The organism is Pseudomonas sp. G3-19, assembly GCF_054855875.1.
Window position 1 is genome coordinate 3,263,358 of sequence record NZ_JBMPIQ010000003.1, and the last position, 55,074, is coordinate 3,318,431.

Annotated in this window: 57 protein-coding genes, 4 tRNA genes and 1 pseudogene (2 of these 62 running past the window's edge); 25 read left to right on the top strand and 37 right to left on the bottom strand. The window is 60.0% G+C overall.

Features of this window, described 5'->3' with window-relative positions:
* On the top strand, window positions 1-546 hold the 3' end of the coding sequence (locus ACOYXI_RS14955) for a DUF748 domain-containing protein (protein ID WP_461674997.1). It extends 2,403 nt beyond the left edge of the window; only the last 546 of its 2,949 coding nucleotides appear in the window; its start codon lies beyond the left edge, outside the window; it ends in the stop codon at window positions 544-546.
* On the top strand, window positions 546-842 hold the full coding sequence (locus ACOYXI_RS14960; RefSeq protein ID WP_115988878.1) for a DUF2845 domain-containing protein: 297 nt from the start codon (window positions 546-548) through the stop codon (window positions 840-842). Before ACOYXI_RS14955 ends, ACOYXI_RS14960 begins: the two co-directional genes overlap by 1 nt.
* Before the next feature lie 265 nt (window positions 843-1,107).
* On the opposite strand, the gene ACOYXI_RS14965 is transcribed toward ACOYXI_RS14960, so the two are convergent.
* Both ACOYXI_RS14965 and ACOYXI_RS14970 read right to left on the bottom strand, forming a co-directional pair.
* Window positions 1,108-1,464: a BON domain-containing protein gene (locus tag ACOYXI_RS14965; protein ID WP_025108814.1), complete on the bottom strand. Its 357-nt coding sequence runs from the start codon at window positions 1,462-1,464 to the stop codon at window positions 1,108-1,110.
* Between the two features lie 299 nt (window positions 1,465-1,763).
* Complete coding sequence (locus tag ACOYXI_RS14970) at window positions 1,764-2,204, bottom strand: pilin (protein ID WP_098965660.1); 441 nt, start codon at window positions 2,202-2,204, stop codon at window positions 1,764-1,766.
* A 228-nt stretch (window positions 2,205-2,432) separates the two neighbouring features.
* Between ACOYXI_RS14970 and pilB the strand changes: the two genes are divergently transcribed.
* Genes pilB through yacG form a run of 5 tightly spaced genes read left to right on the top strand, consistent with a single transcriptional unit; the run spans window position 2,433 to window position 7,041 of the window.
* On the top strand, window positions 2,433-4,133 hold the full coding sequence (gene pilB / locus ACOYXI_RS14975; RefSeq protein WP_097089222.1) for a type IV-A pilus assembly ATPase PilB: 1,701 nt from the start codon (window positions 2,433-2,435) through the stop codon (window positions 4,131-4,133).
* Between the two features lie 2 nt (window positions 4,134-4,135).
* A complete protein-coding gene (locus ACOYXI_RS14980; RefSeq protein WP_096795218.1) occupies window positions 4,136-5,353 on the top strand; it encodes a type II secretion system F family protein in 1,218 nt (405 codons plus the stop codon).
* 1 nt (window position 5,354) lies between these two features.
* The gene (locus ACOYXI_RS14985; RefSeq protein WP_134787355.1) at window positions 5,355-6,227 is read left to right on the top strand and encodes a prepilin peptidase; all 873 of its coding nucleotides are present in this window, start codon (window positions 5,355-5,357) and stop codon (window positions 6,225-6,227) included.
* The gene (gene coaE / locus ACOYXI_RS14990; RefSeq protein ID WP_461674998.1) at window positions 6,224-6,847 is read left to right on the top strand and encodes a dephospho-CoA kinase; all 624 of its coding nucleotides are present in this window, start codon (window positions 6,224-6,226) and stop codon (window positions 6,845-6,847) included. Before ACOYXI_RS14985 ends, coaE begins: the two co-directional genes overlap by 4 nt.
* Entirely contained in the window at window positions 6,844-7,041 is a 198-nt protein-coding gene (yacG, locus tag ACOYXI_RS14995) for a DNA gyrase inhibitor YacG (RefSeq protein ID WP_003228296.1), read from the top strand. The genes coaE and yacG overlap by 4 nt, the downstream gene beginning before the upstream one ends.
* Window positions 7,042-7,047: 6 nt before the next feature.
* Here yacG and ACOYXI_RS15000 read toward each other — a convergent pair whose 3' ends face one another.
* Complete coding sequence (locus ACOYXI_RS15000; RefSeq protein ID WP_003228298.1) at window positions 7,048-7,263, bottom strand: hypothetical protein; 216 nt, start codon at window positions 7,261-7,263, stop codon at window positions 7,048-7,050.
* Between the two features lie 65 nt (window positions 7,264-7,328).
* Window positions 7,329-8,018 (bottom strand): energy-coupling factor ABC transporter permease, encoded by a 690-nt coding sequence (locus ACOYXI_RS15005; protein ID WP_135296585.1) that lies wholly within the window; start codon window positions 8,016-8,018, stop codon window positions 7,329-7,331.
* 117 nt (window positions 8,019-8,135) lie between these two features.
* On the opposite strand from ACOYXI_RS15005, the gene ACOYXI_RS15010 reads away from it, so the two are divergent.
* The 4 genes from ACOYXI_RS15010 (at window position 8,136) to ACOYXI_RS15025 (ending at window position 10,873) form a co-directional block, all read left to right on the top strand.
* Window positions 8,136-8,762: a DUF1780 domain-containing protein gene (locus ACOYXI_RS15010; RefSeq protein ID WP_003228301.1), complete on the top strand. Its 627-nt coding sequence runs from the start codon at window positions 8,136-8,138 to the stop codon at window positions 8,760-8,762.
* On the top strand, window positions 8,759-9,286 hold the full coding sequence (locus tag ACOYXI_RS15015) for an MOSC domain-containing protein (RefSeq protein ID WP_098965671.1): 528 nt from the start codon (window positions 8,759-8,761) through the stop codon (window positions 9,284-9,286). The genes ACOYXI_RS15010 and ACOYXI_RS15015 overlap by 4 nt, the downstream gene beginning before the upstream one ends.
* A 51-nt stretch (window positions 9,287-9,337) precedes the next feature.
* Window positions 9,338-9,511 carry a DUF3094 family protein gene (locus ACOYXI_RS15020; protein ID WP_003228304.1) on the top strand — a complete coding sequence of 58 codons (174 nt, stop codon included), beginning with the start codon at window positions 9,338-9,340 and terminating at the stop codon, window positions 9,509-9,511.
* Between the two features lie 63 nt (window positions 9,512-9,574).
* Window positions 9,575-10,873 carry an NAD(P)/FAD-dependent oxidoreductase gene (locus tag ACOYXI_RS15025; protein ID WP_047600277.1) on the top strand — a complete coding sequence of 433 codons (1,299 nt, stop codon included), beginning with the start codon at window positions 9,575-9,577 and terminating at the stop codon, window positions 10,871-10,873.
* Window positions 10,874-11,024: 151 nt separating this feature from the next.
* Here the strand turns inward: ACOYXI_RS15025 and ACOYXI_RS15030 are convergent, their stop codons facing one another.
* From ACOYXI_RS15030 to rluD, 9 genes and pseudogenes are all read right to left on the bottom strand, one after another.
* Complete coding sequence (locus ACOYXI_RS15030) at window positions 11,025-11,888, bottom strand: methyl-accepting chemotaxis protein (RefSeq protein ID WP_461675566.1); 864 nt, start codon at window positions 11,886-11,888, stop codon at window positions 11,025-11,027.
* Window positions 11,880-12,650, bottom strand: a pseudogene (locus tag ACOYXI_RS15035) (MCP four helix bundle domain-containing protein); the annotation flags it as partial. The pseudogene ACOYXI_RS15035 and the gene ACOYXI_RS15030, both read right to left, overlap by 9 nt.
* Before the next feature lie 163 nt (window positions 12,651-12,813).
* Window positions 12,814-12,890, bottom strand: a tRNA-Pro gene (locus tag ACOYXI_RS15040).
* A 97-nt stretch (window positions 12,891-12,987) separates the two neighbouring features.
* A tRNA-Lys gene (locus ACOYXI_RS15045) sits at window positions 12,988-13,063 on the bottom strand.
* A gap of 5 nt (window positions 13,064-13,068) precedes the next feature.
* Window positions 13,069-13,145 (bottom strand) — tRNA-Pro (locus tag ACOYXI_RS15050).
* A gap of 9 nt (window positions 13,146-13,154) precedes the next feature.
* A tRNA-Asn gene (locus tag ACOYXI_RS15055) sits at window positions 13,155-13,230 on the bottom strand.
* Between the two features lie 296 nt (window positions 13,231-13,526).
* Window positions 13,527-16,091 (bottom strand): ATP-dependent chaperone ClpB, encoded by a 2,565-nt coding sequence (clpB, locus tag ACOYXI_RS15060; protein ID WP_027612807.1) that lies wholly within the window; start codon window positions 16,089-16,091, stop codon window positions 13,527-13,529.
* A 131-nt stretch (window positions 16,092-16,222) separates the two neighbouring features.
* Window positions 16,223-16,945: a peptidoglycan editing factor PgeF gene (pgeF, locus tag ACOYXI_RS15065; protein WP_461674999.1), complete on the bottom strand. Its 723-nt coding sequence runs from the start codon at window positions 16,943-16,945 to the stop codon at window positions 16,223-16,225.
* Window positions 16,942-17,904 carry a 23S rRNA pseudouridine(1911/1915/1917) synthase RluD gene (gene rluD / locus ACOYXI_RS15070; RefSeq protein WP_007963852.1) on the bottom strand — a complete coding sequence of 321 codons (963 nt, stop codon included), beginning with the start codon at window positions 17,902-17,904 and terminating at the stop codon, window positions 16,942-16,944. Before rluD ends, pgeF begins: the two co-directional genes overlap by 4 nt.
* A gap of 150 nt (window positions 17,905-18,054) precedes the next feature.
* On the opposite strand from rluD, the gene ACOYXI_RS15075 reads away from it, so the two are divergent.
* The 4 genes from ACOYXI_RS15075 to ACOYXI_RS15090 all read left to right on the top strand — a co-directional run bounded on the left by ACOYXI_RS15075 (window position 18,055) and on the right by ACOYXI_RS15090 (window position 22,359).
* Window positions 18,055-19,077 carry an outer membrane protein assembly factor BamD gene (locus ACOYXI_RS15075; RefSeq protein WP_027612809.1) on the top strand — a complete coding sequence of 341 codons (1,023 nt, stop codon included), beginning with the start codon at window positions 18,055-18,057 and terminating at the stop codon, window positions 19,075-19,077.
* A gap of 126 nt (window positions 19,078-19,203) precedes the next feature.
* Window positions 19,204-19,437 carry a PP0621 family protein gene (locus tag ACOYXI_RS15080; RefSeq protein WP_045122641.1) on the top strand — a complete coding sequence of 78 codons (234 nt, stop codon included), beginning with the start codon at window positions 19,204-19,206 and terminating at the stop codon, window positions 19,435-19,437.
* Window positions 19,427-21,016: a sensor histidine kinase gene (locus ACOYXI_RS15085; RefSeq protein ID WP_461675567.1), complete on the top strand. Its 1,590-nt coding sequence runs from the start codon at window positions 19,427-19,429 to the stop codon at window positions 21,014-21,016. Before ACOYXI_RS15080 ends, ACOYXI_RS15085 begins: the two co-directional genes overlap by 11 nt.
* Window positions 21,013-22,359, top strand: coding sequence for a sigma-54-dependent transcriptional regulator (locus ACOYXI_RS15090; protein WP_134787358.1), 1,347 nt, complete (start codon window positions 21,013-21,015; stop codon window positions 22,357-22,359). Before ACOYXI_RS15085 ends, ACOYXI_RS15090 begins: the two co-directional genes overlap by 4 nt.
* 131 nt (window positions 22,360-22,490) lie before the next feature.
* Here the strand turns inward: ACOYXI_RS15090 and thiO are convergent, their stop codons facing one another.
* From thiO to ACOYXI_RS15125, 7 genes are read right to left on the bottom strand one after another with little or no spacing between them, the layout of a single operon-like run.
* Complete coding sequence (gene thiO, locus ACOYXI_RS15095) at window positions 22,491-23,591, bottom strand: glycine oxidase ThiO (RefSeq protein WP_461675000.1); 1,101 nt, start codon at window positions 23,589-23,591, stop codon at window positions 22,491-22,493.
* Window positions 23,592-23,648: 57 nt separating this feature from the next.
* Window positions 23,649-24,050: a type IV pilin protein gene (locus ACOYXI_RS15100; RefSeq protein ID WP_097089243.1), complete on the bottom strand. Its 402-nt coding sequence runs from the start codon at window positions 24,048-24,050 to the stop codon at window positions 23,649-23,651.
* A gap of 15 nt (window positions 24,051-24,065) precedes the next feature.
* Entirely contained in the window at window positions 24,066-27,149 is a 3,084-nt protein-coding gene (locus ACOYXI_RS15105; RefSeq protein ID WP_461675001.1) for a pilus assembly protein, read from the bottom strand.
* Window positions 27,136-27,615: a pilus assembly PilX family protein gene (locus tag ACOYXI_RS15110; protein WP_134787361.1), complete on the bottom strand. Its 480-nt coding sequence runs from the start codon at window positions 27,613-27,615 to the stop codon at window positions 27,136-27,138. Before ACOYXI_RS15110 ends, ACOYXI_RS15105 begins: the two co-directional genes overlap by 14 nt.
* A gap of 11 nt (window positions 27,616-27,626) precedes the next feature.
* A complete protein-coding gene (locus ACOYXI_RS15115) occupies window positions 27,627-28,340 on the bottom strand; it encodes a PilW family protein (protein WP_461675002.1) in 714 nt (237 codons plus the stop codon).
* A complete protein-coding gene (pilV, locus tag ACOYXI_RS15120; protein ID WP_134787363.1) occupies window positions 28,337-28,786 on the bottom strand; it encodes a type IV pilus modification protein PilV in 450 nt (149 codons plus the stop codon). Before pilV ends, ACOYXI_RS15115 begins: the two co-directional genes overlap by 4 nt.
* Window positions 28,783-29,256, bottom strand: coding sequence for a GspH/FimT family pseudopilin (locus ACOYXI_RS15125; RefSeq protein ID WP_098965689.1), 474 nt, complete (start codon window positions 29,254-29,256; stop codon window positions 28,783-28,785). Before ACOYXI_RS15125 ends, pilV begins: the two co-directional genes overlap by 4 nt.
* Window positions 29,257-29,387: 131 nt before the next feature.
* Here ACOYXI_RS15125 and ACOYXI_RS15130 point away from each other — a divergent pair, with 131 nt between their 5' ends.
* The gene (locus ACOYXI_RS15130) at window positions 29,388-29,957 is read left to right on the top strand and encodes a GspH/FimT family pseudopilin (RefSeq protein ID WP_461675003.1); all 570 of its coding nucleotides are present in this window, start codon (window positions 29,388-29,390) and stop codon (window positions 29,955-29,957) included.
* Here ACOYXI_RS15130 and ispH read toward each other — a convergent pair.
* The 6 genes from ispH to murJ form a co-directional block, all read right to left on the bottom strand.
* Complete coding sequence (gene ispH, locus ACOYXI_RS15135; RefSeq protein ID WP_003228337.1) at window positions 29,914-30,858, bottom strand: 4-hydroxy-3-methylbut-2-enyl diphosphate reductase; 945 nt, start codon at window positions 30,856-30,858, stop codon at window positions 29,914-29,916. The two genes, ACOYXI_RS15130 and ispH, sit on opposite strands and share 44 nt — an antisense overlap.
* Window positions 30,859-31,045: 187 nt before the next feature.
* On the bottom strand, window positions 31,046-31,483 hold the full coding sequence (gene fkpB, locus ACOYXI_RS15140; RefSeq protein WP_461675568.1) for an FKBP-type peptidyl-prolyl cis-trans isomerase: 438 nt from the start codon (window positions 31,481-31,483) through the stop codon (window positions 31,046-31,048).
* Window positions 31,484-31,490: 7 nt separating this feature from the next.
* Entirely contained in the window at window positions 31,491-32,003 is a 513-nt protein-coding gene (gene lspA / locus ACOYXI_RS15145; protein WP_007963824.1) for a signal peptidase II, read from the bottom strand.
* Window positions 31,996-34,827, bottom strand: coding sequence for an isoleucine--tRNA ligase (gene ileS / locus ACOYXI_RS15150; protein WP_135296593.1), 2,832 nt, complete (start codon window positions 34,825-34,827; stop codon window positions 31,996-31,998). The genes lspA and ileS overlap by 8 nt, the downstream gene beginning before the upstream one ends.
* Window positions 34,828-34,840: 13 nt before the next feature.
* Window positions 34,841-35,779, bottom strand: a complete 939-nt coding sequence (gene ribF, locus ACOYXI_RS15155; protein WP_042561145.1) for a bifunctional riboflavin kinase/FAD synthetase — start codon at window positions 35,777-35,779, stop codon at window positions 34,841-34,843.
* Between the two features lie 129 nt (window positions 35,780-35,908).
* Window positions 35,909-37,447 carry a murein biosynthesis integral membrane protein MurJ gene (gene murJ / locus ACOYXI_RS15160; RefSeq protein WP_098965698.1) on the bottom strand — a complete coding sequence of 513 codons (1,539 nt, stop codon included), beginning with the start codon at window positions 37,445-37,447 and terminating at the stop codon, window positions 35,909-35,911.
* A gap of 252 nt (window positions 37,448-37,699) precedes the next feature.
* On the opposite strand from murJ, the gene rpsT reads away from it, so the two are divergent.
* Window positions 37,700-37,972 carry a 30S ribosomal protein S20 gene (gene rpsT, locus ACOYXI_RS15165; RefSeq protein ID WP_003228351.1) on the top strand — a complete coding sequence of 91 codons (273 nt, stop codon included), beginning with the start codon at window positions 37,700-37,702 and terminating at the stop codon, window positions 37,970-37,972.
* A 183-nt stretch (window positions 37,973-38,155) separates the two neighbouring features.
* On the opposite strand, the gene ACOYXI_RS15170 is transcribed toward rpsT, so the two are convergent.
* The 5 genes from ACOYXI_RS15170 to rplU all read right to left on the bottom strand — a co-directional run bounded on the left by ACOYXI_RS15170 (window position 38,156) and on the right by rplU (window position 41,913).
* Entirely contained in the window at window positions 38,156-38,623 is a 468-nt protein-coding gene (locus ACOYXI_RS15170) for a CreA family protein (protein WP_003228353.1), read from the bottom strand.
* Between the two features lie 11 nt (window positions 38,624-38,634).
* The gene (gene proB, locus ACOYXI_RS15175) at window positions 38,635-39,753 is read right to left on the bottom strand and encodes a glutamate 5-kinase (protein ID WP_027612826.1); all 1,119 of its coding nucleotides are present in this window, start codon (window positions 39,751-39,753) and stop codon (window positions 38,635-38,637) included.
* Window positions 39,754-39,890: 137 nt separating this feature from the next.
* Window positions 39,891-41,114, bottom strand: coding sequence for an Obg family GTPase CgtA (gene cgtA, locus ACOYXI_RS15180; protein WP_461675004.1), 1,224 nt, complete (start codon window positions 41,112-41,114; stop codon window positions 39,891-39,893).
* Between the two features lie 194 nt (window positions 41,115-41,308).
* Complete coding sequence (rpmA, locus tag ACOYXI_RS15185; protein ID WP_003228360.1) at window positions 41,309-41,566, bottom strand: 50S ribosomal protein L27; 258 nt, start codon at window positions 41,564-41,566, stop codon at window positions 41,309-41,311.
* A gap of 35 nt (window positions 41,567-41,601) precedes the next feature.
* A complete protein-coding gene (gene rplU / locus ACOYXI_RS15190; protein WP_003228361.1) occupies window positions 41,602-41,913 on the bottom strand; it encodes a 50S ribosomal protein L21 in 312 nt (103 codons plus the stop codon).
* A 241-nt stretch (window positions 41,914-42,154) separates the two neighbouring features.
* Between rplU and ACOYXI_RS15195 the strand changes: the two genes are divergently transcribed.
* From ACOYXI_RS15195 to ACOYXI_RS15205, 3 genes are all read left to right on the top strand, one after another.
* Window positions 42,155-43,123, top strand: coding sequence for a polyprenyl synthetase family protein (locus ACOYXI_RS15195; RefSeq protein ID WP_003228362.1), 969 nt, complete (start codon window positions 42,155-42,157; stop codon window positions 43,121-43,123).
* A 180-nt stretch (window positions 43,124-43,303) separates the two neighbouring features.
* On the top strand, window positions 43,304-43,645 hold the full coding sequence (locus ACOYXI_RS15200; RefSeq protein ID WP_003228364.1) for a zinc ribbon domain-containing protein YjdM: 342 nt from the start codon (window positions 43,304-43,306) through the stop codon (window positions 43,643-43,645).
* 204 nt (window positions 43,646-43,849) lie between these two features.
* Complete coding sequence (locus ACOYXI_RS15205; protein ID WP_003228365.1) at window positions 43,850-44,107, top strand: PA4570 family protein; 258 nt, start codon at window positions 43,850-43,852, stop codon at window positions 44,105-44,107.
* 135 nt (window positions 44,108-44,242) lie between these two features.
* Here ACOYXI_RS15205 and ACOYXI_RS15210 read toward each other — a convergent pair whose 3' ends face one another.
* From ACOYXI_RS15210 to ACOYXI_RS15220, 3 genes are all read right to left on the bottom strand, one after another.
* Complete coding sequence (locus tag ACOYXI_RS15210) at window positions 44,243-44,860, bottom strand: FKBP-type peptidyl-prolyl cis-trans isomerase (RefSeq protein ID WP_003228367.1); 618 nt, start codon at window positions 44,858-44,860, stop codon at window positions 44,243-44,245.
* A 121-nt stretch (window positions 44,861-44,981) separates the two neighbouring features.
* Entirely contained in the window at window positions 44,982-45,287 is a 306-nt protein-coding gene (locus ACOYXI_RS15215) for a DUF6482 family protein (protein WP_096795239.1), read from the bottom strand.
* 135 nt (window positions 45,288-45,422) lie between these two features.
* A complete protein-coding gene (locus ACOYXI_RS15220; protein ID WP_007963798.1) occupies window positions 45,423-45,911 on the bottom strand; it encodes a TIGR00645 family protein in 489 nt (162 codons plus the stop codon).
* A 176-nt stretch (window positions 45,912-46,087) separates the two neighbouring features.
* On the opposite strand from ACOYXI_RS15220, the gene ACOYXI_RS15225 reads away from it, so the two are divergent.
* On the top strand, window positions 46,088-47,920 hold the full coding sequence (locus ACOYXI_RS15225) for a hypothetical protein (RefSeq protein WP_461675005.1): 1,833 nt from the start codon (window positions 46,088-46,090) through the stop codon (window positions 47,918-47,920).
* A gap of 6 nt (window positions 47,921-47,926) precedes the next feature.
* Here the strand turns inward: ACOYXI_RS15225 and ACOYXI_RS15230 are convergent, their stop codons facing one another.
* Together ACOYXI_RS15230 and ACOYXI_RS15235 are read right to left on the bottom strand one after the other, a co-directional pair.
* Window positions 47,927-48,256: a PA4575 family protein gene (locus ACOYXI_RS15230; RefSeq protein ID WP_007963794.1), complete on the bottom strand. Its 330-nt coding sequence runs from the start codon at window positions 48,254-48,256 to the stop codon at window positions 47,927-47,929.
* A 326-nt stretch (window positions 48,257-48,582) separates the two neighbouring features.
* Window positions 48,583-51,021: a Lon protease family protein gene (locus ACOYXI_RS15235; RefSeq protein WP_027612829.1), complete on the bottom strand. Its 2,439-nt coding sequence runs from the start codon at window positions 51,019-51,021 to the stop codon at window positions 48,583-48,585.
* Between the two features lie 277 nt (window positions 51,022-51,298).
* Here ACOYXI_RS15235 and ACOYXI_RS15240 point away from each other — a divergent pair, with 277 nt between their 5' ends.
* The 4 genes from ACOYXI_RS15240 to ACOYXI_RS15255 all read left to right on the top strand — a co-directional run bounded on the left by ACOYXI_RS15240 (window position 51,299) and on the right by ACOYXI_RS15255 (window position 55,046).
* Entirely contained in the window at window positions 51,299-51,787 is a 489-nt protein-coding gene (locus ACOYXI_RS15240) for a DUF3015 domain-containing protein (protein ID WP_007909797.1), read from the top strand.
* A 264-nt stretch (window positions 51,788-52,051) separates the two neighbouring features.
* Window positions 52,052-53,905, top strand: a complete 1,854-nt coding sequence (locus ACOYXI_RS15245; RefSeq protein ID WP_461675006.1) for an Lnb N-terminal periplasmic domain-containing protein — start codon at window positions 52,052-52,054, stop codon at window positions 53,903-53,905.
* A 218-nt stretch (window positions 53,906-54,123) separates the two neighbouring features.
* Window positions 54,124-54,480, top strand: coding sequence for a hypothetical protein (locus ACOYXI_RS15250; RefSeq protein ID WP_007963787.1), 357 nt, complete (start codon window positions 54,124-54,126; stop codon window positions 54,478-54,480).
* 71 nt (window positions 54,481-54,551) lie between these two features.
* The gene (locus ACOYXI_RS15255; protein ID WP_098965705.1) at window positions 54,552-55,046 is read left to right on the top strand and encodes a GreA/GreB family elongation factor; all 495 of its coding nucleotides are present in this window, start codon (window positions 54,552-54,554) and stop codon (window positions 55,044-55,046) included.
* Here the strand turns inward: ACOYXI_RS15255 and gdhA are convergent.
* On the bottom strand, window positions 55,043-55,074 hold the final stretch of the coding sequence (gene gdhA / locus ACOYXI_RS15260) for an NADP-specific glutamate dehydrogenase (protein WP_210558634.1). Its footprint extends 1,306 nt past the window's final position; the window shows 32 of its 1,338 coding nt (coding positions 1,307-1,338); its start codon lies beyond the right edge, outside the window; the stop codon is at window positions 55,043-55,045. The genes ACOYXI_RS15255 and gdhA overlap by 4 nt on opposite strands.

Here is a 55,074-nt window from a genome sequence, read left to right on the forward strand (position 1 = left end):
GCTGCGGGCTCAAGCGATTTGAGCAAGGATGCAGAAGCAGCGCTGGATAAACTGTCCCAAGCCCTCAAGGAACGTCCAGCCCTGCGTCTGGAAATCGAAGGCACTGCCGCACAGAGCAGCGACGGCCCGTTGATTGCCGAGCAGCGTCTGGAGCGCGAATACCAGTACAACTACTACAAGATGCTCCAGCGCCGGGGCGACAAGGTGCCGGCCCAGGCGTCCCTGCTGCAAGTGCCGGACAGCGAGAAAGGCCCGCTGCTCGAAGGCATCTACCGTACCCGTCTGAAAACTCAGCCACCGGCCGAATGGAAAGATCTGGGCAAAGAAGAACGCACGGCGAAAATGCGTGATGGTGTGATCAAGTTCTGGAGTTCCAGCGATGTGCTGCTGCGGCAGTTGGGTCAGGAACGCGCCAGCAGCATCAAGGACTATCTGGTCGACAAAGGTCAACTGGCCGATGATCGGGTGTACTTCATCGACGCTAACCTTGGCGAGGCCGAAAGCGATGGTCGGGTCGTGACGCAAATGCATCTGGACGCCGAATGATGAAGCGCAAATGGCTGGCTGCGTTGACGCTGCTGCTCGCTGGCAGCCCTGCGCTGGCCTCCGACACGCTGCGCTGTGGCAGCCAGTTGGTCAGCCTCGGTGACCGCGCCAGCGAAGTGCTGCAGAAGTGCGGCGAACCGGTAAGCCGCGACGTCCTCGGCTACAAGCGCAGCGCCAACCGCCGCGAAGAATTTCAGGTCGAGGAATGGACCTACGGCCCGAGCAACGGCATGTATCAATATCTGCGCTTTGAAGGCAATCGTCTGCGGCAGATCAACAGCAAGCGCGGTAATTAATTCACCCCCCCTGTAGGAGTGAGCCTGCTCGCGATAGCGGTGTGTCAGTCAGCAGATTTCTCAATCTGACACACCGCTATCGCGAGCAGGCTCACTCCTACAATTGTTTTGTGGTGCCCCTGAAATAGAACAGGCCCCGACACAAGTGCCGGGGCCCGTAATGGTCACATCCGTGTGACCGTTCGCATGAACTCTAAAGTTGCGGCAGACGTATTGCTCGGCCCGTCTGTCGCGCCTTCTCCCGGTCCAGGCGAGAAGTCATGCCTTACTCGGCTTTCAGGCCGTCAGCGGAGACCGCTTTGACGCCTTTGATTTTCTTGGCGATAGCCACGGCGGTGGTTTTCTGAGCCTCGGTCACTGCAACAGTGGAGGACAGGGATACAACGCCTTTGTTGGTTTCAACTTTGATATCGGTACCTGGGATGCCTTTTTCGGTTACCAGGTCGCTTTTGACTTTGGTAGTGATCCAGGTATCGGAAGTAGCTTCTTTAGCCTTGGTCATTTCACCAGCAGCCAGAGTCATTGGAGCCTGAGTAGCCTGGGTGGATTGTGCGAAAGCACCGGAAGCCATGGTCAGGGTCAGCGCGGTAGCAGCAGCGGCAGTGATAGCGAACTTCTTCATACGAGTAACTCCTGTTTTTCTGGAAAGTCTGCTGGTTGTCTTGTCAGCAGGGTTACTGGGTATATTGCGAAGGCTGTGCCAACTTTTCGAAAGACAATAAATCCTTTTAAATCAATGAGTTATGAATTAAGCAAATTTTCGGAATCATGCAATTTGCATGACAAGTGCATTATCGACATGCAAGTTGCGGCTTTTCGGAAAGTTCCTAACACGCTGAAATTCTTGAAGCTTTTTTCCAGCGTCAAAAGACAAAAAAATGCCCCGCAAAGCGGGGCATCCGGTGACGCTTGTCGAGTCAATCAGGCACCGCTGCCTGGGCAACCCTTAGGCGCGTAGTCGGCGTTCACCGTCGAAGCGCAGCTCCAGACACCCGCCGCCGAGCCGGTCCCCGAAGAACGAGTCAGCGTGATGGTTTTGCCCAGCACTGGAGCCGGGGCGTTGGCCAAGGTGCAGACGATGGTCCCCGCGCCAGTCGACGCCGTGCCGGACGCGGTCACGGTGCCGCAATTGGTGGTAGTAAACGACGCGCTACCTGCCACCAGCGTCAGCGTCGGGTCCGTACCTTGATTAATGGTGTCCTCGAAAGGCACTTTTAGCGCGCTGATTTCCGCCAGCCCGGCAGTGACTTTCGAGCGTGCCTGATACTTGGTGTATTGCGGCAGGGCAATCGTCGCCAGAATCCCGATGATCGCTACCACGATCAGCAGCTCGATCAGAGTGAAACCTTTTTGGTTGTTCATAGACAGGCTCTCCATGCATGAGTCGGAATCTCATGATCTGCAAAGGGCTCAGCATAGGCCGTGCCAACCGCTTGCAGACCCCGCACGCTCGGCATAAAGGTGCCGTGTCGCGCTTTCCTACAACCCGTAACCGCACTATCTGACACTTTTTGTCACCTGTACCGGGCGTGTTTGGCGCTGTCACTTGACTAGGCTATAAGTCATGAACTGTCAGCATCCGGAATCCCCATGAATGACATCGCTCTGAGCGGTCTGGCCAAGCAATTGGTGCAGGCCGAACTGCTTACGGAAAAAAGCGCCCAGCAGGCCTGGCAACAGGCGCAGCGCAATCGGCTGTCGCTGGTCAGCTACCTGGTGCAGAACAAACTGGTGAAGAGCTCACAGGTGGCCGAGATCGCTTCCGAGCATTTCGGCATGGCCTTCATGGACCTCAATTGCCTGGACAAGGAAACCCAGCCCAAAGGCCTGGTCAGTGAAAAACTGGTGCGACAGCATCACGCCCTGCCCTTGTGGAGGCGTGGCAACAAGCTGTTCGTGGGCATTTCCGACCCGAGCAATCATCAGGCGATCAATGACATTCAGTTCAGCACCGGGCTGAGCACCGAAGCCATTCTGGTGGAGGACGACAAGCTCACCGAGGCCATCGAGAAATTCTTCGACACCCACGCCAGCGGCCTCGAAGAAATGGCCGACGTCGATCTCGACGGCGTGGATGTCGAGTCCGTCGACGACAGCCGCCAGGACGCCATCGGCGGACTCGACGCCGATGACGCGCCGGTCGTGCGCTTCGTGCACAAGATGCTGCTCGACGCGATCAAGAGTGGCTCCTCTGACCTGCACTTCGAACCTTACGAAAAGACCTTCCGGGTGCGGGTGCGCACCGATGGCATCCTGCGCGAGGTGGCCAAACCGCCGATCCAGTTGGCCGGGCGAATCGCCGCACGCCTGAAAGTCATGGCCAGCCTGGATATCTCGGAGCGCCGCAAACCCCAGGACGGGCGGATCAAGATGCGCCTGTCGAAGACCAAGTCCATCGACTTCCGGGTCAACACTTTGCCGACCCTGTGGGGCGAAAAAGTGGTGATCCGGATTCTCGACCCGTCCAGCGCGCAGATCGGCATCGATGCATTGGGTTACGAACCGGCGCAGAAAGAACTGTACATGGCAGCGCTCAAGCAGCCTCAAGGGATGATTCTGGTAACCGGGCCAACGGGTTCGGGGAAAACCGTATCGCTGTACACCGGCCTCAATATCCTCAACACCGTCGACATCAACATTTCCACCGCCGAAGACCCGGTGGAAATCAACATGGAAGGCATCAACCAGGTCAACGTCAATCCGAAACAGGGGCTGGATTTTGCTCAGGCCCTGCGTTCGTTTCTGCGGCAGGATCCGGACGTGATCATGGTCGGGGAAATCCGCGACCTGGAAACCGCCGAAATCGCGATCAAGGCCGCGCAGACCGGCCACCTGGTGCTGTCCACGCTGCACACCAACAGCGCCGCCGAAACCCTGACCCGTCTGCACAACATGGGCATTCCCGGGTTCAACATCGCCACCTCGGTCAGCCTGATCATCGCCCAGCGCCTGGCGCGCAAGCTGTGCAGCCACTGCAAGAAACCGATCGAGATCCCCCGCGAAACGCTGATCAAGGAAGGTTTCCCGCCGGAACAGATCGGCAGTTTCACGATCTATGAGCCGGTCGGTTGCGACCTCTGCAACGGCGGCTACAAGGGACGCGTGGGGATTTACGAAGTGGTTAAAAACACCCCTGACCTGCAACGGCTGATCATGGCCGAAGGCAATTCGCTGGAAATCGACAGCCAGATGCGTCGCGACGGCTTCGACGACCTGCGCACCTCGGGCCTGCACAAGGCCATGCAAGGCATCACCAGCCTGGAAGAAATCAACCGGGTCACCAAGGACTGAACATGGCGGTCAAGGCAGCGAAAATCAGCATCTACGCCTGGGAAGGCACGGATCGCAAAGGCAGCAAAGTCACGGGCGAGTTGAGCGGGCAGAACCCCGCGCTGATCAAGGCCCAACTGCGCAAGCAAGGAATCAATCCGGGCAAGGTACGGAAGAAATCCACCTCCCTGCTCAGCCTCGGCAAACGCATCAAGGCCCAGGACATCGCCCTGTTCACCCGGCAGATGGCAACCATGATGAAAGCCGGCGTACCGCTGCTGCAGTCGTTCGACATCATTGGCGAAGGCTTCGACAACCCGGCGATGCGCAAACTGGTAGACGAGGTGAAGCAGGAAGTGGCCGCCGGCAACAGCTTCGCCGCCGCACTGCGCAAGAAACCGCAGTATTTCGATGAGCTGTATTGCAACCTGGTGGATGCCGGCGAGCAATCCGGCGCCCTCGATACGTTGCTTGAGCGGGTCGCGACCTATAAGGAAAAAAGCGAAGCGCTCAAGGCCAAGATCAAGAAAGCCCTGACCTACCCCAGCGCCGTGGTGCTGGTGGCAATGGTCGTTACCGGGATTCTGCTGGTAAAAGTGGTGCCGCAGTTTCAGTCGGTATTTTCCGGCTTCGGCGCCGAATTGCCGGCCTTCACCCTGATGGTGATCAGTATCTCGGAGTTCATGCAGCAATGGTGGTGGGCGGTGCTTGGTGCGCTGATTGCTGCGGTGTTCGGCATCCGCCATGCGCTGAAGAAATCCCAGGCCTTGCGCGACCGCAAAGACACCTGGCTGCTGAAGCTGCCGCTGGTGGGCACGCTGATGTACAAATCGGCGGTGGCGCGATTCGCCCGCACCCTGTCGACTACCTTTGCCGCTGGCGTACCGCTGGTGGAGGCACTGGATTCGGTGGCGGGTGCCACCGGTAACGTGGTGTTCAAACGCGCGGTGCTGCGCATCCGTCAGGACGTCGCCACCGGCATGCAGCTGAATTTTTCCATGCGCAGCACCGGAGTCTTCCCCAACATGGCGGTGCAGATGACCGCCATCGGTGAGGAATCGGGCGCGCTGGATGACATGCTCGACAAGGTCGCCGGCTTTTATGAAGAGGAAGTGGATAACATGGTCGACAACCTCACCAGCCTGATGGAGCCGTTCGTCATGGTGGTGCTCGGGGTCATCGTCGGCGGGCTGGTCGTGGCCATGTACCTGCCGATCTTCCAGCTTGGCTCAGCGATCTGACATGCCTATCGACGAACTCTTCAGTCTGTATCCGCTGGCCTTTGTGTGCACCGCCCTGCTGTTGGGTCTGGTGGTCGGCAGTTTCCTCAACGTACTGGTCTGGCGCCTGCCGAGAATGCTCGAGCGCGATTGGCGCCAGCAGGCGCAGGACGTCCTCGGCCTGCCGACCGAAACGCCACTGCCGACCTACAACCTGATGCTGCCGCACTCCCAGTGCCCACACTGCGGCCACCGGATTCGGGCTTGGGAAAACATTCCGCTGCTCAGTTACCTGGTGCTGCGCGGACGCTGTTCGGCGTGTGCCGCGCCCATCAGCAAACGTTATCCCCTGACCGAACTGGCCTGCGGCCTGCTTTCGGCATTCGTTGCCTGGCATTTGGGTTTCGGCTGGCCGGCGGGCCTGTTGATCGTCCTTACCTGGGGGCTGCTGGCGATGAGCCTGATCGACACCGAACATCAACTGCTGCCCGATGTGCTGGTGTTGCCGTTGTTGTGGCTGGGGCTGATCGTCAACAGTTTCGGGCTGTTCGTCTCGCTGCACGCGGCGTTGTGGGGTGCGGTGGCCGGTTACATGGCGCTGTGGTCGGTGTTCTGGCTGTTCAAGCTGCTGACCGGCAAGGACGGCATCGGCCACGGCGATTTCAAGCTGCTGGCGCTGCTCGGGGCCTGGGGCGGCTGGCAGATTCTGCCGCTGACAATCCTGCTGTCGTCGCTGGTGGGGGCGATTGTCGGAGTGATTCTGCTACGTCTGCGTGAGCAGAAAACCTCGACGCCGATCCCCTTCGGCCCGTATCTGGCAATTGCCGGCTGGATTGCCTTGCTCTGGGGTGGTCAAATAACCGACTTCTATTGGCAGTTTGTCGGTTTGAAATGAATACCCCTGTGGAAAAACCCTGGATTCTCGGCCTGACCGGCGGCATCGGCAGCGGCAAAAGCGCCGCGGCCCAGCACTTCATCGATCTCGGGATCCATGTGGTCGACGCCGACCACGCGGCGCGCTGGGTGGTCGAGCCGGGGCGCCCGGCACTGGCGAAGATTGCTGAACACTTCGGTTCCGGTGTCCTGCAAGCCGATGGCACGCTGAACCGTGCGGCCCTGCGCAAGTTGATCTTTGAAGTGCCTGAAGAACGCCGCTGGCTCGAAGCCCTGCTGCATCCGTTGATCGCCGAGGAAATCGCGCACCATCTGGGGCTGGCAACATCGCCTTACGCGATTCTGGTTTCACCGTTGCTGATCGAATCCGGGCAGTACGCGATGACTCAAAGAATTCTGGTGATCGATGCCCCGCAACAACTGCAGATCGAACGCACCTTGCAGCGTGACCAGACCAGCGAACAGCAGGTCCAGGCGATCCTCAAGGCCCAGTCCAGCCGTGAAGACCGCGTGAGCCGTGCCGATGATGTGGTGGTCAACGACCGCGACCTCGCCTGGTTGCACAGCGAAGTCGAGCGCCTGCATCACTTTTACCTGACTTTATCCGGAGGCCAGTCATGAGCCCTACAACCGTCGAATGCCCAACCTGCGGCGCCCCCGTGGAATTCACCCCAGAGAACAAATTCCGCCCGTTCTGCTCCGATCGCTGCAAGCTGATCGACCTCGGCGCCTGGGCGTCCGAAGAGCACAAGATTCCGGTCGCCCCGGATGCCGAAGACGAAATGTTCTCCGGCGATTTCGACCCGCGTCACTGATCGCGATCAGGGCCGCATGAAGCCGTAGTCCTGATCGTCGTCGAGGTTTTCCGCGAGAAAGCGCAACTCGTCGGCCAGGTCTTCGGCGTTGCGCACCGTCTTGCTCTGTTGCACCACCGCGCTGAGCAAGGCGCGCAGACTCAGGCCCGGATCGAAGCCCACCTCCAGCGCCATGTCCAGACTCTGCCGGGTCTCCTGCCTCGCCCACTCGTAAACACTCATGCCGCTGCTCCTGAAGGAATTTGGCCGAGCATGAAATGCCGCGTGGATGACGGATTTGATGTGGATCAAGACTTGGGGTCGTCGTCCTTCCACGGCGCCGAAAGGTAGCGGGTGCGGTTGAAGGTTTCCAGCCACTCGGGGCTGAACACCACCAGCGCGCTGATCACCATGCCGTTGATAAAGGCTTCGGGAAAGATCAGCAGCCACAGGTAGCCGATGAAATCTTCCAGCCATTCCGGCATGGCAAACAGACCGTCGTACCACAGCAGGCCCAGACTCAGCGTCAGACACAGCAATGCGGACAACGCTGCGGCAAAGAACCCGGAACAGAAGATATACACAAACGGATTACGCGGCTGGGCGCGCTCGACGAGGATCGCCACGCACTCGGTGATCAACACCGGCAACAGGATCAGCAACGTACCGTTGACCCCGACCGCCGCCAGATCCTGGCGCCCGAGCAACACCAGCCCGAGCTGCGCCACCAGCCCGCCGATGATCGCCAGCGGCCAGTCGAGCAGCAACGTCACGGCGGTCATGCCGATGAAGTGATAAGAAACCCCGGTGTCGAAATCCCTGCGCACCATCCACAGCAGAAACAAGGCGAACACAGTGCCGAACAGCAGATGCTGGCGGCGACTGTCAGTGAACAACTCGACCCACGGCGCACGACAGATCGCCCACAACAACACCGGCAGGTAAATCAACCAGCCGAGTGTCAGGCTCGTCGACGACAGCAGTTCTGCACCGATCATGAATCCCTTACCTTCTCCATGGGTTTGATTCCTTCATCGGAGTCTACACCGCCCTCTTCCGGGCATCAGCCGATGCAAAGCTTTCTGCTTGTCGCATTTGAACGCTAAGCTTGGCCTATGGATGACTCAGATTACTTACGCCTGCTGACCATTGCGGCCGAGCAAGCCAACGCGTTCCTGTCCAATGCCCGCAAATGGGAGCGTGAGCGTTGGGTCTGCCAGCGCCTGCTGCAAGGCTTGAACATTCCCTACCGTGCCGATGAGTTCGCCCCCGCCGGCGAGCCGCCGGACGTGCTGTTTCGCGATGCCAATTTCGAAGTGTTCTTCGTTCTCGATGAAGGGCGCCGACTCAACGACGAATGGCGCGATGAACTGCAACGCCGCCGCAGTGCGTTTTCCCTCAGCCAACTGGTGCGCCGTGAAGCCAAGCCACGGCGTATCCCGGCCAATGAGTTCTTGCTGCGACTGGCGCCGACCTTGCGCAAAAAAGCGCACAACTACAAGGAACGCGGCATGGATCTGGGCGAACTGGACATCATTGCCTTCGCCAGCCTCAAGCGCGAAGTGCTGGACCTCAACAGCCATTTTCCACCGCCGACCGAGTATCTGCGTCAGGGTTGGCGCTCGCTGTCGCTGGTCGGCCCGACCTTCGCCCGGGTGCTGTTCGCCCATCCCGATGCGCCGGACTTTCTGCGCAGCAACCTCGGTCGCAGTATCGTCTTCGATGTCGGGATCAGCCTGTGACGCCGCTACAGCAGTTGATCGCCGACGTGCCGCAGACCGGTCGCGTACGCTGGATCGGCGTGCGCCCCGAGTCTCGCGGCCCGATGATCGAGCTAGACGCCGTCGAGGCACGGCTCGAAGCGGGGTTGACCGGCGATCACGCCCGCCCGGGTGTACGCAACGCACGGCAAGTAACGTTGATTCAGTTCGAACACCTGGCGGTCATCAGCGCGTTGATGGGCCGGCCTGACGATCAACCCGTGAGGCCTGAAGACCTGCGGCGCAATCTGGTCATCAGCGGTATCAATCTGTTTAGTCTCAAGGGTCGGCGCTTTCGCATCGGTCAGGCAATATTCGAGACCACCGGTTGGTGCCAGCCCTGCGCGCGCCTGCAAAACAACCTCGGTCCCGGCACCTTTCAAGCGGTGCGCGGGCATGGCGGAATTACCGCGCGGGTGTTACAAAGCGGGATCATTCGCCTCGACGACGGTGTGTCTGTCGAACCGGTTCCGGACAGCGGCTATGCTGCGTTCAACCCCGGTTGAAAACCGCTGTAGCTTCTGCACATTCAGCAACGTCTACCTGACGAGGCCTTTATGACCAGCCGCCTGAACCCCGAAGACCAAAAGCATGTCGAAGAGTACCTGCAACTGTCCCAACACCGTGTCGAGCGACGGCCTTTTCGGCCGTGGATGCTCCTGGTGCTGGTGCTGGCAGTGACCATTGGTCTGGGCTTGCTGAGCCGACTCATCAGTTACCTGACGCTATGAGCTGCATTGCGCTCGCGAAGGTGATTGCACCGATTTCCTTTAAAAACCTTGCGAGTTATCCCTATGTCCCATCGTATTGTCATTGTCGGCGGCGGCGCCGGCGGTCTGGAGTTGGCTACCCGTCTGGGTAAGACTCTGGGCAAGCGCGGCACGGCCAGTGTGATGCTGGTCGACGCGAACCTCACGCACATCTGGAAGCCCCTGCTGCACGAAGTGGCCGCCGGATCGCTGAACTCTTCCGAGGATGAACTCAACTATGTTGCCCAGGCGAAATGGAACCACTTCGAGTTCCAGCTGGGACGCATGAGCGGGCTTGATCGCGCGCAGAAGAAAATCCAGCTGGCCGCCACCTACGACGAAAACGGCGTGGAACTGGTTCCTGCGCGTGAAGTGGCCTACGACTCGCTGGTGATCAGCGTCGGCAGCACCACCAACGATTTCGGCACCCAGGGCGCTGCGCAGCACTGCCTGTTCCTCGACACCCGCAAACAGGCCGAGCGCTTTCACCAGCAACTGCTCAACCATTACCTGCGCGCGCATGCCGGGCAGACCGATGTGGTCGAGCAGATCAGTGTGGCGATCGTCGGGGCCGGCGCCACGGGTGTCGAGCTGGCGGCAGAACTGCACAATGCCGCACACGAACTGGCGGCCTACGGTCTGGACCGAATCAAACCGGAAAACATGCACATAACCCTGATCGAAGCCGGCCCACGGGTGTTGCCAGCCCTGCCGGAGCGCATCAGCGGCCCGGTGCACAAGACTCTGGAGAAACTCGGGGTCAATGTGATGACCAACGCTTCGGTCAGCGAAGTGACCGCCGACAGCCTGATCACCGCCGATGGCAATGTGATCAAGGCCAGCCTGAAAGTCTGGGCCGCCGGGATTCGCGCGCCGGGTTTCCTCAAGGACATCGACGGTCTGGAAACCAACCGTATCAATCAACTGCAAGTGCTGCCGACGTTGCAGACCACCCGCGACGAAAACATTTTCGCCTTCGGTGACTGCGCCGCCTGCCCGCAACCGGGTTCGGATCGCAACGTGCCGCCGCGTGCGCAAGCCGCGCACCAACAGGCGTCGTTGCTGGCCAAGTCACTGAAGCTGCGCATCGAGGGCAAAACCCTGCCGGAGTACAAGTACACCGACTACGGCTCGCTGATTTCGCTGTCGCGTTTTTCGGCTGTGGGTAACTTGATGGGTAACCTGACCGGCAGTGTGATGCTGGAGGGCTGGCTGGCGCGGATGTTCTACGTGTCGCTGTACCGCATGCACCAGATGGCGCTGTACGGACCGTTCCGCACGGCGATGCTGATGCTGGGCAGCAAGATCGGCCGCGGCACCGAGCCACGCTTGAAGCTGCATTGATCTAAAACTGTGGGAGCGGGCTTGCTCGCGAAGAGGTCGTGTCATTCAACATTCATGTCGACTGATACACCGCTTTCGCGAGCAAGCCCGCTCCCACACTGTTTTGCGCAGCTCAAAAATCCAGCTCACTCCTGCAATCGATCTCTGCACATCAGAGCTGGAAGCGCCGTACCATGCCTTGCAGCGCGTTGGCCAGTTGCGACAGTTCGTGACTCGACGCGCTGGTCTGATCGGCTCCCGCTGCCGAACGGACTGACAGGTCGCGAATATTCACCAGATTACGATCCACTTCCCGCGCGACTTGCGCCTGCTCCTCCGCCGCACTGGCAATCACCAGATTGCGCTCATGAATCTCATGCACTGACGCGGTGATGGTTTCCAGCGCCTCCCCGGCGCGCTCGGCCAACGCCAGCGTGGTCGTGGCCCGCGCAGCGCTGGCCTGCATCGAATCCAGCGCCAGGCTTGAACCGGTGCGCATGCCCTGCACCATCTGCTCGATCTCCTGCGTCGATTGCTGAGTGCGATAGGCCAGCGCCCGCACCTCATCGGCAACCACCGCAAAACCGCGTCCGCTCTCCCCTGCGCGGGCCGCCTCGATGGCAGCGTTGAGCGCAAGCAGATTAGTCTGCTCGGCAATCGCACGGATCACATCCAGCACTTTGCCGATGTCTTGCGACTGGTTGGCCAGCGATTGCACCAATTCGCCGGTGTGCTGCACATCGCTGGCCAGCGCATTGATCGCCGATGCGGTGTCACTGACCCGCGCCTGCCCCAGTTGCGCCGACTCACTGGATTGGCGGGTGGCATCGGACGTCGACACCGCATTGCGCGCGACTTCTTCAACGGCCGTGGTCATTTCATTGACCGCCGTGGCGGCCTGTTCGATTTCGTTGTTCTGCTGCTGCAGGCCTTGTGTGCTGTCGAGCGTCACCGCGTTGAGCTCATCGGCAGCGGTGGCCAATTGCGTGGCCGAACCGCTGATGCCTTGCAGCGTTTCCCGCAGGTTCTGCTGCATGGTTGCCAAGGCCTTGAGTAAGCGGCTGACTTCATCGTTACCGTGGGTTTCGATCGGTCGGGTCAGGTCGCCTTGGGCCACACTTTCGGCAGCGCTGACGGCCGTGCTCAACGGACGAATGATGCTGCGGGTGAGCAACATGGCCAGCGCCACGGTGGCCAGCGCCGCCAGCGCGATGAACAGACTGACGATGGTGCGTGAGGTCTGGTAGTGGTCAGCAGACTTCTGGCTTTCCGCGGCAACCTGTTTGGCGAACAGATCCGCCAGATCATTGAGCTGCTTGCCGGAGCCGTCGACCACGGTTTTCATATCAACCAGCAACAATTTGGTCAGTTCATCACGCTGGCCTTGATCGGCCAGGGTGAAGGATTGCGCGATGCCGGTGCGATACGCGGCGAAGGTTGTTTTGAACTGGTCATAGAGCTGCTGGCCTTCCGCCGTGGTGACCAGTTTGTCGTAGGCGGCGATCTTCTCGCTCAGCTCCTTGTCGCGGGTATCCATCTGGCTGCGGTAAGTCGCGACGTTCTTCGGATCCTGATCAAGCGCCATGCGCAGGGAAATCGTGCGGATCCGCAACATCAGCTCGCGAATCTCGTCACCGCCGCGAATGCTCGGCAACCACTGGCTCTCTACCGCGACCTCACTGTTACGGATGCTCGACATCTGCCCCAAGGCGAATACCCCAAGCAGCGCCACCAGGACCGCGATCAGGGCGAAACCCAGTGCGGCACGTGGAGCAATATTCAACTGACGAAGCAACATGACGGACGCCCTTATTCTTGTATTGGCCAGATTGAAGGGGCGAACAGCGGCAGTCCCCCTCTCGTTAGCGGGCTATCGGCAAGTTGTACGATGACTTGAAGGGAATTGTCTTTCGCGAGGACAAAAAAAATCCCCGTATCTTTCGATACGAGGATTTTTAATATGGTCGGGGTAAGGGGATTCGAACTCCTGACATCCTGCTCCCAAAGCAGGCGCGCTACCGGACTGCGCTATACCCCGGTAAAAAAAAGGCGACCTATCAAAGATCGCCTTCTTCGATCAGCGCTTTTGGCCTCTGATCTTAAGATTCGATCCCAGTGTTACCTGGTTTCAAAAATGGTGGGTCGTGTGGGATTCGAACCTACGACCAATTGGTTAAAAGCCAACTGCTCTACCAACTGAGCTAACGACCCAAAAATGGTCGGGGTAAGGGGATTCGAACTCCTGACATCCTGCTCCCAAAGCAGGCGCGCTACCGGACTGCGCTATACCCCGGTTTGAAATTGGCTCCGTGACCAGGACTCGAACCTGGGACCCAATGATTAACAGTCATTTGCTCTACCGACTGAGCTATCACGGAACTACATATTTCAATTTACAACGATGAAACTTACAGCTCTTAGACTTCCGTTCGCATCGCTGCGTTCGTGTGTCTGAGGCGCGCTATTCTACAACCTAGAACACCTCTGTCAACCCCCTAAATCGCTTTCAAGTTAATGATTTGCAACTTATTTCAGATTTCAGCTCAGTGAGCTGAGATGCTGCGGGTGACTGACTGCGGGGCGCACTTTACAAGCCTTTTCCTTAGACTTCAACAGCCTAACGAAAAAAAGGCCTCGCAAAGCGAGGCCTTCCTTATTTCATTGGCGTTGCCGCTCAGTCGAAAACGATTTCGTCGTTCACGACCTTGCCGGTTGCTGTATCGCCCGGCAGGAAATGCCCCGACAGGATCAACTGCGCCAACGGGTTTTCGATCCAGCGCTGGATCGCACGTTTGAGTGGGCGTGCGCCATAAACCGGGTCGTAACCAACGGCAATCAGCTTGTCCATCGCTTCCGGGCTCAGTTCCAGCTTCAGCTCGCGCTCGGCCAGACGACTGCGCAGACGGCCCAACTGGATCTCGGTAATGCCCGCGATCTGATCCCGCGCCAGTGGCTCGAAGATCACTACTTCGTCGACCCGGTTGATGAACTCGGGACGGAAGTGCGACGTCAGCGCGTCCATCACCGCTGCACGCTGGGCCTCACGATCACCGACCAGTTCCTGGATCTGCGACGAACCGAGGTTCGAGGTCATGACGATCACGGTATTGCGGAAATCCACCGTGCGTCCGTGGCTGTCGGTCAGCCGTCCATCCTCAAGCACTTGCAGCAGGATGTTGAATACATCCGGATGCGCCTTCTCGACCTCGTCCAGCAGGATCACCGAGTAAGGCTTGCGACGTACCGCTTCGGTCAGGTAACCGCCCTCCTCGTAACCCACGTAGCCTGGTGGCGCCCCGATCAGCCGCGCCACGGAATGTTTCTCCATGAACTCGGACATGTCGATCCGCACCATTGCCTCTTCGGTATCAAAGAGGAATTCGGCCAGCGCCTTGCACAGCTCGGTTTTACCGACACCGGTCGGGCCGAGGAACATGAACGAGCCGCTCGGACGATTCGGATCCGCCAGTCCGGCACGCGAGCGCCGTACCGCGTTGGCGACCGCGACCACCGCTTCGTCCTGACCGATCACACGCTGGTGCAACAGGCTTTCCATCTTCATCAGCTTGTCGCGCTCGCCTTCGAGCATTTTCGATACCGGAATACCGGTCCACTTCGACACGACTTCGGCGATTTCCTCTTCAGTCACCTTGCTGCGCAGCAACTGGTTTTCGCTCTTGCCGTGCTGGTCGACCATTTGCAGGCTGCGCTCCAGATCCGGGATCACCCCGTACTGCAATTCGGCCATGCGGTTGAGATCGCCTTTGCGGCGCGCCGCTTCCAGCTCCTGCCGCGACTGCTCGATCTTCTGCTGAATCTGCGCCGAACCCTGTACCTCGGCTTTTTCCGAGTTCCAGATTTCTTCCAGATCCGAATATTCACGCTCGAGGCGGACGATTTCTTCCTGGAGTTTTTCCAGGCGTTTCATCGCCGCTTCATCGCTTTCTTTCTTCAGGGCCTGAGATTCAACCTTGAGCTGAATCAGGCGACGCTCCAGACGATCCAGCACTTCCGGCTTGGAGTCGATCTCCATGCGGATACGGCTGGCGGCCTCGTCGATCAGGTCGATGGCCTTGTCCGGCAACTGCCGGTCAGTGATGTAGCGATGGCTGAGCTTGGCCGCGGCGATAATCGCGCCGTCGGTGATCGCCACTTTATGGTGAACCTCGTAACGCTCCTTGAGGCCACGCAGGATGGCGATGGTGTCTTCTTCGCTCGGCTCGTCCACCAGGACTTTCTGGAAACGCCGTTCGAGGGCCGCATCCTTCTCTATATATTGGCGATACTCGTTAAGCGTGGTAGCGCCGACGCAGTGCAGCTCACCGCGCGCCAGTGCCGGTTTAAGCATGTTGCCGGCATCCATCGAGCCTTCGCCCTTACCAGCGCCGACCATGGTGTGCAGCTCGTCGATGAACAGAATGATCTGCCCTTCCTGCTTCGACAGTTCGTTGAGCAGCGCTTTCAGGCGTTCCTCGAACTCACCGCGATACTTGGCACCGGCAATCAGCGCGCCCATGTCCAGCGACAGCAGACGTTTGCCCTTGAGGCCGTCCGGCACTTCGCCGTTGATGATGCGCTGGGCCAGACCTTCGGCAATCGCGGTTTTACCCACGCCAGGTTCACCGATCAGCACCGGGTTGTTCTTGGTGCGACGCTGCAGAACCTGAATGGTGCGGCGAATTTCGTCGTCACGGCCGATCACCGGATCGAGCTTGCCTTCTTCGGCACGCTTGGTCAGGTCGACGGTGTATTTATCCAGCGCCTGACGCGACTCTTCGTGGTTGGCGTCATTCACCGCCTCACCGCCGCGCAAGTTGTTGATCGCGTTTTCCAGGGCTTTCTTGCTCACGCCCTGGCCGAGCAGCAATTTGCCGAGCTTGCTGTTCTCGTCCATCGCGGCGAGCAGCACCAGTTCGCTGGAAATGAACTGGTCGCCCTTCTGCTGGGCCAGACGATCCGCCTGATTGAGCAGACGCGCCAGATCCTGCGACATGTTGACGTCGCCGGTCGGGTTCTGGATTTTCGGTAATTGATCGAGCTCTTTGGTCAGCTCTTTGCGCAGGCTGTTGACGTCGAAGCCGACTTGCATCAACAGGGGTTTGATCGAACCACCCTGCTGTTCAAGCATCGCCTGCATCAAGTGCGCCGGCTCGATGGCCGGATGATCGTGGCCAACGGCCAGAGATTGGGCGTCGGACAACGCCAACTGTAATTTGCTGGTTAAACGGTCTATACGCATGGGGTCACCTTCCTTTTGAGCAGGCCGGACCTAAAAACCATCCTGAATAAAGAAACCTGCCAGATACCACTGTAGATGCGGTCGATTCTGGGAGATTCAAGCGTCAGCGAGTTGATTCAGGTCAGGCAAGTCTAGCGGGTGAGCCAGACAAGGGAGGCGAAACGGCCAGTGCGCGACGCACGGCGGTAAGAAAAGAAGCGCGGGTCGGTCACGGTGCAGAAACCGCCACCATAAACCGCAGTGACACCGCGTTCAGCCAGGCGCAGGCGCGCCAGCAGGTAGATGTCGGCCATGAACTTGCCAGCATTGTGGCTGGGCACGAAGGCTGCTGCCGCTTCCGGCAATTGATTGACAAAGACTTCGCGTACTTCCGGGCCGACTTCAAAGGCTTTCGGGCCAATGGCCGGGCCGAGCCAGACCAGTACGTCCGCCGCAGCGGTGTCGAGATGATCGAGAGTGGCTTCCAGTACGCCCGCCGCCAAACCGCGCCAACCGGCGTGAGCCGCCGCGACGCGAGTACCGGCACGGTTGCAGAACAATGCCGGCAGACAATCTGCGGTCATCGCCGTGCAGGCAATCCCGGGAGTCGCCGTCCAACTGGCATCGGCGGTGGCAACCACGCCCGGATCAGCATGGGCCACGGCAATCCCGTGTACTTGCTGCAACCAGGCAGGCTGTATAGAGAAGTGTTCGGTCAGACGCCGACGATTCTCGGCGACTGCTTCCGGGCGATCATCGACATGATCACCCAGATTGAGGCTGTCGAACGGCGCCTCGCTGACACCCCCCTCGCGGGTGGTGACACAGGCCCTGACGCTGGCCGGCGCTGGCCAGTCCGGCGTCAGCCAGTTCATCCGACGAATGCCTCGCGATCCTGCTTGAGCAGGGTCAGCAGCCAGACGAAATCTTCCGGCAGCGGCGATTCCCAGCTCATGCGCTCACCGGTGGTCGGATGATCCAGCTCAAGGAAGCGTGCGTGCAGAGCCTGACGCGGGAAGTGCTTGAGCGACTCGACCATGGTCGGGTTCGCGGCTGGCGGAATGCGGAAACGACCGCCGTACGCCGGGTCGCCGACCAACGGGAAGTTGATGTGCGACATATGTACACGGATCTGGTGGGTGCGGCCGGTTTCCAGTTTGACCCGCACATGCGTGTGGGACCGGAAACGCTCCAGCACGCGGTAGTGACTGACGGCCGGCTTGCCGCCTTCCATCACTGCCATGCGCTGGCGCTGCTGACCATGACGGCCGATCGGGGCGTTGATCTTGCCCCCGGCGGTCACGACACCGATCACGATGCACTCGTAGATCCGGCTGACGCTGCGGCTTTGCAGCTGGGCAACGAGTTTGGTCTGCGCCTGAATGGTCTTGGCCACCACCATCAGACCGGTGGTGTCCTTGTCCAGGCGATGCACGATACCGGCGCGCGGGACATTGATAATGTCCGGCACGTGGTGCAGCAAGGCATTGAGCAAGGTGCCATCGGCGTGGCCGGCAGCCGGGTGCACCACCAGGCCCGCAGGCTTGTTGATCACCAGGATGTCGTCGTCTTCATAGACGATGTCGAGCTCGATGTCCTGGGCGATCCACTCGCCCTGGGCTTCCTGCTCGGCAGTCAGCTCAAGAATGGCACCGCCATGCACGATGTCGCGCGGGCGGATGACCGCCCCGTCCACAGTCAGGCGACCTTCTTTGATCCAGGCGGAAAGGCGCGAGCGTGAGTGCTCAGCGAAGAGTTGGGCGGCGACTTGATCGAGGCGTTGGCCGCCCAAATCGGACGGCACCTCTGCGCGAAGTTCAATTTTATCGGACATGCTCTGACTGGCGTCGGCACAGCCTTTGGTTTCGGCTGCGCGCTTGTGGTTAAATACGGCGTCTTTTGCCCCGAGGCTTTTCAACGGGGCGCTCATCATAACAGGACGGCCCCGCCCAAGACAGCGGCCGTCATAGGGACGCAAGCCGCCATGCAAGTGAAACACCTGCTGCTGATCGCCATCCTCGCATTGACCGCTGCTTGCTCATCGAAGGAAGTCGTAGACGAAAACCTCAGCGAAGCCGAGCTGTATCAGCAGGCTCAGACTGACCTGGACAACAACAGCTACACCAGCGCCACAGCCAAGCTGAAGGCCCTGGAGTCGCGTTATCCGTTCGGTCGCTACGCCGATCAGGCACAGCTGGAGTTGATCTACGCCAACTACAAGAACGCCGAACCGGAAGCTGCAAAGTCCGCCGCCGAGCGTTTCATTCGTTTGCATCCGCAGCATCCGAACGTGGATTACGCGTACTACTTGAAGGGTCTGACCTCTTTCGACCAGGACGTCGGCCTGCTGGCGCGCTTCCTGCCGCTGGACATGACCAAGCGTGACCCGGGCGCTGCCCGCGACTCGTACAACGAGTTCGCACAGCTGACCAGCCGCTACCCGAACAGCCGCTACGCGCCGGACGCCAAGCAGCGCATGATTTACCTGCGTAACCTGCTGGCGGCCTACGAAATCCACGTAGCCGACTACTACCTGACTCGTCAGGCTTATGTAGCTGCAGCCAACCGTGGCCGTTATGTAGTGGAAAACTTCCAGGAAACCCCATCGGTCGGCGACGGCCTGGCGGTGATGACCGAGGCTTACCAGCGTCTGCACTTGGACGATCTGGCCGCCACCAGTCTGGAAACCCTGAAGCTCAACTACCCGAACCACCCAAGCCTGCAGGACGGTCAGTTCGTGCCATCGGTCGCCGAAGCCGACAACCGTTCGTTCCTGAGCAAGGCGACGCTGGGCCTGATCGAATCGCGTCCACCGCTGCCGCCGGGAGAAACCCGCGCCAACCAGGACGTGCAGAAGCAGTTCCAGGACGCGAAAGACGCAATTCCGAACGAGCTCAAGCCTAAAGACGAAAACGGTGACGTGATCGAGGAAGAACATCACGAGGCTGAGGGCAACAACGATGACCGTTCGTGGTTCAGCTACATGACCTTCGGCGTGTTCGACTGATCACACCGGCGGCACAAAAAAGGGAGATCTGCGGATCTCCCTTTTTCATTGCCGGGCGTTAATAGTCTGTGCGCCTGACGACTCCTTGGCTAAACTGCCGAATCATTAGCCGAAAAGCCGCCCATCATGCTTCGTTTACTGTTCTGGATTGTCCTGATTTTCGCTGCGGTATGGCTGTGGCGCAAATTCAAGGCGCCCTCCGCGTCTGCCCAATCGCCCCGCGAGCAAGACGCCGCGCCGATGGTGCGTTGCGCTCACTGCGGCGTGCACCTGCCGCGCGATCGCGCGCTGAACCTTCAGCAACAATGGTATTGCAGCCAGGCTCACCTTGAGCAAGGCCCAGGCACCAGTGATCGCTGAGGCCGCCAACGCCGACAGTAAACAGGCGCAGCGCCTGCTGCGCCTCTATCATCTCTACCGTTTAAGCGTCGGCATCACCCTGGTGCTGCTGATCTCCAGCAACATGGACAACCGCCTGCTGACGTCGGCCGACGACGAACTGCTGCGCAGCGGCAGCTGGTTGTATCTGGTGCTGAACATTCTGCTGGTGGTATTCCTGGAGAACACCCGCCGCCCGGCGCAGCTGTTCAGCCTGGCGCTGGTCGATGTGCTGCTGCTGTGCGGCCTGTTCTACGCGGCGGGCGGCGTCGCCAGCGCCATCGGCAACCTGCTGATTGTTTCGGTGGCGATCGCCAATACCCTGCTGCGCCGACGCATCGGCCTGCTCATTGCCGCCATCGGCGCACTCGGCATTGTCGGCTCCAGCTTTCTGCTGGGCTTCAGTCACCCCCTGAGCGCCAATGACTATCTGCAAGCCGGGACCCTCGGCGCTTTGTGTTTTGCCGCATCGCTGCTGGTCCAGGGCCTGATCCGGCGTCTGGAAGTCAGCGAAAATCTCGCCGAACAGCGTGCCAGCGAAGTTACCAGTCTTGAAGCCCTCAACGCCCTGATTCTGCAACGCATGCGCACCGGCATCCTGGTGCTCGACGAACAGCGCCGGGTACAGCTGGCCAATCACAGCGCGAAAAATCTGTTGGCCCAGTCGCATCTTGAAGGGCATTTGATCAGCGACTACTCGCCGGCATTAGTCGAGCGTCTGCAGCTGTGGCTGAGCAACCCGACCCTGCGCCCGCAGAGCCTGAAGATCCCCGGCAACGGCCTGGAACTGCAACCCAGCTTCATCGCCCTCGACCAGAGTCCCAACCAGCAAACCCTGGTGTTCCTCGAAGATCTGGCGCAAATCGCTCAGCAAGCCCAGCAGCTCAAACTCGCCGCACTGGGGCGTCTGACTGCCGGCATCTCCCATGAAATCCGCAATCCACTGGGCGCCATCAGTCATGCCGCGCAGCTATTGGCGGAGTCCGAGGAACTCGATAGCGCCGATCGGCGTCTGACGCAGATCATTCAAGACCACTCCCAGCGCATGAACCGAGTCATCGAAAACGTCCTGCAACTGTCACGCCGCCAGCAAAGCGCTCCGCAACGGCTGGATCTCAAACCGTGGCTGGAACACTTTGTTGCCGAGAGCCGCGAGCAGGCGAGCGAGCGCCAGTCGATTCATTTGCGGATCAATTCCGGGGACTTCATCACGTTGATGGATCCCGACCAGCTCACGCAGATTCTCGACAATCTGTTACGCAACGGCTGGCGGCACAGCGCCCTGCTGCACCAGCAGGCCGAGGTCTGGCTGGCGCTGTTCGTCGACCCCGACAGCCAGCTGGCGGTGCTCGAAGTACAGGACAACGGCCCCGGTGTCCCGTCCGATCAGCAGGCGCATCTGTTCGAACCGTTCTTCACCACCAGCAGCCAAGGCACCGGCCTTGGGCTTTATCTGTCCCGTGAGCTGTGCGAAAGCAACCAGGCGCGCCTAGACTTCAAACCACGCCAAGGCGGCGGCTGCTTTCGCATCACCTTTGCTCACGGACGGAAACAAAGTTGAACACGAGCCCACGGCAAAAAATCCTCATCGTCGACGACGAACCGGATATCCGCGAACTCCTGGAAATCACCCTGGGACGGATGAAACTCGACACTTTCAGCGCTCGCAACCTCGGCGAAGCCCAGGCGCTGTTGCAACGCAATGCGTTCGACCTGTGCCTGACCGACATGCGCCTGCCCGACGGCACGGGGCTGGACCTGGTGCAGCACATCCAGCAACGTCATCCACAACTGCCGGTGGCGATGATCACCGCCTATGGCAGCCTGGAAACCGCGATCAATGCGCTGAAGGCCGGCGCCTTCGACTTCCTCACCAAGCCGGTTGATCTCACGCGCCTGCGCGAACTGGTCAGCACCGCACTGCGCATGCCAGCGGCGGGGGGCGTCGCATCGTCGATAGATCGGCGCCTGCTCGGCGACTCGCAGCCCATGCGCGACCTTCGCAAACAGATCGACAAATTGGCGCGCAGTCAGGCACCGGTCTACATCAGCGGCGAATCGGGCAGCGGCAAAGAACTGGTCGCGCGGCTGATCCACGAACAAGGGCCGCGCGCGCAACAGCCGTTTGTACCGGTCAATTGCGGGGCGATCCCTTCAGAGCTGATGGAGAGCGAATTTTTTGGCCATCGCAAAGGCAGCTTTACCGGCGCGGTGGACGACAAACCGGGGCTGTTTCAGGCCGCGCACGGCGGCACCCTGTTTCTCGATGAAGTGGCGGATCTGCCGCTGTCGATGCAAGTCAAGCTGCTGCGGGCGATTCAGGAAAAAGCCGTGCGCAGCGTCGGCGGCCAGCAAGAAACCGTGGTCGATGTGCGCATTCTGTGCGCCACACACAAAGACCTGGAAGCGGAAGTCGCCGCCGGGCGCTTTCGCCAGGACCTGTATTACCGCTTGAATGTGATCGAACTGCGCGTGCCATCCCTGCGCGAACGGCGCGACGACATCGAAGTGCTGGCCACGCACATGCTCCAGCGTCTGGCCAGCAACAGTGGCCAGCCGGCAGCCCAATTGCACCCGCAAGCGCTTGAAGCACTGAAGCGTTATCGTTTTCCCGGAAATGTGCGAGAACTGGAGAATGTCCTCGAACGCGCGCACACTCTGTGCGAAAACCAGGTGATCGAGGCTGCGGATTTGCGCTTGAGCGAAGGCAATTGCGCAGTCGAGGACGGCATTGCCGACCTGACGCAGATCGATAACCTTGAGGACTATCTGGAAAACGTCGAGCGCAAACTGATCCTGCAGGCGCTGGAGGAAACGCGCTGGAATCGCACGGCGGCAGCGCAACGCTTGAGCCTGTCGTTTCGCTCGATGCGCTACAGGCTGAAGAAACTCGGTCTGGATTGAGGCCCCTTCGCGAGCAAGCCCGCTCCCACAGTAGATCTCGGTTGTTCACACAATTTGTGTTTATCGCAAATCCAATGTGGGAGCGGGCTTGCTCGCGAAAACGGTCTGCCAGCCACCAGAGAACTACCTGACTAAATGCGACCTTCAGGCGCATACGGCGCCGGATCGATAATCGGCGCCCGCCCCAGCATTACATCGGCAAACAACTGACACGACGCCGGCGCCAGCACCAGGCCATTGCGGTAATGCCCGCAGTTCAGCCACAACCCCTCAAACCCCGGCACGCGGCCGATATACGGGATTCCCTCAGGCGAGCCCGGGCGCAAACCGGCCCAGTGCCCCACCACTTCGGCCTCCGCCAGCGCCGGCAGCAGCTCGACCGCCGAAGCCTTGAGGCTCTGCAACGCGACATCGGTCGGCGTCTTGTCGTAGCCTTCGTGCTCCAGCGTACTGCCGATCAGAATGTGCCCGTCGCGACGCGGAATCGCATAACGCCCCTTGGCCAGCACCATGCTCGGCAGGAAATCCGCTGCGCATTTGTAGAGAATCATCTGGCCCTTGACCGGCTCCACCGGCAGCGTCAGGTCCAGCGTCTTGAGCAGATCCCCGCTCCATGCCCCGGCCGTCAGCACCACCTGATCGCCACTGATGACGCCTTTGGACGTCTCGACGCCAACCACCCGCTCGCCTTCGCGAACAAACCCGCTGACTTCGCATTGCTCGTGAATCGTCACGTTCGGCAGCGCCAGCAAAGCGGCTTTCAATGATTTGACCAGACGCGGGTTACGCACATTGGCCACATCGGCCATGTAGATCGCCCGGGAGAACCCGCCGCCCAACACCGGCACCGCGTCGTGCGCCGCCGAGATATCCACAGCCCGCAGCGGACGGTTTTCCCGCTCGGCCCAGGCCAGCGCCTCGGCTTCATCCTCCAGATCCAGCCAATACAGGCCGGTGGTGTGCACTTCGGGATCAACCCCGGTATCGGCAAACAGCCGCTCGCCCAGCTGTGGATAAAAATCCTGCGACCAATGCGCCAGCGCGGTGACTGCCGGGCTGTAGCGCCACGGGTACAGCGGCGAAACGATACCGCCGCCGGCCCAGGACGATTCCTGGCCGACGTTCGAGCGATCCAGCAGCACCACGCTGCGCACTTCGGAGGCGAGGTTGTAGGCGGTCAGCAGGCCAATCACCCCGCCACCGACAATCACCACTTGCTGTTGCCTGGTCATGTTTGATCCAACCGTAAAAAAGACAGTGGGCGCAAAAGGCGCCCTTGAGAAGGTACCTCAGCGGCCCCAGCAATCCTTGGTGGTCAGCCCGGTGGTTGCGTTGTTCATGCTTCTGACGCCGGTGTTGGTCAGGGTGAAATCCCCGCACTTGTCGGTGGCCATGGCAGTGCCAGCCTTGCGGGTGGCGGTCAGCAGGAAGGTCTGGTCAGCGATCGTCGGGGTGATGGTGTAGAAATCATTGCCCGCGCTCAGACCGGTGATGCCGGTGTAGACATTGTTTTTGGTGTAGAAGCGTTCGAGGCTCTGCGCCTGCTCCGAGAGCAGCGACACCACTTCGGCGCGCCGGCCCTTTTTCAGGTATTCGGTGTAGCTCGGTGCGGCGATGGTGATGATGATCCCGATGATCGCAATCACGATCATGATTTCGATCAGGGTGAAACCTCGGTTGAATCTGCGCATGCCTCAAACTCTCACTTACTGTATTTGTCGCCACATGATACGCCGGCTGCCGCCGCCGGATTTTTCCACCAGTGTGGTGACAGTGCCACTGGAATCGTTGACGATCTTGCGCGTTGCGCCATTGACGATGGCGTTCAGGGTGGGGATCCCGCCGGTGAACACCACGCCGCTGGAAATCGTGTCGTTGCTGTCGACCACGCCATCGGCGTTGGTGTCGAGCACAGCGTAGTTGAGCATCTTACCGCTGAACGCATCCAGTTCGACCAGTTTGCCGGTGCCGAAACTGGCACACGGGTCGGTGGTGTCGACACTGGCGGTGGTAAACACGATGCGTCCGAGCACCAGACTGGCCTGATTGATCACCCGCTCGCCGGTCAGTACGTTGTTGTACACCAAGGGCAGGTACCAGCCCTTCTCCGCCGGATAGGTCGTGTCATTCTGGCTGGTGGTGATGAACTGCCCGGTGCTGCCAGAGAACACTCCGGTCACGGCCTGTGCCTGCAGGCTGCTGACCGTCAGTTGCCCGGAACCGCCGTCGGCATCCCACACTGAGTAGAACGCCTGCAAATCCTTGTTGGTCTTGTCGGCGGTCTCGTTGAATTTGCCGGTGCCGACGAAGATCTGTTTGCCCCCCAGCGAATTGTCCGCCAGCAGCGGCTGCGCGGTGATCGGCTGAGTCGCTCCGCCCGCCGTAGTGAACAGTGGTTTGCCGGAAAACGCCACGCCCCAGCTGTCGGTCGACGTCGCGCTCAGATCGAATTTCCACAGACGTCCTTTCAGGTCACCTCCGTAAGCGGCCTGCACCACGTTCGACGAATTGACCTTGAGCTTCACCGACGACAAACCATTGGTGGTTTCGGTGCTGTCGATCACGATCTTCTTGATCAACGATCCGTCACGCACATCCAGCACATACAACGCCGCCACTCCGGAGTTGCTGCCATAACCATTGGCAATGAATGCCGCCCAACGACCGTCGGCCAAGCGTGCCACTTCCGGCCGGGCATAGGCGTAACCCAGATCATTGAATGCGTTGGCAGTGTTCGCCGTGGCAGGTGCACTGACTTCCCACAGGGCATTGAGCACATTGCCTGCCGACGCGTCGAACAGTTGCAGCGCATAGAAAGTCTTGCCGCCAGCACCGGTACCGCCGATGGCCAGGGTTTTCCAGGCGCTGTTGATTTGCGCGTCATACACACCGACCTGACCGTCCACCAGAAACTTGTGGCTGACGCCATTGATGTACGCCGGGTCGGCAATCAGCCGCAGCGACGGCAACACGCTGGACGGCATGTAGGCATAACGCCGGGTGCCGTTGGCCGAGTTGATCACGTTGACGAAACCGTCGTTGGCATTCACCACCAGACTCGAATTCATGTTCGCCGCTTTGGTGGTCAGGTACGTGGTGTACGTGGTGTCACCCGAGAGGTCGGAGGCGGTTTTGTCGCTGGGTGAGGCCAGCGACAACGGCGAGTTGATGATGTCGCCGAGCAACACGCTGCGCACTTTCAGCCCGGTCTTGTTGGTGCCCTTGCTCCACTCCACCAGATCGCTGCCGCTGATACCGGTGGGCAGGCTCTGGCTGAGCGTGGTCTGTTGGGCTGCGGAAAAGTTGCCATAGGCCAGGGTGACGGCGGCGTTACTGGAGGTGTTCCACGATTGATAGGTTGGAGCGGTCGCGCCCGGCACGATCGTGGTATCGGTGGTCCACAGGGCTGTCGAAGTATTCACCGCGCCGGCCGAGGTGAAGCCGAAGGATTTGATCGTGCCGCGCCAGTCCTTGGGATCGTAGCTGGTCTGGAAATAACTGGTGCCACTGGCCAGCGTGGTGCCACTGGTGACCCCGCTGCCGCCGGAACCGGCCTTGGAAGTGATGTCGCTCAACGCCGAGGACAGCGCGGTGTTGAGACCGGCGCTGTCGGTGGCTTGGTAATACCTGCCCTGCCCGTAAGCGGCGGCGTCCGACAGCATGTCGTTGTCGGCGGTAAAACCCACGGTGTAGGTGTTCATGTTCTGTTTGGGAAAATCCACGGCATTCCAGCTTTTGCCAGCGGCGTCAGTCCCCGTGGAACGCATATCGATGTCGAACGCAAACTTGGCAATGTCATCCAGATACAGCGTGTCACCCTCGTTATCGCCATTGAGGTTGTTGCCATCATTATTGATGCCATCCCAGTTCGGCAGACGACTGCCACCCAACGGATCGTTGGTTGGGAAGGTACGATCGTAGGTCGGCAAACCGTCAGTGATCACCACGCCGTAGTTCTTTTGGCAGCGGTACTGGATCGGACTGGTGTAAGTGGTGGGTGTGCTGTTGTAGTACGGCGTCATGCCGCGCATGTACCGGGTGATTTCGTAATAGGTTTCTGCCAGCGGCGTGTTGGCCACGGCCCCCAAACCACCGATCGCCGAAATCAACGCATTGTAGTTGGCGTCGGCCTGCGCCTGGGTCACGCTGCCGGAGACCGGCGACAGATCACTGATGGAACGAGCGATGTATCCACCGTTCCCGGGGTTGTTGCTGGTCACCGGGTTGAAGGTCGACAGGCCCATGCGCAAGTTACGGTTGCTGGTGACCAGTGCGGTGGACACGTTGCGCGCGACGTTGATCCGATAGTCGTTGGGAATCGCCCCGGTGGTGAAGTCGCGGGTGCCGTTGTTGATCGCCAGCCCGACCACATAGGCGATGTAATCCCCCGTGTAGCGCGTATTGCCGCCGCCCACCGGATCAGGCAGTTTCAGGCACAACGGCGCGACGCTGTTGTTGTAGAAGGCGAAGGCGCCGCCGGAGCAACCGGAGGTCGGCAGGTTCGAGAGAAACACCGGATCGCCAGTGATCGCCGTCGAACTCAGGCACAGCCCGAGCAACGCATTACATTGCCGGGCCGGTGTACGCGTGACGTCGGGGTCGAATCCTGCCGCGTAAATGATGCTGTTCATGCTGCCGGAATCATCGATCAGCAACATCACGTTGGGCGGCACCGCCGCAGCACTCAACAGTGGCGAATCGGACGGCGTGAACGCATACGCCGGCGCCGCCAGATACAAGCTCAGCAGCATCCCCGCCAACAACGTCCGGCAGCGCTCAATACTTCGCATAGACACTCTCCACCACACTGCGCGAAGTACCAGCAATGCCGACAGCGGTCACTCGGTACAGGGTCGCCGACGTGTTGCTCGGCACGTTGACCGCCGTCAGGGTGGTGCCAATGTTCTGCACCCCATAAAAGCCATTACCGGCAGCGATCCATGTGACCCCGGAAGTCGAATTGAGCCCCGCCGCACTGACCACCGAAGACTCTGCCGGCGGTGCACACTGTGTAGTGCTGGCACACACCGCCAGCGAATAACTGTCGAGCTGCACCGCACTCTCGCCGATACGCAACGCCGCCTCGGCGGTCTGGAACGACTGATTGCGCAGGCTGACACTGCCGGCCATTTTTTCCTGCAGGTTGGCGCTCTGCATCGAGGACAGCCCGATCAAGGTCAGCAGCAACAGAAACACCAGACTGACCAGCAACACCATGCCACGCTGGTTCTGCCGCTGGTCGAAGGTCATCCTCATCGGCCCGGCCCTCATTGCAAGCGGTTGCGCAAAGCGGCAACCACGTTGAAGGTTTGATTGGCCACCCGGTTGTTCGGGTCAGTGAGGGTCAGGCTCAGTCGCACACTGCGGATGCGCGCCGGATCGCTAGGGTTGGCACTGTAGGAGGACGCCGCGACGTCAGTGGCGGACGTCGCCAGACCGAACATGACGCTGAACGCACTGACATTGTTCACCAGCACCTGTTGGGTCGGAGTACCGCTGCCGGTGCCCATGAGAATCTGGTTGTTTCTGAAGCTGTAGACCAAGCGGCGGATCGGAAAAGCGATCTGCCCGTTCGCTGCCGCCCGCAACCCGGTATAGGCCGTGGCACTGTTGCGGCAATCGGAGACCACCGTCCAGGTCGGCGTGCCACCACTGCCGCCGACATCGGCGGTAACCAGAGTCAGCTTGAGGTTGCTGTTGTCCCAACTGATCGGGATGATCTGCGCCGCGTTGAAATCCCCCGCCGAGCTCGCGTCAGTAATCGTGCCCAGACAGCCGAACATGCCGACCATGCGCAGTTCCTGAATCATCTTGCTCAGGACAAAACGTGCGTCTTCCTGCATCGCAGCGGCGGTGTTCTGGCTGACGTAAGTGTTTTTGGCTGCAAGGAACGTCTGCACCACCCCCAGTACGATGATCAGCCCAAGCGCTAGCGCGATGAGCATTTCGATCAGGCCGAACCCCCGCTGATCATGCTTCATGGCGTGGCCACCGGATCGACCGTGGCGCGACTGGTCAGAACGAAGCTGCGGGTGGTACCGGTGGCATTCGCCGCCCGTGAGTCATTCCAGTTGATGGTGATGGTGTACACCCGTTGATTGAGGGTGATCGTGCCCGTGGCAGTCGGCCCGCCGAAATTGACGATGTTAGTGGTGAAATCGTAGAGATCCTGATCGCGGGCGACGCTGAGGTTGCCGGCGGTCGGCGGCGTGACCGTGTAATCGGCAGCGGAATTGGCGCGGATGCGGTCCATCATGTCGTAGGCGATGAAGCTCGCCTGACTGGTCATCCGCGAACTGTCGGTGTACTTCAGCGCATTCACTTGAACGGCGGCCGCGCCCAATATGCCGACGGTCAGAATCAGCAACGCGACCAGTACCTCGATCAGCGACATGCCCTCCTGTGCCTGTGTGCTCCCTGCCCTCATCCGCAACTTCCACCCAATTGAATTCGTCCGTTCAGACACACGTTCAGCGTCCTGCTTTGTGTTCCCAGCACATAACTAATGGCCACCGCCGTCGACGGCGCCGCCAGGCCGCCCAGATTGTTGAAATCCAGTGCGGTCACTCCTGAGGGTAGCGTCAGAGTCGCGCCGCTGCTCATCGCTGGAACAACCCGTAATACATTGGCCGGAGTGCCAGTACTGTCGTAGACCGACAATTCGCCGGTCCACACGCTGCCGCCGGCGCTCGGGCGCAAGCGTGTGGTCACGCCGCGATCAATCGCCTCCAGCCGCGCGTAGTTGATGGCGCGCTGCAGGTCGCCCATTTCGGTGTCGGCCTTGCTGCTCTGGATCGAGCGGGTGAAGCCCGGCACCGCCAGGGTGATGAGGATCACCATCACCGCTACCGCAGCCAACAACTCGGGCAGCGTGAAACCTTTTGTACGATGATCCATCGATGCCCTCCGTTGCCGTCGGCTATACCTGCTTCTACAAACTAGAACATTCAACCGGCCCGCGTCGGTTGATTTGCCCTGCCCGGCGAAAAGGATCGCGCCGGGCTTCATGCTCCACGGAGGGAGTTGTCATGCCGCAACAGGGTTTCAGCCTGATCGAATTGCTTATGGGACTGGCGATTGGCGCAATTGTTCTGGCGCTGGTCAGCCCGGCGTTCGCCGCCTTCACCGAGTCGACTCAGCGCGACCAGGCGGCGCGGTCACTGGTTGAAGGCATTCGCAACGCCCGCACCCTGGCCATCACCCGCAATCAGAGCGTGGTTATCCATGGCATCAACGGCGACTGGAGTCAGGGCTGGCGGATCATTCTGGATATCAGCGGCAAGGGGTCGCTGGACAGCAGCAATCCCCTGCTGGTGGAGCATACGAGTGACGGGCGGACACCGATTGTCGGTAATTGGGCGGTCAGTCGTTACGTGCGCTTCAGCAGTCTGGGACAACCGCTGATGCCCGGGCGGGCGTTTCAGGCAGGGACATTACATATCTGTTCGGCACGCGAGCCGGTCAGCCAGCGCCAGGTGGTGCTGGCGGCAACCGGCCGGGTGCGCCTGACCAGCGCGAAGGCTGAGCAGGCATTGTGCCTGAAGGCGAAGAGCGTCAGATCGAACGGACGCGCAGCTCTTTCGGCATCGAGAACGTGATGTTCTCTTCGCGACCGGCCAGTTCATCGGCACCGGTCGCGCCCCAGGCTTGCAATTGCTGGATTACGCCGCGCACCAGCACTTCCGGCGCGGAAGCACCGGCGGTGATGCCGATGCGCTCGACACCCTCGAACCAGCTCTTCTGCAGGTCTTCGGCGCCGTCGATCAGGTAGGCCGGCGTGGCCATGCGTTCGGCCAGCTCACGCAGGCGGTTGGAGTTGGAGCTGTTCGGGCTGCCCACCACCAACACCACATCGCATTCGTCGGCCAGTTGCTTCACCGCATCCTGACGGTTTTGCGTGGCGTAGCAGATGTCGTCCTTGCGCGGACCACCGATGGCCGGGAAACGTGTGCGCAGGGCATCGATCACCCGACTGGTGTCGTCCATCGACAGGGTGGTCTGGGTCACGAACGCCAGTTTTTCCGGGTTCCGTACTTGCAGTTCGGCTACGTCTTTCTCGTCTTCGACGAGGTAGATCGCGCCGCCGTTACTGCCGTCGTACTGGCCCATGGTGCCTTCGACTTCCGGGTGACCGGCGTGGCCGATCAGGATGCACTCACGGCCGTCGCGGCTGTATTTCGCGACTTCGATGTGCACCTTGGTCACCAGCGGGCAAGTGGCGTCGAATACCTTCAGGCCACGGCCGGCGGCTTCGCTGCGTACGGCTTGAGAAACTCCGTGAGCACTGAAGATTACGATGACGTCGTCCGGCACCTGATCCAGCTCCTCGACGAAGATCGCGCCACGGCTGCGCAGGTCTTCGACCACGAACTTGTTGTGCACCACTTCATGACGCACGTAGATCGGCGGCCCGAAGACTTCCAGGGCGCGGTTGACGATTTCGATCGCCCGGTCCACGCCGGCGCAGAAGCCACGGGGGTTGGCGAGTTTGATTTGCATGCTGTGCCTCGTGTCTTGCGCGCGAAATAAATTTACGTCCTGCTGATCGAGCACATTGCTCAAATCCAGCAAAAATCCAATGTGGGAGCGGGCTTGCTCGCGAAAGCAGTGTGTCAGACAACTTCTATGTTGAATGTCAGTCAGCATTCGCGAGCAAGCCCGCTCCCACCATTGTTCTGCGGTGTACTCAGATCGCTTTGACGTTGATGATCTCGACGTCAAAGGTCAGCGTCTTGCCGGCCAGCGGGTGGTTGAAGTCGATGGTCACTTGCGCGTCATCGAACTCTTTCACCACACCCGGCAGCTCAGTATTGGCCGCATCGTTGAAGATCACCAGCAGACCCGGCGACAGTTCCATGTCGGCAAACTGCGCGCGCGGGATGATCTGTACGTTTTGCGGGTTCGGCTGGCCGAAAGCGTTTTCCGGCTCGACGGTCAGCGTACGCTTGTCGCCGGCCTTGAAGCCGAACAATGCCGCTTCGAAACCCGGCAGCAGGTTGCCGTCGCCGACCTTGAAGGTCGCCGGGGCCTTGTCGAACGTGCTGTCGACGGTGTCGCCGTTCTCCAGGCGCAATGCAAAGTGCAAAGTGACTTCCGTGTTCTGGCCGATGCGTTGCTCAGCCAATACCTGTTCAGTCATGAACGGCTTCTCCGGTTTTCTTCGATTTGAACATGTCCAGTGCCAGCATCACCGCACCGACGGTGATGGCGCTGTCGGCGAAGTTGAACGCCGGGAAGTACCAGCGGTTCTGCCAGTGCACCAGAATGAAGTCGATCACATGGCCCAGGGCGATGCGGTCATACAGATTGCCCAGCGCGCCGCCCAGCACCAGCGCCAAAGCGACAGCCAGCCAGGTATCGTTGCGCCCCAGACGCTTGAGCCAGACCACCAGCACCGCACTGACCACAATCGCGATCAGGGCGAACAGCCAGCGCTGCCAGCCGGAGCTGTCGGCCAGGAAGCTGAAGGCCGCGCCGGTGTTGTAGGCCAGGGTCCAGCTGAAGTAATCGGGAATGATCACGATCTGCTGGAACATTTCGAGCTTGCCTTCGAAGTAGAACTTGCTGGCCTGGTCGATGACCAGAACCAGCAAACTCAACCAGAGCCAGCTCAACCGTCCGAAACGGCCAACGGCGTTAGGCATAGTGACGAACCTCGCCGGCGCCGCTGATGTTGTCGACGCAACGACCGCAGATTTCCGGATGCTCCGGGTTCACGCCAACGTCTTCGCGGCAGTGCCAGCAACGGGCGCATTTCGGGAAGGCCGATTTTACGATCTTCAGTTTCAGGCCGCTGACTTCGGTGGCTACCGCGTCCGCAGGTGCCTGAACGAAAGGTGCCACGCTGGCAGTCGAGGTGATCAATACAAAGCGCAGCTCGTTGCTCAGCTTGGCCAGGTCGGCGCTCAGCGCCTCTTCGGCGAACAGCGTCACTTCGGCTTGCAGGTTGCCACCGACGGCTTTGGCCGCACGCTGGATTTCCATCTCTTTGTTGACCGCCACCTTCACTTCCATGATGCGATCCCAGTACGCGCGACCCAGCTCGAAGCCTTCCGGCAGCTCGGTCAGACCTTCGTACCAGGTGTTGAGCATCACCGATTCGTTGCGCTCGCCCGGCAGGTACTGCCACAGCTCGTCGGCGGTGAACGCGAGGATCGGTGCGATCCAGCGCACCAGCGCTTCGGAGATGTGGAACAGCGCGGTCTGGCACGAGCGACGTGCCTTGCTGTCGGCGCCGGTGGTGTACTGGCGGTCCTTGATGATGTCGAGGTAGAAACCACCCAGCTCCTGCACGCAGAAGTTGTGGATCTTCGAGTAAACGTTCCAGAAACGGTATTCGCCGTAGTGCTCTTGCAGTTCGCGTTGCAGCAGCAAAGTACGGTCCACCGCCCAGCGATCCAGTGCGAGCATGTCTTCAGCCGGCAGCAGGTCGGTGGCCGGGTTGAAACCGGTCAGGTTGGAAAGCAGGAAACGCGCGGTGTTACGGATGCGACGATAGGCGTCCGCGCTGCGTTGCAGGATCTGCTCGGACACGGCCATTTCGCCGGAGTAGTCGGTCGACGCGACCCACAGACGCATGATGTCGGCGCCCAGAGTGTCGTTGACTTTCTGCGGCGCGATCACGTTGCCCAGCGACTTGGACATCTTGCGGCCGGACTCGTCGACGGTGAAGCCGTGGGTCAGCAGCTCGCGGTACGGCGCGTGGTTGTCGATGGCGCAACCGGTCAACAGCGACGAGTGGAACCAGCCGCGGTGCTGGTCGGAACCTTCCAGGTACAGGTCGGCGCGCGGGCCGGTTTCGTGACCCATCGGGTGCGAACCGCGCAGCACGTGCCAGTGGGTGGTGCCCGAGTCGAACCACACGTCGAGGGTATCGCTGATCTTGTCGTACAGCGGCGCTTCGTCGCCCAGCAGTTCAGCGGCGTCGAGCTTGAACCAGGCTTCGATGCCTTCGACTTCAACGCGCTTGGCGACTTCTTCCATCAGCTCGACGGTGCGTGGGTGCAGTTCGCCGCTTTCCTTGTTGAGGAAGAACGGGATCGGCACGCCCCAGTTACGCTGACGGGAGATGCACCAGTCCGGACGGTTGGCGATCATCGAGTGCAGGCGCGCCTGGCCCCAGGCCGGAACGAACTTGGTGTCTTCGATGGCTTTGAGCGAGCGCACGCGCAGGGTGTCGCCGCTGACCGGCTCTTTGTCCATGCCGATGAACCACTGCGCGGTGGCGCGGTAGATCAGCGGGGTCTTGTGGCGCCAGCAGTGCATGTAGCTGTGTTCGATGACGGTGGTGTGCAGCAGCGCACCGACTTCGGTGAGTTTTTCGACGATGGCCGGGTTGGCCTTCCAGATGAACTGGCCGCCAAAGAACTCCAGCGACGGCACGTACACGCCGTTGCTTTGTACCGGATTGAGGATGTCATCGTTGACCATGCCGTACTTCTTGCAGGTCACGAAGTCGTCCACACCGTAGGCCGGGGCGGAGTGAACCACACCGGTGCCGGCGCCCAGTTCGACGTAGTCGGCCAGATAGACTGGCGACAGGCGGTCGTAGAACGGGTGACGGAAGTTGATCAGTTCCAGCTCTTTACCGGTGCTGGTCGCGATTACCGAGCCTTCAACGCCGTAACGCGACAGGCAGGATTCAACCAGCTCTTCAGCCAGAACCAGCAGCTTGTCGCCGATATCGACCAAGGCGTAGTTGAATTCCGGGTGCACGTTCAGTGCCTGGTTGGCCGGGATGGTCCACGGGGTGGTGGTCCAGATCACGATCGAGGCAGGCTTGCTCAGCGACGGCAGACCGAACGCGGCAGCCAGTTTGGCTTCGTCAGCGATCGGGAAGGCCACGTCGATGGTCGAGGACTTCTTGTTCTCGTACTCGACTTCGGCTTCGGCCAGGGCCGAGCCGCAATCGAAGCACCAGTTCACCGGCTTGAGGCCCTTGAACACGAAACCGCCCTTGACGATTTCGGCGAGAGCGCGGATTTCACCGGCCTCGTTCTTGAAGTTCATGGTCTTGTACGGGTTGGCGAAGTCGCCCAGCACGCCGAGGCGGATGAACTCGGTCTTCTGCCCTTCGATCTGCTCGGTGGCATAGGCACGGCACAGCTCGCGGGTCTTGTCCGCGCCCAGGTTCTTGCCGTGGGTCACTTCAACCTTGTGCTCGATCGGCAGGCCGTGGCAGTCCCAGCCCGGAACATACGGCGCGTCGAAACCCGACAGGGTCTTCGAGCGGATGATCATGTCCTTGAGAATTTTGTTCAGTGCGTGACCGATGTGGATCGTGCCGTTGGCGTACGGAGGGCCGTCGTGCAGGACGAACTTCGGACGATCCTTGCCAATCTCGCGCAACTTTCCGTACAGGCCAATACTGTCCCAGCGCTGCAGGATCTGCGGTTCGCGCTGTGGCAGGCCGGCCTTCATTGGGAAGGCGGTGTCCGGAAGGTTAAGCGTGGCTTTATAGTCGGTCATTTAAGGCTCTTCATTAGCGATGGGCGCTAGGTGCGGCTAGTGCACGGGCGGTGGCGACATCCGCGTTGATCGCCGTTTTCAGTGCCTCCAGAGAGGCGAAGCGCTGCTCTTCACGCAGCTTTTGGTGGAAAACCACCGTCAGACGCCGGTCATACAGATCGCCGGCAAAATCCAGTAGATGAACTTCAAGGTGGGCTTTGCCATCACCTTGGACCGTAGGCCGCACGCCAATATTGGCGACGCCGGGCCAGGTCTTGCCGTCGATGTCCACATCCACCAGATAAACCCCGGTGAACGGTACGCGACGGCGCTTGAGTTGAATGTTGGCAGTGGGCGTACCCAGTTGCCGGGCCAGTTTCTGACCGTGCAGCACGCGACCGGCGATCCGGTACGGGCGGCCGAGCAAGCGTTCGGCCAAGGCAAAATCGGCGGCGGCCAACGCGTTGCGCACCTGAGTGCTGCTGACGCGAATGCCGTCCAGCTCGACGGTTTGCGCGGCTTCCACGGTAAAACCGTGAACCTGGCCGGCCTGCAGCAGAAAATCGAAATCGCCAAGGCGATCGCAGCCGAAGCGGAAATCGTCGCCGACTTCCAGATGCTGCACGCCGAGGCCGTCCACCAGGATGGTATCGACGAACTCACTGGCGCTGAGCTTGCTCAGGCGCTGATTGAAAGCCAGGCACAACACCCGGTCGACGCCTTCGGCGGCCAGCAGCTGCAGCTTGTCACGCAAGCGGGCCAGACGCGCCGGAGCGGTCTCCGGGGCAAAGAATTCCCGTGGCTGCGGCTCGAAAATCACCACGCAGCTGGGTACGCCCAACTCGAGCGCACGCTCACGCAGCCGGGCCAGGATAGCCTGGTGACCACGGTGAACACCGTCAAAGTTGCCAATAGTGGCGACGCAGCCCCGATGCTGGGGGCGCAAGTTGTGGAGGCCTCGAACCAGCTGCATAACGCGCTTCTTGCTCATAAAGTGGTCGATTATAACCACACCCGACGGTCGACGACAGGCAACACCGTAACGCAAAGTGATCGAGCCGACAAAACTGCCGGCCCGCGCCCGTTTATAAAGGCTGAAACCTCAGCTCAAAGCCTTGCGATTGAAGTCGCGCAGACGGAAACCGAGCAGCAGCAACATACCGAAATATGCCACCACACCGGCAACTACCAATGCCCCCAGACGCAGGAAGCGCTCCAGCATGTGCCCCTGATCCCAGGCCGGCATGAAATGCATGCCCAGTAGTAATACCGCCGACATGACCGCTACCGCCACTACCAGTTTGAAGCCGAACATGTACCAGCCCGGTTGCGGCTGATACATCTTTTGCTTGCGCAGTTGATAGAACAGCAGCCCGGCATTGAGGCAGGCACCGGCACTGATCGCCAGCGCCAGACCGGCGTGAGCCAGCGGCCCGATCAACACCAGGTTGAACAGTTGAGTGACGATCAGGGTGAAGATTGCGATTTTTACCGGGGTGCGGATGTTCTGTTGCGCGTAAAAGCCCGGCGCCAGCACTTTGATCACGATAATTCCGAGCAGACCGACAGAATAGGCAATCAGCGCACGCTGGGTCATGGACGCATCAAACGCGCTGAATTGACCGTACTGGAACAATGAGACGGTCAGTGGCTCGGCGAGAATTCCCAGAGCCAGTGCACACGGCAACACCAGCACGAAGCACAGGCGCAGCCCCCAGTCGAGGATCCGCGAATATTCGTGGCGATCCTTGCTCGCATAAGTCTTGGCCAGCGTAGGCAGCAAAATGGTGCCCAACGCTACGCCGAGCACACCGGACGGCAATTCCATCAAACGGTCGGCGTAATACATCCACGACACCGAGCCGGCGACCAGAAACGAGGCAAAAATGGTGTTGATGATCAGCGAAATCTGGCTGACCGAGACACCGATGATCGCCGGCAGCATCTGCTTCATCACCCGCCAGACGCCGCTATCGCGCAGATTCAAGCGCGGCAGCACCAGCATGCCGATCTTTTTCAGGTGCGGCAGTTGATAGAGCAACTGCGCCAGACCACCGACCAGTACCGCCCAGCCGAGGGCCATCACCGGCGGATCGAAATACGGCGTGAGGAACAGCGAGAACACAATCATGCTGACGTTGAGCAGGGTCGGCACGAAGGCCGGCACCGAAAAGCGGTTCCAGGTATTGAGGATCGCCCCGGCCAGCGAGGACAGGGAGATCAGCAATATATAAGGGAACGTCACCCGCAGCAGGTCGGAGGTGAGCTGGAATTTTTCCGGCGTGTCGGCAAAACCCGGCGCCGTGGCCCAGATCACCCACGGCGCGGCGATCATGCCCAGCACGGTGACCAATGCCAGCACCAGGGTCAGCAGGCCCGAGACATAAGCAATAAAGGTACGGGTCGCCTCTTCACCCTGCTGACTCTTGTATTCCGCCAGAATCGGCACAAAGGCCTGCGAGAACGCGCCCTCGGCGAAGATTCGCCGCAGCAGGTTGGGCAGTTTGAAGGCAATAAAAAAGGCATCCGTCGCCATTCCGGCACCGAACGTGCGAGCGATGAGCGTGTCACGGACGAACCCGAGAACCCGGGAAAGCATGGTGATAGAGCTGACGGCGGCCAACGATTTGAGCAGATTCATTGAGGGAATGTGTGCCTGTCGATAAACAGCAGGCGAACAATGCGCCTACTTGTGCGATACTCTGCGCCGCAACAGCACAGAGCCAAAGCTCGCGAGTTTACAGGTCAAGCGCCGGAAATAAATATCCCGCCTCTTTACACCTACCACTTAGCGGAACGTTTCAAGCGCCCTTGACAAGACTTCTCTTCATCGGCATGATTCGCGGCCTATTTTGTTTGCTATTTCCTAAAAAGTCTTTCGAGGAGCTCGACGGTGGCCAACTCACCTTCCGCCAAAAAACGTGCAAAACAGGCTGAGAAGCGTCGCAGCCACAACGCCAGCCTGCGTTCCATGGTTCGTACCTACATCAAGAATGTAGTTAAGGCCATCGACGCAAAAGACGCTGAAAAAGCTCAAGCTGCATACGTTCTGGCTGTGCCAGTTATCGACCGCATGGCCGATAAAGGCATCATCCACAAGAACAAGGCTGCTCGTCATAAGAGCCGTCTGAATGGCCACGTCAAGGCACTGAAAGAAGCTGCTTAATCGACGTAGTCATTAAAAAACCGACCTTAGGGTCGGTTTTTTATTGCCTGCGATTTGGTGAATCCCGCACATAAAAAAGTGGGAGCGGGCTTGCTCGCGAATGCAATCTGTCAGCCGGCATTTCTAGCGACTGACACGACCTATTCGCGAGCAAGCCCGCTCCCACATTGTGGATTTGCGGTGTTATTGCTGAACAGGAACCCACGGCACGATCGGAATCGCCGTCACCGCATTCTGCGGGCTACCTTCGATCACGCGATCGCTGTAGACAAGGTACACCAGCGTATTGCGCTTCTTGTCAAGGAAACGCACCACCTGCATGGTCTTGAACACCAGCGATGTGCGCTCCTTGAACACCTCATCACCATCCTTCAGTTCTCCCTTGAACTTGATCGGACCGACCTGACGACAGGCAATCGACGCCTCGGCACGATCCTCGGCCAGACCCAGACCACCCTTTACCCCACCCGTCTTGGCGCGGGACAGGTAGCAGGTCACGCCATCGACTTTCGGATCATCGAAAGCCTCGACCACGATCCGGTCATTTGGGCCGACGAACTTGAACACCGTCGACACCTGACCGATTTCCTCGGCCGAGGCCAGTAATGGCAACGCCATCAGCAGACCCAACAATCCTTTTGCCATGCGCATCGCGTTTTTCCTTAGACCAGAATCAGGTTGTCACGGTGAACCAGTTCCGGCTCAGCCATGTAGCCCAGCACGCCGACAATTGCATCCGACGACTGACCAATGATTTTTTGCGCTTCAAGCGCACTGTAGTTGGCCAGACCGCGAGCAATTTCGCGACCGTCCGGCGCCACGCAGACCACCATCTCGCCACGCCGGAAGCTGCCCTGGACCAATTTGACGCCGACCGGCAACAGACTCTTGTTGCCCTGGGACAATGCCGACACCGCACCCTCATCCAGCACCAGCGTGCCGCGCGTCTGCAGATGCCCGGCCAGCCACTGCTTGCGCGCCGCCAGCATGCCGCGCTCAGGAGACAGCAGCGTACCGATGCGCTCGCCAGCCTTCAGGCGATCGAGCACTCGCTCCAGACGCCCACCAACGATGATCGTGTGCGCCCCGGAGCGCGCCGCCAGCCGCGCCGCACGCAGCTTGGTCTGCATGCCGCCACGCCCCAGCGCGCCACCAGTACCGCCCGCCACCGCATCAAGCGTCGGATCATCGGCGCGCGCTTCGTAAATCAGCTGCGCATCGGGGTTGTTGCGCGGATCGGCGTCGAACATGCCGTCGCGATCGGTGAGGATCACCAACAGATCGGCCTCGACCAGGTTGGCCACCAGCGCTGCCAGCGTGTCGTTGTCGCCGAAACGGATTTCATCGGTGACCACGGTGTCGTTTTCGTTGATCACCGGGATGACTTTCAGCTCGACCAGGGCACGCAGGGTGCTGCGGGCGTTGAGGTAGCGCTTGCGGTCGGACAAGTCATCGTGAGTCAGGAGAATCTGCGCGGTGTGCCGGCCATGCTCGGCAAAGCTCGACTCCCAGGCCTGCACCAAGCCCATCTGGCCGATTGCAGCAGCGGCCTGGAGCTCGTGCATCGCACTGGGTCGTGCGGTCCAGCCCAGACGGCTCATGCCGGCAGCCACCGCCCCGGAGGACACCAGCACCAACTCGACACCTGCCTCATGCAGGGCGACCATCTGCTCGACCCAGACACTCATTGCCGCACGATCCAGCCCTTTGCCATCAGCTGTCAGCAAAGCGCTGCCGATCTTCACGACCCAACGCTGCGCACCTGTCACTTTGCTCCGCATCATCTTCAACCTTAGCTTGAGGACAGCGCGACCCAGCGCTGCCCGTGACGTTAATCGTGGCTATTGGTGACCAACGATCGATTTCCAGATACTAAAACGCCGCTCGATTGAGCGGCGCTTAAGTTTACTGCAACGAATCAGTCGCGCACGTAAATGATTTCCGGACCGTCTTCATCATCCACATCTTCTTCGTCCCAGTCATCGTCGCCGATGTCGTGGACCGACTTCACGCCGCTGCGACGCAGGGCACGCTTGTCATCCAGCGCCTGCAACTGTGCACGGGCTTCGTCTTCGATGCGCTGATCGAGATCGGCCAGCTCTCCCTTGTACGCCGGGTCGTTAGCCAGGCGATCGGCACGATCTTCCAGATAACGCATGATGTCGCGGGTCAGGCGCTCGGTGCCTTCTTTGGCGATGGCCGAGATCACGTAGACAGGACCTTCCCACTGCAGGCGATCAACGATTTCCTTGACGCGCTCTTCATGCTCTTCTTCAAGGATCTGGTCGCACTTGTTCAGCACCAGCCAGCGATCACGCTCGGCCAGCGACGGACTGAATTTGACCAGTTCGTTGACGATCACTTCAGCAGCGTCCGGTGCGCTGGTGTCATCCAGCGGCGCCATGTCGACGAGGTGCAGCAACAGACGCGTACGCGCCAGGTGCTTGAGGAAGCGAATACCCAGGCCGGCACCGTCGGAAGCGCCCTCGATCAGACCCGGAATGTCGGCGATGACGAAGCTTTTCCAGCGGTCAACGCTGACCACACCCAGGTTCGGCACCAGCGTGGTGAACGGGTAGTCGGCGACTTTCGGCTTGGCCGCCGACACCGAACGGATAAAGGTACTTTTACCGGCATTCGGCAAGCCCAGCAGACCGACGTCAGCCAGCACTTTCATTTCCAGTTTCAGGTCGCGCTGCTCACCCGGCTTGCCCGGAGTGGTCTGGCGCGGCGCACGGTTGGTACTGGATTTGAAACGGGTATTGCCCAGACCGTGCCAACCGCCCTGCACCACCATCAGTTTCTGGCCGGCCTTGGTCAGGTCGCCAATCACTTCCTGGGTGGCCGAGTCGATCACGGTGGTACCGACCGGCACGCGCAGGATCAGGTCTTCACCTTTCTTGCCGGTGCAATCGGTGCTGCCGCCGTTGGAGCCACGCTCGGCATCGAAGTGCCGGGTGTAACGGTAGTCGACCAGGGTGTTGAGGTTTTCGTCGGCCATCATGTAGATGGAACCACCGTCACCGCCATCACCGCCGTTCGGGCCGCCGTTTTCAATGAATTTTTCCCGACGGAAACTCATGCAGCCATTGCCGCCGTCGCCAGCTTTTACGCGGATCGATACTTCGTCTACAAACTTCATAACTCAACGCCTCTCGCCATACGGACGAGCCGAAAAACAATCAAGACATAAGACTCTTGCAAAAATGAGCGCAGCGACCCCAAAACACGACCTGCATCGCACGCCGACAGCCCATACAAACAGTTTTGCAAGAGACTCACCCCACAAACGAAAAAGCCCCGTCGCAAGACAGGGCTCTTCCAGCGATCTCGCGATTAAGCCGCGACAACGCTCACGTAACGACGACCGAAGGCGCCTTTTACTTCAAACTTGATCACGCCTTCGATTTTCGCGAAGAGGGTGTGATCCTTACCCATGCCAACGCCGTAGCCAGCGTGGAATTGGGTGCCGCGCTGACGCACGATGATGTTGCCGGCCTTGATGACCTGGCCGCCATACATCTTCACGCCAAGGCGTTTGGCTTCTGAGTCGCGACCGTTACGGGTACTACCACCAGCTTTTTTGTGTGCCATGAGTTCAATTCTCCTAGTGAGGAATTAGGCTGTAATTAAGCCTGAATACCGGTGATTTTGATCTCGGTGAACCACTGGCGGTGGCCCATACGCTTCATGTGGTGCTTACGGCGACGGAACTTGATGATGCGGACTTTATCGTGACGACCTTGGGAGATCACTTCAGCCTTGACGGTTGCGCCAGCAACAACAGGTGCGCCGATGTTCACGTCGTCGCCATTGGCGACCAGCAGAACGCGGTCAAAAGTCACGGATTCGCCAGTAGCGACTTCCAGTTTTTCGATCTTCAGGTATTCACCTTCAGCGACCTTGTATTGCTTACCGCCGGTAACGATTACTGCGTACATGGTATTTCTCCGATAATCCTGCTCACCCAGCTCTTTATAAGAAGAGGTATTGGCTGGCATGGCTGCATGGGGCTGGAACGGCCCAAGTGCAATTGCGTAAGGCAGGTGCTGCCCAGGAAGTTCAGGGTGCGCGATTGTACGCAAGCCGCGAGAGTCACGCAAGTGGCCGTCCATCGCGCCTTGACAGGCCCCGGTGTGGGTCCTAGCATGCCGCGCAACCCTTCTGGAGCAACTGTCGCTGATGCAACCCCAAGCTTTCTACCGCGCGGTGGCGGACGATTTTAACGCCGTCGACGGCATCATCAAGAAGCAGCTGACTTCCCGAGTGCCGCTGGTATCGAAAATCGGCGATTACATCACCTCGGCCGGCGGCAAACGCCTGCGTCCTTTATTGGTGCTGCTGTGCGGTAAGGCCCTGGGTCGCGAAGGCGACGACATGCGCCTGCTGGCCGCCACCATCGAATTCCTGCACACCGCGACCCTGCTGCATGACGACGTGGTCGACATGTCCGGCATGCGCCGTGGCCGCTCGACCGCCAACGCTATGTGGGGCAACGCCCCGAGCGTGCTGGTCGGCGACTTCCTGTACTCGCGCTCGTTCGAAATGATGGTCGAGCTGGGCTCGATGCCGGTGATGAAGATCCTGTCCCAGGCCACGCGCATCATCGCAGAAGGCGAAGTGTTGCAACTGTCCAAGGTACGCGACGCCAGCACCACCGAAGAAACCTACATGGAAGTCATCCGCGGCAAGACCGCGATGCTTTTCGAAGCCTCGACCCACAGCGCCGCCGCACTGGCCGGTGCCACCGCCGAGCAGAGCGAAGCCCTGCGCACCTTCGGTGATCACCTCGGCGTGGCGTTCCAGCTGGTCGACGACCTGCTGGACTACAAGGGTGATGCCGAGACTCTGGGCAAGAACGTCGGTGACGATCTGGCCGAAGGCAAGCCGACCCTGCCGCTGATCTACACCATGCGCGAAGGTACGCCGGAGCAAGCTGCTCTGGTACGTCAGGCGATCCAGAAAGGCGGGATCGAAGACCTCGAAAGCATCCGCATCGCCGTGGAAGCCTCGGGTTCGCTGGAGTACACCGCGCAACTGGCCCGCGACTACGTGGCCCGTGCGATCAAGTGCCTCGACGCGCTGCCGGCCAGCGAATACCGCGATGCACTGGTGGAACTGAGCGAATTTGCGGTCGCCCGCACGCACTGATCTGCCTTCTGTGGGAGCGGGCTTGCTCGTGAAAGCAACCTGTCATTCAACATTAATGTTCAATGACACACCGCATTCGCGAGCAAGCCCGCTCCCACAGTTGTTTCTGCTCTATGCCCTCCTGCGCGTAAAACCCTATACAATGTGCGACTTTTAGCGATCCCCTATCAAGGAGCCTTAGTGAGCACGTTGCCACCCTGCCCGAAATGCAATTCCGAATACACCTACGAAGACGGTGCCCAACTGATCTGCCCGGAGTGCGCCCACGAGTGGTCGGCCAACGGCGAAGCCGAAGTGGCATCCGATGATGCCGTGAAGAAAGATTCGGTCGGCAACGTGTTGCAGGACGGCGACACCATCACCGTGATCAAGGACCTGAAGGTCAAGGGCACTTCGCTGGTGGTCAAGGTCGGCACCAAGGTCAAGAACATCCGCCTGTGCGATGGCGACCACGACATCGACTGCAAGATCGATGGCATCGGCCCGATGAAGCTCAAGTCCGAGTTCGTCAGAAAGGTCTGATCCTGCTGTCAGCCATCCCGTGCCCGCCGCGGGATGGTGCGTCACCCTCCCCGCCAGCCCCCGCATTCTCGCGTAATAGCCAGACGCCAGCCGTTTTGACCTTACGCAATCTTTACCCGGAAAAAATCGCATTCCGTCAATAGGCACTTGCTATTTGACGAATAAGAATTATTCTCATTGAAACCTTTCAAGGAGATGAGACCCATGACTTATTTGATCGACGCCTGGCTGGATCGCCCACACCCGTACCTCAGGATCCTGCATCGGGAAACCGGCGAAGTCTGTGCGGTACTGGAAGAAGAAGCCCTGCATGAGCTGCAGGATCAGGGTGATCTGGACGTCAGCAGCCTGAATTCCAGCGAACCGCTGGTGCTCAAGGAGCTGGTGCGCAATCTGTTCCTGTTCTGCTATGCCCGGGCGTTGCGCCCGACCAATGAGCTGCATCACAAGATCGAAATATGAGTAGCGCGGAAAAACTGTGGGAGCCAGCCTGCTGGCGAAAGCGCTGTGTCAGGCAACGGATGATTGCCTGAAAGGACGCCTTCGCGAGCAAGCCCGCTCCCACATTATTGACCTGTCACCGGGACAGGCCAGGCATTACAGAACGTCCAGCAGCTCGACGTCGAATACCAGAACGCTGTGCGGCGGGATGCTGCCAACGCCTTGAGCGCCGTAAGCCAGTTCGCTCGGCACGTACAGGCGCCATTTGCTGCCGGCGTTCATCAGTTGCAGGGCTTCGGTCCAGCCGGCGATCACGCCGCCCACCGGGAATTCTGCTGGCTGGCCACGATCGTAGGAGCTGTCGAACACAGTGCCGTCGATCAGCATGCCGTGGTAGTGAGTACGCACGGTGTCTTCACGGGATGGCTTGGCGCCTTCGCCCTGGGTCAGCACTTCGAATTGCAGACCGGAAGCCAGAGTAGTGATGCCTTCTTTCTTGGCGTTTTCAGCCAGGAAAGCACGGCCTTCACCGGCAGCCGCTTCAGCCTTGGCAGCGGCTTCGGCTTGCATGATCTCGCGGATCACTTTGAAGCTGGCGGACATGGCTTCCTGATCGACACGGCTTGGCTTGCCGGCGAATGCGTCGGTCAGACCGGCCAGGATGGCGTCCAGGCTGACACCCGGTGGCGGGTTGTCGCGCAGCTGGTCACCCAGCTGACGGCCAATACCGTAGCTGACGCGGGTTTCGTCGGTGGACAGATTTACTTCGGACATGACACTGCTCCGCTGTGCGGACGGCCATCAGACTTGCCGTGCGTGCACAGCGCGTCCCGGCGCGCCCGGAACCAAAAGGGCGAGCAGACTAGCACAGATGCCCGGCGATGGGGCGCAACGCCTACAGGGCCGAGCGCCAGGCCAGCGGCACTTTCAGGCTTTCCTCGTCACTGACGCCCAGGCCGCACATTTCGTCGTGCACCGAGGTGTGTACAAGGTTGAACGGCAGCACCGGAAAGTTATGCAGCAAATCCCGCGCATGCTCCACCGAGCGCAGCTGCAGCATCTCGCCCTTGAGATCACTCAGCGGATACGCCGCCCCGTGCATCCGCGCTTCGAGCAGATAAATCCCGCCCTCCATGGAGATCAGGTTCAGCTCATCGACCTTTCTGGCGATGGCAAACGCATTCAACTCTTGCAGGTTCATGAACGCACCTCGTGCGGTGGCGAGCCAGGACCCTTACAGGGATATGCCCGCGCGCGCCAAAGCACAAGCCACAAACGACACCGCCCGTCTGTTTCGCAACAGACGGGCGGTTTTTTTGCAGCGATCAAACAATGATCAGTGCTTGGTGAGCTTGTCCAGGTAACCCATCGCGAACGCCGAAATCACGAAGGTCATGTGGATGATCACGTACCACATCAGGTGCTCGGGATCGACGTTCTTGGCATCCATGAAGATCCGCAGCAGGTGGATCGAGGAAATCGCCACGATCGACGCCGCCACTTTCATCTTCAGCGACGAGGAGTCCATGGTGCCCAGCCAGCTGAGTTTCTCTTTGCCTTCGTCGATGTTCAGCTCGGACACGAAGTTTTCGTAGCCGGAAATCATCACCATCACCAACAGGCCGCCCACCAGCGCCATGTCGATCAGCGACAGCAGCACCAGAATCAGATCCGATTCGGCCATGGAAAACACGTTGGGAATGACATGAAACACTTCCTGGAAGAATTTCAATGCCAGCGCCAGCAGCCCGAGGGACAGCCCGATATAGATCGGCGCCAGCAGCCAGCGCGTGGCGTACATTGCATTTTCGATAAAGCGTTCCATTGACTCTCACACAATAAGGATTGAAATCGGCGGCGAGTATACCAGCCGCCCGTGACCGCCAGAAACCGCCCGGCTCGCACCTCCCATCACCGCAACCTGCATGTGTGTGTGTGATTTTTTTTCTGCTACTGTCCAAACCATTGACCGCCTAGCGAAAGTGGACAGGACGACTGGAAATGCATGTGCGATTACCGTTGACGACTGCCGGAATTTGCCTCGTTCTGCTGCTGGGTGGCTGCTCTCCCGGCGAAGAGAAAAAACCCTCGGTCAGCCTCGACGCGAAGACGGCAACCTTCGAACACTCACTGGACGCCATTACCGACCCGAAACTCAAGGACGCCGTGACCGAACTCGGCGGTTCGCTGCTGCTGCTCGAACGCGCGCAGCTCAAGCTCGACAGCACCCCGCTGAAAACCGTCTACGGCGAAGACACCCTCGGCATCCTCAAGCACTACCCTTCGCCGCAGGCGCTGGTCGATACCTTTATCAACGGACTGTTCGTGCTGCACAAGGACGCCAGCTCCGATTACCTTACCGACCTGCAACCGGTATTCCCGTTCAACCTGAACATTCCCGGCGGCTTTCTATTCCCGCACGGCGTGGAATGGCAGTCGGTGACCCTGAGCAACAAGCGCGTGATCGCCTATCAGCCGGAGTGGTCGGAAACCGATCCCGGCATTCAGTTGAGCCCGTCCAGCTCCAACGTCAACAACCCCGATGACCTGACCGTGACCTACCCGTTCATCGAAGGGCTGGACGTGGACAAGAAGAGCCAGCCACAACCGGTGAGCCTGCAAGGCAAAGTCGAAGTCATCGCGCCGCGCCGCCTGTTCAGCTTCAACCTGAGCCAGAAGGACGTCGGCCAGACCCCCACCGATGACAACCTCAGCGTCACCCTGCTGAAGCTTGAAAAGAACTACGCCGAAGTCGAATTCAGCAACAGCCTGCCACTGGCCCCTGAGGTCGAGGGTGCGCAGCTCAATCCAGTCATCGTCCAGGCCCGTGACACCAGCGGGCAATACCTGGTGCGCGCCGGCTCAATCAATGAGAGCCCGGCACAAGTCGCCTTCTACGAGAAACAACTGGCGTATCTGCAACAGCAGAAAACCTGGAGCGAGGCGTTGGAAAAACAGCTCGAGGACGAACAGCAGACCTTCGAGCAGCAGCATCCGCGCCGCTACAACAAGGTCTACTTCAACGGCCCCATCGACACCCTCGAAGTCAGCGTGCTGGATTTCTCATCGGCAACCGTGACCCGCAAAACACTGGATCTGCCAGTGCGCACTTTCAGCCAGCACACCACCGAAAAAGCCATCCAACCGCTGGACCCGGCGGTGGTCGTCTATGACGATCTGGCGCCGAACTGGCTCAAGGGCGCGAGCCTCACCGAGGAAGCGTTGAAGGCCGGTATCCGCATCCATCAGTCCGTGGAGGATCCGAGCGCTGCACGCATCGAGTTCTCTCACCGGCGAACCTTCAACGATGAATTGCTCGGTGATGATTTCAGCCCCGGCGAGAGTCCCGTGACGTTCTTCACCGAGAAACGCAGCGGCAAACTCGATGAGCCGATCGAACTGCCGCCCGAGGCGTATCAGGTCGATCCGCTGCAGGCGACCATCACTTACGATTTGAACCTGTTTCCGGAAACCCCGGCGATTGCCGTGGGGTCGATGCCGCTGTTTCTCGCCAGCGTGGAGAAAAAAGCCTACGACGCCAAATCCCTGCCCAAAGGCCTGGAGATCAAGAACAACACGTTGGTGGTGGACCTGAAACTGTTTCCGGCCAACGCCTGGCGATTCTTCGTCAAGGACGACAGCGGCAACTACCTGAAACAGATTCTCTCGGTCAGTCATGACGCGAGTGCGGATGGCCCGGCGCTGTTCGGCGTGCATTACTTCTATGGTCGTCCAACGCACGTGGAGACCTATCAGCGGACCGAGCTCAATACCGTGCAATACGGCTTTGAGGTCAAACTCGACAAGGCGCAGCAGTCCGACACCGCGCCATGATTGCGCCTAGTGGTCGAACACGCCGACCGTACGCCCACGCCCGCCATTGATCTGGCGCAACTGTGCCTGCAGGTGCAGGCTCCAGATCTGCGGATCGTCGGCCAGCTCGTAGCCGTGCATCGTCAGGCTTTCCACAATAGTGTCGAGAATCGACTCGGCGGCGACCGGCCCGTGAAACGGGCCCTGGGCCTTGATGGCGGAGGGTTGTTCGCCAGCCATGCCGGCAGCGAAGAGCAAGGTCCACATGCCGTTATCGCCGGCCAACGGTTTGATGGCGCATTCGATGCGGGTCACAAGACCCAGGCACTGACGGGTGAGGCAGAGGTTGCGCGACATGGCGGCGACCCTCGGTAAAGCCTGTATTCAGCCTTCACGCGAAAGCTGTTTCGATCCAGTGATACTGTCGATGTCCTTGAGCAGAGAATAGAAGAAAAGTCCGCCGCGCAAGCTGGATAGAACCAGAAGGCGCCGAATGGTCATTGTGTGAATTCTGACGCCAGAGTAGTGGCACTTTTCCCGAAGATCAGCGCAAAAATCAATCTGGAAAAACAACTGTGGGAGGGGGCTTGCTCCCGAAGGCGGTGTCTCAATCAACTAATGTGTCGATTGGTACACCGCCTTCGGGAGCAAGCCCCCTCCCACAGTTTTTACCGCGTTTGCGGTCAGGCTGGTTTGGCTTCGGCTAGTGCCTCCTGCGCCAGTTCCTTTTCCGCCTCTTTGAGGTCGTCTTCACTGATCATCTCGGCAATCACCCGCAGACGCTCGACCACGCGCGCGTTGACGCTGCCCTCGGGGAACTGACCGTCAGCATCCGGCTCACCGGCCGGCTCGCCGACCAACAGGCTCAGCGCTTCGTCAGCCTGACGCACCGCGTACACGTGGAACTGCCCGGCGCGCACCGCCGCCAGCACCTTCTCGTCGAGCATCAGCGTGGCGACGTTGGCCTGCGGAATGATCGCGCCCTGCTCGCCGGTCAGCCCGCGCGCTTCGCAGAGGCGGAAGAAACCTTCGATCTTCTCGTTGACCCCGCCGACTGCCTGCACTTCGCCGAACTGGTTGATCGAACCGGTGATCGCAAAGCACTGCTTGAGCGGGGTTTTCGACAGCGCCGAAATCAGCGTGCAAGCCTCGCCCAGCGATGCGCTGTCGCCATCAACGTAACCGTAGGATTGCTCCAGCGCGATGCTCGCGGAAATCGCCAGCGGGAATTCCTGGGCGTAACGGCTGCCCAGATACCCGGTAAGGATCATCACGCCCTTGGAGTGGATCGGTTGCCCAAGGTTGACCTCGCGCTCGATGTCGACGATACCGCTGCCGCCCGGGTACACCGTGGCGGAAATCCGCGCCGGCACACCGAACGCCGAGTCACCGACTTCAAGCACGGTCAGCCCGTTGCACTTGCCGACCGCGGCGCCGTCGGTGTCGATCAGGATGATCCCGGCGAGCATGTCGTCGAGAATCCGCGCCGAGACCCGACCGGTGCGAGTGGCCTTGGCTTTCAGCGCCCGCTCGATGTGCCCGGCATCGGTCATTTCATCACCGGCCAGATGACGAATGAAATCCGCTTCACTGACCAGTTGGAACAGATCGCCGATCCGCGCCGACAAACGCCCCTGATGCTCGGCCAGCCGCGCGCTGTAGGTCGCCAGACGCGCCACCGCATCGGCGGTCAGCGGCGCCATGCCTTCCTCCGAAGTACGGGTTTTCAGCAACTGGGCGAACTGCTCCAGGCTTTCGTCGACCATCGGGATGTCTTCGTCGAAGTCGACCAGCACGCGGAACATCTCCTGGAAGTCCGGATCCAGGTCCTGCAGCGTGTAATACAACTGCCGCGCGCCGATGATGATGACTTTGACCTGCAACGGAATGTGTTGCGGGTTGAGGGTCACCGTGGCGAAACGGCCCATCTCGCCCAGCGGCGATTCCATTTTCAGCTTGCGCGATTGCAGGGCGCGTTTCAGCGCGTCCCACACGAACGGCTCGCTGAGCATTTTTTCCGCTTCAAGAATCAAAAAACCGCCATTGGCCCGATGCAAAGCACCTGGACGCAACTGCCGGTAAGTGGTGTAAAGCGCGCCCTGATCGGTGGTGTACTCGATGCGCCCGAACAGGTTTTCGTAAGTCGGGTGCGGCTCGAACACTACCGGCGCCCCGCCGCTGGCCGGATGACCGACCACCAGGCTCGGCGCGTATTGCTCTTCCAGCAGCTTGCGCGCCACGGCGTCGGTCTTGCTGTCGTCGACCAGTTGCTCGACCACGGTTTTCAGCAAGTACACCTGCATCGCTTGCAGGTAACCGCAGACCGCAGCGTTCTCCGCGTACTTCTCGGACAACGGCGAGAGCAACGGCTGCAAGGCCAGGGTGATGGTTTCCTCGTTGAGCTGACGCAGTTGATTGTTCGACTCACGCTTCCACTGCGGCAGGCTGGCGAGTTCTTCGTTCAGACGCTCTTCGAGGCCGGAGATGTCTTCGTGAAACCGTTCGCGCTCGGCTTCCGGCAATTGGGCGAATTCCGCTTCATCCAGCGCCTTGCCTTCAAGCATCGGCGTGAAGGCGATATTGCTGCTGTCGCGGTACAGGGCGACGTCCTTCTCCAGCGCCAGCCGTTCGATGATATCGAGGGCCTTGTCGTAGCGCTGGTTGAAGGCGCGGTCGATGGCGCTTTTCTTCTGCTGGTAGGACGGGTGTTCGAACACGGCCGGAAAGGTTGCCAGCAGGTTATCGATCAGGCCGTTGATGTCACCGATGAACGAAGCCGCCGTGCCAGAAGGCAATTCCAGCGCGCGGGGCTCGCGCGGCTCATCGAAATTATTGACGTAGACCCAGTCCGCCGGGGTCTGCAGGCGCTTGCCTTCGGCCTTCAGGTAGCGTTTGACGAACGAGAAGCGGCCAGTGCCGGGCTCGCCCATGACAAAGACGTTGTAACCGGGGCGTGGCATCGCCACACCGAACTGCAAGGCTTCGACCGCACGTTCCTGGCCGAGCACACCGCGAAAGGGCTCCAGATCATTGGTGGTAGTGAAGCTGAACTGTTCAGCGGAAAACGGACGAGTCAGCGCTTCGGGCGCTATACGCAGGCTGGCAGCAACAGGATCAGGCATCGGGCTTCCTTAACAATCAGGCGGGGCGGATAGCGGCATTCTGGCGCTGCCCGTGCCCCACTGGCAAGGCGCGCCACACGACAAAGCATAGTCAACCGGGCCACCCCGCCCCGTCCCCCGTGAATCCGGGGTTATCGCCAAATCTTTTGTAAAAAATCACGGAACCCCCGGAACGTGCCTAAACTCCAAACTGCGCGGCTGGAACTAATACTGGCCCACTGGCACCTTCAGGTGTCAGAACCCTGTCCATTGGTATGCACACAAAGAGAACAAAGCTATGAAACGGATTCTTCTCGGTACTCTCTTCACCGCTGTTTCCATCAACGCCATGGCGCAAGCCCCGGGTGGCCCGGATTGCGGTTGGGGCAACATGCTGTTCGAAGGTCAGCGTGGCACCCCGGCACACTTCCTGGCATCCACCACTAACGGCACCTCCGGTAACGCTACGTTCGGTATGACTTCCGGCACCAACGGTTGCTCGACCAACGCGTCGCTGACCTACGGCGGTAAATCCTGGTTCGCCATGAATGGCATGATGAACGAGCTGTCCGAAGACATGGCCAAGGGCAACGGCGAAGCGCTGACGACCTACGCCGTGGTACTGGGCGTGGCGCCGGAAGACCGTGCGCACTTCGCGGCTGTCACTCACGAGCACTTCCAGCAGATCTTCAGCAAGGCTGACGTGACCGCAGAAGACGTGCATACCAACACCCTGGCCGTGCTGAAGTCGGACCCACGTCTGGCCAAGTACGCAACTCAGGCTTAAGCTCGACCCCACCCGCTTCTTTCGGGAAGCGGGTTTTGTTTTGAGTGCAATCACTCGAATGTGACGCTGAACCTGTGGTGAGGGGATTTATCCCCGATCGGCTGCGAAGCAGTCGTGAAACCATTCAATTCGGTGTATCTGATACACCGAGTTTTGCAGGTATGAGGGCCGCTTCGCAGCCCATCGGGGATAAATCCCCTCGCCACAGGGGAGTGATCGCAGCCCGATCCGGGTTTTATTTTCTTTCGACTTAAGTTGCCACTTATGCTCAAACGCCTTGCCTGGCTGGCGCTCTGTGTCTGCGCCCCGCTGTCCGCCGCGCCTCACATCGACCCTCAACGTTTGCAGCAACTGGCCAACGACCGCTTCTGGATTTCCCTCGGTCATTACGAAACCGCCAAGCTTGGCGGCTGGCGCAGCTATGTCAGCGACAGGAAATTCTTTCTGGCGCCCGATGGCAACGAACACCCCGACCATGAGCTGGCCGCCACCGTGCAGGCGCTGTACGCCCCGGCCAGTCTCGGCGAGCAGCATGCGCAATGCGTCTACCCGGCGCGTAAGCGCTGGCTGAAAGCCCAGCTCAACCTGACCGATCTGCCCGCCCCCGATTGCGCCGAATTCAAGAAGTGGTTCAAGGACGTCTCGCCGCACAGCGCGGTGATGATCTTCCCGGCGGCCTACCTCAACAGCCCGTCGTCGATGTTCGGCCACACCCTGCTGCGCATCGACCAGGCTGACGTGCAAAGCGACAAGACTTCGCTGCTGAGTTACGCGATCAATTTCGGCGCCTACATCGAAGGCTCGGACAACAGCATTCTCTACGCTTGGAAGGGCTTGATGGGTGGCTATCCCGGGCTGTTCGCACTGGTGCCGTACCAGGAAAAACTCTCCGAGTACCGCAGCCTGGAAAACCGCGATCTGTGGGAATACCGGCTGAACCTGACGCAAGCAGAAACCGCGCGCATGGTCGAGCATGTGTGGGAGCTGAAGCAGATCCAGTTCGATTATTTTTTCTTCGACGAAAACTGCTCCTATCGCCTGCTCGAACTGCTGCAAGTGGCACGTCCGAGCCTGCGCCTGACCGAGCAATTCCCGCTGACCGCCATCCCTACCGATACGGTCAAAGCGGTGAAAGAAGCCGGGCTGGTGGAAAGCATCGAATATCGCCCGTCCCGCGAGCGTGAACTGCTCAGCCGCGCCGAGCCGTTGAATAAGGAAGAACAGAAATGGGTGCTGAAGGTCAGCGCCGATCAACAGGTGTTGCAGGAGCCGACCTTCAAGGCCCTGCCCCGGGATCGTCAGGCGCTGATCATCGATGCCGCCTATCGTCTGGAGCGTTACCGCGCCAACGGGCAGGAACGTGATGCGCAACGTGCACAGCGCAGCTTCGAACTGCTGCGGGCGATCAACAAGAACCCGGCGCCGGAATTGCAGATTCCACAACCGGGCCTGCCCGAAGACGGCCACGAATCACGCACCTGGCAGGCCGGCATCGGCACCCGGGGCGATCGTGCCTTCGGCGAGTACGGTTTGCGCATGGCTTATCACGATCTCAATGACAACGCCGAAAGCTTCCCCCTCGGCGCGCAGATCGAAATCCTGCAGATGAAGCTGCGTCAATACGAAGGCAACCAGTGGCAGTTCCAGCAACTGGACCTGGCGACCATCCGCTCGCTGACCCCGCGCAATGAACTGCTGCAGCCTCTGTCGTGGCAAGTCACCGGTGGCCTTGAGCGGGTGCCGGGCAAGCATGATGACGAGACGCTGGTCAGCCACGTCAACGGTGGTGGTGGCGGTACCTGGGCGTTAGGTGATGACGTATTGGGTTTTGCCCTCGGCACCGTGCGCGTTGAACACAACAATGACTTCGCCGAGTTCGTCTCCCCGGCCGGCGGTTTCAATACCGGCGTGTTGTGGAAAAACCCGTTGGGCAATCTCAGCCTGGAAGCCAAGGGCGATTACTTCTTCAATGGTGAAGTGCGCCGCAGCCTGAGCCTGAACCAGCAGTGGGAATTGTCGCGCAACCTCGGTTTGCGCCTGAGTGCGCAGCGTGAGTTCAGTCATGTGGCGACACCGGAAACCGAAGTGATGCTTGAGGTGAAGTGGTACCACTACTGATCTGAAGCCCAATCCATAACCCCTGTGGGAGCGGGCTTGCTCGCGAAGGCGTCGTGTCAGGCGATTCAAATCTCGACTGACCCAGCGCTTTCGCGAGCAAGCCCGCTCCCACAGGGTTCTCCGGTATTCAACGAATTACTTACATGTCTTTCACCAACGCCCGACGAATCCGCTTCTAGACTTTCCCTATCAGCCGAGAATCGGCGCGGGAGAGTGCGATGTGGCGGTGTGCGGGATTGCTGGGTGTTTTGCTGTTGCTCGGGGGTTGCCAGACCACCCACGAAGACTTGATCGCCAAAGGTTATCCACCGGCCTTCGCCGACGGTTTTGACGATGGCTGCGTCAGTGGCCGGCAAGCCGCCGGCTCGATCAGTGGCGAGTTTCGCAAGAACGTGCCGCGCTATCTCAAGGACAAGCAATACGCCGAAGGCTGGACCGACGGCTTTCGCCAGTGCCAGGCGATGCTGGAGAACAAGGATCGCGAAGAGTATCGCAACGAGCACTGGGACGAACGCGAGCGCGCCTGGCAGCAGCAGAAAGATCAGGACGCCGGGCGGGCTTATCGCTCGCAATAGGTCGTTTCCAGACATCCAGTGAAACCAAATGCCGGCGACCATGGCCCAAACTCTTTGCAGAGGAGGACAGCATGAGCCGCGCTTTCGTGAACGAAGATAACGCCGCTGCGCAAGCCGATCAGCCCGTCGAACGGCAGGTCAGTGCGCAGCCCAATTACGTCACACCCCAAGGATTGGCGCAGTTGCAGGCCAAGGTCGCCGAACTGCAAGCCCTGCACGCCGAGCAATCGGCCAAGGGCGAACGGGCCGACAAGCAGCGCCAAGCCGATCTCGAAAGAGATTTGCGCTACTTCAACCAACGCCTCGCCAGCGCACAGGTCGCGGCCCCGGCGATCTCGACCGATAAAGTGCAGATCGGCAGTTGGGTGACCTACGCCGACGAACACGACACCGAAAGTCGGGTGCAATTGGTCGGCGAAGATCAGGCCGACGCCAGTCAGGGTTTGATCAACTGGGCCTCGCCGTTGGGCCGGGCATTGCTTGGTGCCCGGCTCAATGACGAAGTGCTGTGGCAGCGCCCCGCTGGCGATCAGGTGATTGAAGTGATTCGCATCGAACCGGCTTAAACCACACCCTGCGCGAGCATCGCATCCG

Excerpts from the sequence above, each read along its gene's own strand:
- ACOYXI_RS14965 (WP_025108814.1), bottom strand. The coding sequence starts at position 1,464 with ATGAAGAAGTTCGCTATCACTGCCGCTGCTGCTACCGCGCTGACCCTG.
- ACOYXI_RS15230 (WP_007963794.1), bottom strand. The coding sequence starts at position 48,256 with ATGTCGCGCAACCTCTGCCTCACCCGTCAGTGCCTGGGTCTTGTGACC.
- pgeF (WP_461674999.1), bottom strand. The coding sequence starts at position 16,945 with ATGAACTGGCTGACGCCGGACTGGCCAGCGCCGGCCAGCGTCAGGGCC.
- ACOYXI_RS15240 (WP_007909797.1), top strand. The coding sequence starts at position 51,299 with ATGAAACGGATTCTTCTCGGTACTCTCTTCACCGCTGTTTCCATCAAC.
- ACOYXI_RS15210 (WP_003228367.1), bottom strand. The coding sequence starts at position 44,860 with ATGTCCGAAGTAAATCTGTCCACCGACGAAACCCGCGTCAGCTACGGT.
- ACOYXI_RS15105 (WP_461675001.1), bottom strand. The coding sequence starts at position 27,149 with ATGCGAAGTATTGAGCGCTGCCGGACGTTGTTGGCGGGGATGCTGCTG.
- ACOYXI_RS15030 (WP_461675566.1), bottom strand. The coding sequence starts at position 11,888 with ATGCAGCAGAACCTGCGGGAAACGCTGCAAGGCATCAGCGGTTCGGCC.
- ACOYXI_RS15000 (WP_003228298.1), bottom strand. The coding sequence starts at position 7,263 with ATGAGTGTTTACGAGTGGGCGAGGCAGGAGACCCGGCAGAGTCTGGAC.
- ACOYXI_RS15020 (WP_003228304.1), top strand. The coding sequence starts at position 9,338 with ATGACCAGCCGCCTGAACCCCGAAGACCAAAAGCATGTCGAAGAGTAC.
- ACOYXI_RS15100 (WP_097089243.1), bottom strand. The coding sequence starts at position 24,050 with ATGCGCAGATTCAACCGAGGTTTCACCCTGATCGAAATCATGATCGTG.
- ACOYXI_RS15225 (WP_461675005.1), top strand. The coding sequence starts at position 46,088 with ATGCATGTGCGATTACCGTTGACGACTGCCGGAATTTGCCTCGTTCTG.
- yacG (WP_003228296.1), top strand. The coding sequence starts at position 6,844 with ATGAGCCCTACAACCGTCGAATGCCCAACCTGCGGCGCCCCCGTGGAA.
- murJ (WP_098965698.1), bottom strand. The coding sequence starts at position 37,447 with ATGAATCTGCTCAAATCGTTGGCCGCCGTCAGCTCTATCACCATGCTT.
- rplU (WP_003228361.1), bottom strand. The coding sequence starts at position 41,913 with ATGTACGCAGTAATCGTTACCGGCGGTAAGCAATACAAGGTCGCTGAA.
- ACOYXI_RS15005 (WP_135296585.1), bottom strand. The coding sequence starts at position 8,018 with ATGATCGGTGCAGAACTGCTGTCGTCGACGAGCCTGACACTCGGCTGG.
- ACOYXI_RS15080 (WP_045122641.1), top strand. The coding sequence starts at position 19,204 with ATGCTTCGTTTACTGTTCTGGATTGTCCTGATTTTCGCTGCGGTATGG.
- coaE (WP_461674998.1), top strand. The coding sequence starts at position 6,224 with ATGAATACCCCTGTGGAAAAACCCTGGATTCTCGGCCTGACCGGCGGC.
- proB (WP_027612826.1), bottom strand. The coding sequence starts at position 39,753 with ATGCGGAGCAAAGTGACAGGTGCGCAGCGTTGGGTCGTGAAGATCGGC.
- ACOYXI_RS14960 (WP_115988878.1), top strand. The coding sequence starts at position 546 with ATGAAGCGCAAATGGCTGGCTGCGTTGACGCTGCTGCTCGCTGGCAGC.
- clpB (WP_027612807.1), bottom strand. The coding sequence starts at position 16,091 with ATGCGTATAGACCGTTTAACCAGCAAATTACAGTTGGCGTTGTCCGAC.
- ACOYXI_RS15130 (WP_461675003.1), top strand. The coding sequence starts at position 29,388 with ATGCCGCAACAGGGTTTCAGCCTGATCGAATTGCTTATGGGACTGGCG.
- ACOYXI_RS15010 (WP_003228301.1), top strand. The coding sequence starts at position 8,136 with ATGGATGACTCAGATTACTTACGCCTGCTGACCATTGCGGCCGAGCAA.
- ACOYXI_RS15215 (WP_096795239.1), bottom strand. The coding sequence starts at position 45,287 with ATGAACCTGCAAGAGTTGAATGCGTTTGCCATCGCCAGAAAGGTCGAT.
- ACOYXI_RS15195 (WP_003228362.1), top strand. The coding sequence starts at position 42,155 with ATGCAACCCCAAGCTTTCTACCGCGCGGTGGCGGACGATTTTAACGCC.
- ACOYXI_RS15245 (WP_461675006.1), top strand. The coding sequence starts at position 52,052 with ATGCTCAAACGCCTTGCCTGGCTGGCGCTCTGTGTCTGCGCCCCGCTG.
- ACOYXI_RS14970 (WP_098965660.1), bottom strand. The coding sequence starts at position 2,204 with ATGAACAACCAAAAAGGTTTCACTCTGATCGAGCTGCTGATCGTGGTA.
- ACOYXI_RS15125 (WP_098965689.1), bottom strand. The coding sequence starts at position 29,256 with ATGGATCATCGTACAAAAGGTTTCACGCTGCCCGAGTTGTTGGCTGCG.
- cgtA (WP_461675004.1), bottom strand. The coding sequence starts at position 41,114 with ATGAAGTTTGTAGACGAAGTATCGATCCGCGTAAAAGCTGGCGACGGC.
- ACOYXI_RS15170 (WP_003228353.1), bottom strand. The coding sequence starts at position 38,623 with ATGCGCATGGCAAAAGGATTGTTGGGTCTGCTGATGGCGTTGCCATTA.
- ACOYXI_RS15115 (WP_461675002.1), bottom strand. The coding sequence starts at position 28,340 with ATGAAGCATGATCAGCGGGGGTTCGGCCTGATCGAAATGCTCATCGCG.
- ileS (WP_135296593.1), bottom strand. The coding sequence starts at position 34,827 with ATGACCGACTATAAAGCCACGCTTAACCTTCCGGACACCGCCTTCCCA.
- ACOYXI_RS15220 (WP_007963798.1), bottom strand. The coding sequence starts at position 45,911 with ATGGAACGCTTTATCGAAAATGCAATGTACGCCACGCGCTGGCTGCTG.
- pilV (WP_134787363.1), bottom strand. The coding sequence starts at position 28,786 with ATGAGGGCAGGGAGCACACAGGCACAGGAGGGCATGTCGCTGATCGAG.
- ACOYXI_RS15205 (WP_003228365.1), top strand. The coding sequence starts at position 43,850 with ATGACTTATTTGATCGACGCCTGGCTGGATCGCCCACACCCGTACCTC.
- ACOYXI_RS15110 (WP_134787361.1), bottom strand. The coding sequence starts at position 27,615 with ATGAGGATGACCTTCGACCAGCGGCAGAACCAGCGTGGCATGGTGTTG.
- ACOYXI_RS15250 (WP_007963787.1), top strand. The coding sequence starts at position 54,124 with ATGTGGCGGTGTGCGGGATTGCTGGGTGTTTTGCTGTTGCTCGGGGGT.
- ACOYXI_RS14985 (WP_134787355.1), top strand. The coding sequence starts at position 5,355 with ATGCCTATCGACGAACTCTTCAGTCTGTATCCGCTGGCCTTTGTGTGC.
- ACOYXI_RS15025 (WP_047600277.1), top strand. The coding sequence starts at position 9,575 with ATGTCCCATCGTATTGTCATTGTCGGCGGCGGCGCCGGCGGTCTGGAG.
- ACOYXI_RS15075 (WP_027612809.1), top strand. The coding sequence starts at position 18,055 with ATGCAAGTGAAACACCTGCTGCTGATCGCCATCCTCGCATTGACCGCT.
- pilB (WP_097089222.1), top strand. The coding sequence starts at position 2,433 with ATGAATGACATCGCTCTGAGCGGTCTGGCCAAGCAATTGGTGCAGGCC.
- rluD (WP_007963852.1), bottom strand. The coding sequence starts at position 17,904 with ATGTCCGATAAAATTGAACTTCGCGCAGAGGTGCCGTCCGATTTGGGC.
- ACOYXI_RS14980 (WP_096795218.1), top strand. The coding sequence starts at position 4,136 with ATGGCGGTCAAGGCAGCGAAAATCAGCATCTACGCCTGGGAAGGCACG.
- rpmA (WP_003228360.1), bottom strand. The coding sequence starts at position 41,566 with ATGGCACACAAAAAAGCTGGTGGTAGTACCCGTAACGGTCGCGACTCA.
- ACOYXI_RS15255 (WP_098965705.1), top strand. The coding sequence starts at position 54,552 with ATGAGCCGCGCTTTCGTGAACGAAGATAACGCCGCTGCGCAAGCCGAT.
- thiO (WP_461675000.1), bottom strand. The coding sequence starts at position 23,591 with ATGACCAGGCAACAGCAAGTGGTGATTGTCGGTGGCGGGGTGATTGGC.
- lspA (WP_007963824.1), bottom strand. The coding sequence starts at position 32,003 with ATGCCTAACGCCGTTGGCCGTTTCGGACGGTTGAGCTGGCTCTGGTTG.
- ACOYXI_RS15235 (WP_027612829.1), bottom strand. The coding sequence starts at position 51,021 with ATGCCTGATCCTGTTGCTGCCAGCCTGCGTATAGCGCCCGAAGCGCTG.
- ispH (WP_003228337.1), bottom strand. The coding sequence starts at position 30,858 with ATGCAAATCAAACTCGCCAACCCCCGTGGCTTCTGCGCCGGCGTGGAC.
- ribF (WP_042561145.1), bottom strand. The coding sequence starts at position 35,779 with ATGCAGCTGGTTCGAGGCCTCCACAACTTGCGCCCCCAGCATCGGGGC.